Below are 57,021 nucleotides of genomic sequence, written 5' to 3'. Positions count from 1 at the left end.
AAGAATTCTACCGCATGAAGCGCCTGCCGCCCTATGTCATCGCCGAAGTCAACGGCATGCGGGCCGCCGCGCGCGCGGCAGGCGAGGATATTATCGACCTTGGCATGGGCAATCCCGACCTGCCGCCGCCGCCGCACGTCATCGCGAAACTGATCGAGGTGGCGCAAAAGCCCGACGCCCATGGCTATTCCCAGTCCAAGGGTATCCCCGGCCTTCGCAAGGCGCAGGCCCATTATTATGGCCGCCGTTTCGGCGTGGATGTCGATCCGGAAACCGAAGTCGTCGTCACCATGGGATCGAAGGAAGGGCTTGCCAGCCTGGCGACCGCGATCACTGCGCCCGGCGATGTCGTGCTGGCCCCCAATCCCAGCTATCCGATCCATATGTTCGGCTTCATCCTGGCGGGCGCCACGATCCGTTCGGTGCCGACGACGCCGGACGAGCAGTATTTCCGGTCGCTCGACCGGGCGATGGCCTTCACCGTGCCGCGCCCGTCGATCCTGGTGGTCAACTATCCGTCCAACCCGACGGCCGAGACGGTGGACCTGGCCTTCTACGAACGGCTGGTCGCCTGGGCGAAGGAGAATAAGGTCTGGGTCTTGTCCGACCTTGCCTATTCCGAACTCTATTATGACGGCAACCCGACCCCTTCGATCCTGCAGGTGCCGGGCGCCAAGGATATCGCGATCGAGTTCACGTCGCTGTCGAAAACCTATTCGATGGCGGGATGGCGCATCGGCTTTGCGGTCGGCAACAAGCAATTGATCGCAGCGATGAGCCGGGTGAAATCCTATCTGGATTATGGTGCGTTCACGCCGATCCAGGCGGCCGCCTGCGCCGCGCTGAACGGGCCGCAGGACATCGTTCAAAAGAACCGCGAACTCTATCATAAGCGCCGCGACGTGCTGGTGGAAAGCTTCGGCCGTGCCGGGTGGGACATTCCTGCCCCGCCGGCGTCCATGTTCGCCTGGGCACCGCTGCCACCTGCGCTCAAGGAGATGGGCAGCCTGGAATTTTCCAAGCAGCTTCTGACCCATGCCAAGGTCGCGGTCGCGCCGGGCGTCGGCTATGGCGAGGATGGCGAGGGCTATGTCCGCATCGCCATGGTCGAGAATGAACAGCGGCTGCGGCAGGCGGCGCGCAACATTAAACAATATCTCAAATCCATGGGCGTCAACACGCCCGCCAAGGGCGCGGCCTGATCGATAGGCCTGTCCGAATGGACGGGTTCCAAGGGGCCGGATCGACAAAGAGCGATCCATTGACCATAATCGGTTCCCCGGCGCAGGCCGGGGTCCAGTCCTGACCTTGGCACTGGCCCCCGGCCTGCGCTGGAGAACGGTCCAGACAGGAAGTCCTTACACGGTCATGACATGATCCCCCTGCCCCAAGTCTCTCAGGTCGCGCAGACCATCCAGTTGGCGTTGGCCCCGGTATTCCTGCTGGCGGGTATCGGCGCGTTCCTGAACGTCTGCGTCAGCCGTCTGGCGCGCATCATCGACCGGGCGCGCGATGTGGAGCAATCGATCCTGACGACGCGCGGCAAGGAACATGATCGCAAAGTGGCGGAAATCCGCGTGCTCGACCGGCGGATGAGCGTCGTCAACATCGCCATCTTCCTGTCGGTGGCGTCGGCATGCGCCGTCTGCCTGGTCGTCATCCTGCTGTTCGCCGGCAATCTGTTCGGCGCGCATCTCGGCACACCGATCGCTGTTCTGTTCAGCCTCGCGATGCTGTTGCAGGCAGGCGGTTTCGCGACTTTCATCCAGGAAATCCGGCTGGCGTCGAAGATCATTCATATCCGCAACGAAGTGCTGTTCCACAAGGCCGATCCCGAAGAGGCCGATGCCGCCGTCGATGCATTGCAATGACGCGCTTCACCGTCAACGACCGGCCGGTCCAATATCGCATGGACCCGGATACGCCCCTGCTCTGGGCCTTGCGTGACGCGTCGAACCTGACGGGGACCAAATATGGCTGCGGCACCGGGGATTGCGGGGCCTGCACCGTGGATATCGATGGCGAGGCGGTACGATCCTGCCAGGTAACGATCGGCAAGACCGAGGGCCGCTTCGTCACCACGATCGAGGCGCTGTCGCCCGATCGCGGCCATCCGGTGCAACAGGCGTTCGCCGCCGACAATGTGTCGCAATGCGGCTATTGCATCCCGGGCGTCATCATGGCGGCGTCGGTGCTGCTGCGCCGGACGAACGATCCATCCGACGAAGAGATTGACGGGGCGATCACCAACATCTGCCGCTGCGGCATCTATCCCCGGCTGCGGGGCGCGATCAAGCGGGCCGGGCGGATCATGCGCGGCGAGGATCAGGGCGGTGGAGACGACGGCGCCGACAATGCGGGCAGTGGCGCGCAGGCCCCTGCCGCGCCGCCGCCCGGCATCACCCCGGAGGACGCGGCCCGGACCGTTCCGGCGCTGGGACGCCCTGCCCGCTGATCGCGAGCGGATCGAGGATCAGGCGCACCCTGTTCAGCCGAAACGATAACCCGACACCGCCCAGCCCATGACGGTGCTGCGATGCTCGCAGGTCGCCGCGTCGTCGCCACCCGCGCCCAGCGCCACCATCAGCGGCAGCAGATGCTCCTCGCGCGGATGGGCGAAGCGGGCCTGGGGCAATTGGTCCCAAGCGGCGACACGGGCGGCGCGCGTCTGCGGATCGGGGTCGGTCACGGCTTGGGTCAGCGCCTGGTCCCAGACGGTCGAAGGTCCGATCGCCTGATCCCCGCGTACCCGCAGATTGTGGAAGCTCATGCCCGATCCGACGATCAGTACGCCTTCGTCGCGCAACGGGGCCAGCGCGCGCCCGGCCGCGATATGCGCCGCCGGGTCGAGATCCTGGCGCAGCGACAATTGCGCCAGGGGTATGTCCGCATCCGGCAGCGCGACCTTCATCGGCACGAAGACGCCATGGTCCCAGCCGCGCGCCGTTTCCTCTGCCGTCGCGAAGCCGCCCGCCTGCAACAGCGCGGCAGCGCGACGCGCCAGATCGGGCGCGCCCGGCGCATCCCAGCGCAGTTGATAGGTGTGCGGGGGAAAGCCGAAATAGTCGAACAGCAAGGGAGGCCGCTCGCCTGTATGGACGGTGAAGGCGGCTTCCTCCCAATGGCCCGACACCAGCAGGATCGCGCGCGGCCGTTCCGGCAGGGTGGCGATCAGGTCGGCCAGATAGGCCTGCATCGGATGCCACATCGGGTCGCTGTGCGGATGGTCGGGATCGGACGGGTCCATGAAGAAACAGGGGCCGCCGCCATGGGGAATGAAGAAGCTAGGCTGTGTCATGCTGATTCCGATTGTAGGAAATAGCGGGCTTAACTTCGCATGTTTCCCGCTGATTTCGACATAATGTTGCGCGATCCCGATCCTATCGCAAAGCGCGCCGCATCAAGGCCATCGCGCCACCCGTCGCCGCAGGCGAGCATAAGGATGGCATGCAGGATAGGACAGGAAAGCGATCATAACCGATAGATCGGCATGGGCAGATCACAGCACAATCGGCGAAGCGGAAACTGTCCGTTTCCCTGTCTCGTTCAGGGTCGGGCTTCGAGAACCGGGGCCAGCGCCTGCGCCAGCGTCGCGCCCGAATAGGGCTTTTTCAGCAGGGTCACATCCTTGAACCGGACCGGCAATTCCAGCCCGTCGCCATAGCCGGTGGCGAAGATGAAAGGGATGCCGCGCTCGGCCAGCAGGTCCGCCACCGGCAGGCTGGTCTCCGCGCCCAGATTGAAGTCCAGCACTGCGAGATCGACCGCCTTGATCGCGATCGCTTCGTGCGCGCGCCCCACGCTGGCGGCGGTCATCACCTCCGCGCCCAGATCGCGCAGCGCATCCTCGCCATCCATGGCGATGATCATATTATCCTCGACCAGCAGGACGTTGCGCCCCTTGAGCAGGCCAGGCGCGACCGGCGCGACGGTCTTGCCACGGTCGACGGTGGTAATGTCAGGCAGCACGGCCACGACATGGACGGACGGGATGCAGAAATGCGCCTCTATCCCCGCCAGCCGATAGCTGATGTCCGCATGGCCGCCCAGATCATAGGGGATGGACCGTTCGATCACCGTCGATCCGAAGCCGCGCCGGGTCGGTCCGACCACCGCCGGACCGCCGCTTTCGGTCCAGTCGATCAGCAGGCTGCCATCTTCATCCACGCGCCAGTCGATCGTCACGGTGCCGCTGTCGGACAGCGCGCCATATTTGGCCGCGTTGGTCAGCATTTCGTGGATCACCAGCGCCAGCACGGTAAAGCAGCCGGGCGTCAGCAGCACATTGGGGCCGGACAGGCGCACCCGGTCGCTGCGTTCGCCCAGATAGGCGCCCGATTCGACCTCGATCAAATCGTACAGGCGCGCCGGGCTCCAGCGGTCGGCGGTGATCTGGTCATGGGCGCGGGCCAGCGCATGGACGCGGCTTTCCAGCGTACCAATAAATTCCTCGACCGATCGGGCGCTGTCGCGCGTCTGCGACAACAGGCCGCGGATGAGGGCGAGGATGTTGCGCACGCGATGGTTGAGTTCCGCGATCAGCAATTCCTGCTTCTCATGCGCGCGCTGCCGTTCGGCGTCGGCCGAATTGGACAGGCGCAGGATCACCTCCAACAGCGCCGTGCGCAGCGCTTCGGCCACGCGCAGTTCGGCCGGGACGAAGGGCAGCGCCTTGCCCTGCACCAGTTGCGACCAGGCCTCGAAGCTTTTGCGCGGGGTCAGGCGCGGGCCGTTGGGACCATATTCCATGTCTTTTTCGGGCTTCCCCGCCCAGCGCACGGATCGCAATTGTTCGGCCCGGAACAGCACCACATAATCGCGCGGGCGGCGCGACAGCGGGATCGCCAGCAGTCCCGCCACGCGATCGGCATAGGCCGCCGCTTCGGGTAGCACCGACGACAGATGGTCGGTCGTATAGATCTGGCTGGCCGCGACGCGGTTCAGCATCGTGGCGATTGCGGAGAAGGCGGCGGCATCGGGGGCCAGACCCGAAAAGGTCATCTGCCCGTCGATATAGACGCCCACGCCATCGGCCGGGATCGTGTCGAAGATGATGTCGCCCAGCCAACGGGCGTTGGACAACAGGTCGTGATCCTGCGCCAGCGCCGACATCAGCCGGTCGGCCACCTGCCGCGCCTTGCCTTCATAAGCAGCGGTTTCGGCGCGCTCGCGGCTTTCGAGCATCATCGAGAAGATCTGACCGAACAGTTCGGCCGCGCTGCGCTGCGCGAAGGTCGGCAGGCGCGGGCTGTAATGATGGCAGGCGAAGAGGCCCCACAGCTTGCCTTCCACGATGATCGAGATGGAGAGCGAGGCCCCCACCCCCATATTGCCGAGATATTCGATATGAATGGGCGACACCGCGCGGGTCAGGCACAGCGACATGTCAAGCGCCGCGCCGGTCGGGTCCAGCGCGGGGATGACCGGCACCGGCTGCGCCTTCACATCGGCGATGACGCGGAAGATGTTGCGCAGATACAGCGCGCGCGCCTGCGCCGGGATGTCGGACGCGGGATAGTGCAAGCCGAAAAAGCTGTCGATGCCCGGCTTCAGGGCTTCGGCCACCACCTCGCCATCGCCCGCTTGCGCGAAGCGATAGACCATCACGCGATCGAACCCGGTCAGCGCCCGCACCTGCCGCGCGCCGTCGCGCAGGAAGGCGGTCATGCTGTCGGCCTGGGCCAGGCGCGCGACCATCGACCGCACGGTACTGCTGGCTTCCATCTCGTCATGGCTGGCGGGCTCCGCCTCCACCACCACGAGCGGGCCGGAAAAATGCACCGCCACGTCGAACGGCGGGCCACCGGCGATCAGGGGAATGGAAAAGAGGCGCTCGACCGAATCGGGACCGCGCAGCAGCGTGATGCGGTTGCGCAGCGCGTGGATCGCTTCCCCATCCAGCAGGGTGTGGACGGGCTGGCCCAACATTTCGTCCGGGGTCAGACCGATAAACTGCGCGACGTTGGTCGACACGCGCGACACGAGCCAGTCGGCGGTCAGCGCGATCAGAAAGCCGAAGGGCTGGACCGTGCCCAGCACATGGATCGGTTCCCGGTCGCAATTGTCGAGGTCGACCGTGAAGGTCTCGGGATCTTCGCGATCAGCCATGGACGATGGCCGACTCTGGGACCGGCCGACGCGTCTGCCCCGCTTTGGCGAACAGGGCGAAGGCGGCCTGCGCGCCCTGCACGGCGTCATCCAGCCAGCCTTCGCCGCCCTCCGCAGCGGCGCTGTCGAGCGCGCTTTGGAAGGCTATCCATTCGCCCTTGCCATGTGCGGCCGACAAATAGGCCTTGGGCAAGCCCGGCGCGACCTGCCGCGACAGCATCGCGCCGCCCAGCCGCGATCCTTCCAGCGCATAGCGCAGGCCCCAATGGAAGCCGTCGGTCGCGCGCGTCTCCAGCGGCAGCGGTGCGGGCAAGGGAAGGTCGAGCGCGGCGAGATCCTGCGCCAGCAGCGGCAGGCGCGGCGCCTGCGGCTGCGCGACCGCTTCCAGCCCACCCAGGACGCGGGCATGCGCGGTCAGGAACACGCCATAGTCTTGTGCGGAATTGAGCGAGAAATCGGAATAGATGGCGTCCACCTGTCGATGGCTTTCCATCGTGGCTTCGCGCAGGGCATGGCGAATCTGGCCAGCATCGGGAGATTTCTTCACTCGGCAGTCCTATAGGCAGTTTTAACATGACGCACTGATCTGAATCAACTTTACCGCGCGGTTCGATCATTCGTCGCCAGTGCAACACGCACCAACGGACAGTGGCGTCTATAATGGTCTCTGTCTATCTTACTTCGCCAATTCTTTCTGAACGCTGTCGGATGAGTTCAGCCTTTCGACATCGCGCCTGTCCTAGAACGGGATCATGAAAGGGGCGATGTGCCCCCGATCCAGGAAAGACAAGACGATGTTGAGGAAGATGATGCTGACGGGGTTGATGACCGCGACGCTGCTGAGCGGCATCGCACCGGCCTATGCCCAGGGCAATCCGGACCAGCGCGGCGATCGGGGCGCCAGAGATGGCGGACAAGGTCGCGGTGGCGATCGCGGGGGCCGTGGCGATGGCGGCGGCGGCAACTGGCGCGGCGATCGCATGGGCCAGCCCCGTGGCGATGCGCCGATGCAGCAGGAACAGCAACGCCCTGCCGAGCGACCTGCGCCACCTGTGGCACAGGCGCGGCCAGACATGCAGCGGCCCGATCCCCAATGGCGTGGCGATCGGACCCAGCCTGGCGGTCCCCAGCGGGATTGGCGTCAGGATCGGCCGCAGGGCCGCGACGACCGCCAGCAGGATCGTCAGCCCAATTGGCAGCGCGGGCGCGACGACCAGCGCAACTGGCAGCAGGATCGCGATCAGAACGGGCAATCGGACTGGCGTAACGACCGCCGCGACGACAGGCGCGACGATCGACGGAACGAGCAGCGGTGGAACGACGGTCGCGGCCCGAACGGCGCGAACTGGAATAATGGTGGCCGCCGTTTCGACGACCGCACCCGCTGGGCCAATCAGCGGCGCTGGGACAATGGCTGGCGTCAGGACCGGCGCTACGACTGGAACAGCTATCGCAGCCGCTATGGCGATCGCTACCGCATCGGCCGCTATGCCGCGCCGCGCGGATGGGACTATGGCTATCGTCGCTTTTCGATCGGCGTGACGCTGAACAGCATCTTGTACGGCAACAGTTACTGGCTGAACGATCCGTACAGGTATCGCCTGCCCCCCGCCTACGGGACGTTGCGCTGGATCCGCTATTATGACGATGCGCTGCTGGTCGACATCCGCGACGGCTATGTGGTGGACGTGATCAACGATTTCTTCTGGTAATCCCCCTTCCTGGACTGGCCTTCAGGAACACTGGCCCCGGAGTGGAAACGCTCCGGGGTCTTTTCATGGGGGCGCGCACTGTGGCAGGACGCGGCGATGAGCGATGAACAGGATGATGGCGGCGTCGCGTCGCCGCTGCGGGCCGCGATCGGCGAAGATGTGCGCAAGCGGCTGGACCGCAATCCCATGGTGCATCGCATCGACGATTCCCCGAAGCTGGAGATTTACGGGCGTCAGCATTTCCTGAGCGCTGAGGAGTGCGCGGGCCTGCGCGCGCTGATCGACGCCGATGCAAAGCCTTCGACGCTGTTTTCCGGCAGCGCCAGCGCCGAATATCGCACCAGCCATAGCTGCAACCTCAACCCCTGGGACGATCTGGTGCTGACGGTCAGCGACCGGATCTGTGCGCTCACCGGCCTGCCCGCGCGCCATGGCGAAACGTTGCAGGGACAGCGTTATGCGCCGGGGCAGGAATATAAGGTCCATTGCGACTATTTCCCCGTCACCGCCAACTACTGGCCCCAGATGCGGACGAGCGGCGGACAGCGCAGTTGGACCGCGATGATCTATCTGTCGCCGGTCGAGGCCGGCGGGGAAACCCATTTCCCGCGCTGCGAATTCATGGTGCCGCCGGTCGAGGGCATGATCCTGATCTGGAACAATATGGACCGCGACGGCGCGCCCAACCCTTTCAGCCTGCATGCCGCGCGTCCGGTCGAGCAGGGGACCAAATATGTCGTCACCAAATGGTTTCGCGAGCGTCCCTGGGGCTGAGACCTCCTGTCGCTTGAACCCGTTACACTTTGCGACATAAATGACTGGAATCTGACAGTCCCATTCTCCGGCCGTTCAGTTGACGGGGACCATATCTCTGTTCGTAGGCGACGGAACCGATGTCCTGCCGGACAGGTTCAGCCGCCACGATAATTGGGAGATACGATATGCGTAAACTGATCATCCTGGGCCTGCTGGCCGCCACCGTCGCGCCGAGCGTCGCATCGGCGCAATCCTATGGCGAAGCGCGCCGCAGCGAGCGGAACCTGCGCGAGGAACAACGCGACCTGCGTCAGGCGCAGCGCTATGGCGACCGCCGCGACGTGCGCGAGGCGCGCCGCGATGTCCGCGACGCCCGCCAGGAAGCGCGTGAGGACTGGCAGGATTATCGCCGTAGCCACCGGGACGTCTATCGCGGCGGCAACTGGCGTGCGCCATTCCGCTACAGCCAGTGGAACGCCGGTTCGCAGCTTCGCCCGGCCTATTACAACTCGCGCTATTATATCGCAGACCCCTATCGCTATCGTCTGCCCCGTCCGGGCGTGAACCAGCGCTGGGTCCGCCATTATAACGACGTGCTGCTAGTCAACGTCCGCACCGGCCGCGTGATTACGGCGCATCGCGGCTTCTTCTGGTAACTGGTCGCCAGTAACGGAAAAGGGAAGCGGCTCCGGGCATGATGTCCGGGGCCGCTTCCCAATTTCACCCCCACTTGGCCGCGCCGCCCGTTTCCAGGCGTACGCGGCCGATGACGCGCGCGAGGCGCATCACCAGTCCGAAAGGGGGGTGGACCGTTGCGCGAAACGACCAACTGAACGAAATGTTCCCCCTGGACGGTTGCAAAGCGTCAGGCGGCGAGCGCCTGGGCGATCAAGGCGCGGCTGTTTTCCACCCCGTAGAGCGCGATGAAACTCCCCATGCGCGGTCCCTGGTCCGCGCCGAGCAGCGTCTGGTAGAGCGCCTTGAACCAGTCGCGCAGTTCGGCGAAACCGAACGCCTCGTCCTTGCCGATGGCATAGACGATATTCTGGATATCCTCCGCCGACGCGCCGTCCGGCAGGGCGGCCAGTTCGCTGTCCAGTCGGCGCAGCGCGGCCGCTTCGTTAGCGTCCGGTGCGCGGCGTTGCAGCGTCGGCGCGACGAAATCGCGATGATAGGCCAGCGCATGGCCGATCAGCGCATCGAGTTCGGGATAGGTATCGGCGCTGGCGCCCGGCACGTAATTTTGCAGATAGCGCCATACCTGTTCGCGGCTGGCGTCTCCCATCACCCCGACCAGGTTGAGCAGCAGGCCGAACGTGACCGGCAATTCGCCCTGTGGCAGCTTGCCGTCATGAATGTGGTGGACGGGGTTGCCGAGCTGCTGTTCGACCGCCTGCTTGGCGTAATTGCTGCGGAACTGCCAATATTCGTCCACCGCCCGCGGGATGACGCCCATGTGCAGCTGCTTGGCCTTTTTGGGTTCGCGATAGGCGTAGAAGGCCAGGCTTTCCTGCGGACCATAGGTCAGCCATTGTTCGAGGCTGAGGCCATTGCCCTTGGACTTGGAGATTTTCTCGCCCTTTTCGTCCAGGAACATCTCGTAGTTGAAGCCTTCGGGCGGGCGTCCGCCCAGCGCGCGGCAGATTTTGGACGACTGGGTGACCGAATTGATCAGATCCTTGCCCGCCATCTCGTAATCGACGCCCAGCGCATACCAGCGCATCGCCCAGTCGACCTTCCATTGCAGCTTGGCCGCGCCGCCCAGGATCGACTGCTCGATCGTCTCGCCCCCGGGAACGGACGTGTCCACGAAACGCACGATGCCCGCTTCGGCGTCGATCACCTCGACCGGCACCTGCAACACGATGCCGCTCTTTGGGGAAATCGGCAGGACCGGCGAATAGGTCGCCTGCCGTTCCTTGCGCAGGGTGGGCAGCATGATGTCCATGATCGCCTGATACCGACGCAGCACCTGCCGCAACGCGTCGTCGAAAGCGCCAGCCTGATATTGCTCGGTCGCGGAAACGAATTCATAGTCGAAGCCGAAACTGTCGAGGAAATCCCGCAGCATCGCATTGTTGTGATGCGCGAAACTTTCGAACTTTTCGAACGGATCGGGCACCTGCGTCAGCGGCTTGCCCAGATAGTCGGTCAGCATCGCCTGGTTCGGCACATTGTCGGGCACCTTGCGGAACCCGTCCAGATCGTCGCTGAACGCCACCAGCCGCGTGGGGATGTCCGACAGCGAATGGAAGGCGTTGCGGACCATGGTGGTGCGCAACACTTCGTTGAAGGTGCCGATATGCGGCAGGCCCGACGGGCCATAGCCGGTTTCGAACAGGATGTGCCCTTTGTCCGGCGCACCGCCATGATAGCGCTTGAGCAGCTTGCGCGCTTCTTCATAGGGCCAGGCCTTGGATGCCTGTGCGGCGGTGCGGATGATGTCGGACATTGTCATGATTTACGCCCCCTAAACCCTGCTAAAGCGAAAGAAAACGGTGTTTGGCCGTAAAAACCGCTTTGACAATCATTCGCAAGTTTAGTTTTCATTAACCCTGCGTCACGATAATGCACAGACAGGAGGCGATATGCAGATACAGCGTAGCCGCGAACGCGTTGCCGTGGAGATACCGATCGTCGTCACGACGGTGCTGGACAGCCTGGAAGGCGTGATCGTCGATCTGAGCGAAGGCGGCGCGCAGATCGTGGGCTGCACCCTGCCTGCGCGATCGCAGTGCCAGATCGACCTGGACGGCTTCGTGGTATTCGGCACGGTGCGCTGGTCCGAAGAGGATCGGATGGGCATACGCTTTCCCTATGAACTGAATGAAGGCCCGCTGTTGGAGCAGTTGGAAATGGCCCGCGCCGCCAAGCGCGCGCCGGTCGCGTTCCAGACACGCGTGCAGCCTGCCGGCCTGGGCGGCGCCTATGCCGGTGGCGGTGGCTTTGGACGACGCACCGCCTGATCCTGGCGTCTGTCGCTTACCCCATATTTCAGGTTTTCCTTTTGTTCCTGCTCGCCTAAACCCTGGCGGGTGATCGATCCCGCCACCCTGCCCGCGCTTCATGCCAGCCATGGCGGCATCTGGCTGCGCGAAGGGGACCGCACCCATGCGCTGGCGAAGGGACAGGCGATCGCCCATGCCGCCGAAACACCGGTGCTGCTGCTCAATGCGCCGCTGACCGGCCAGCGACTGGGCTATCCCGAATTGAACGGCCTCGACCTGCTGGAACTCTGGGCCTTCCTCCATCCCGCCCGGTTCCTGGTCCCTACGCCCAAGGGGCTGGCGGCCGCGATCGGCCTGCCCGTCCCGACCCATGAGGGCGACATTCCCGCCCTGCTGCAACAGGCAGCGGCCCTGCTGCTCGCCCGGCTCGAAACACCCGACTGGGTGGAGCGCGAAGGCGGCTGGACGTCGGCGCAGGCACTGCACCGGCTGCGCTGGCCATGGTCGCCGCTGGTCGCGCCCCGCATCCCGCGCCCGCGCGAGGCGGAACGCTGGCTCTTTTCCAAACTGCCCGAATGGGAGGAAGCGCAGCCGCGCCCCGCCCCGCGCACGATCAGCCTTAAGGAGGATCAGGTGCTGGCCCGGCTCGACGCGCTGACCGGCGCGGGGGCTGAGCCGCGCCCGGGCCAGCGCGCCTATGCCGCCGCCGCCAGCGCCGCCTTCACGCCGCGCAGGCATCGCGACCAGCCCAATATGCTGCTGGCCGAAGCGGGCACCGGCATCGGCAAGACGCTGGGCTATCTCGCGCCTGCGTCGCTCTGGGCCACGCAGGCGCAGGGCACGGTATGGGTATCGACCTATACCAAGGCGCTGCAACGGCAGCTCGACCGCGAATCCCTGCGCCTCTTCCCCGACGCGGCGGTCGCCGCGCGCCGGGTGGTCGTGCGCAAGGGTCGCGAAAATTATCTCTGCCTGCTCAATCTGGAAGATGCGTTGCAGGGCGGCTTTACCGGGCGCGCCGCGATATTGGCGCAACTGGTCGCGCGTTGGGCCGCGTTCACCAAGGATGGCGACATGGTGGGCGGCGACCTGCCCGGCTGGCTGCCCACGCTGTTCCGCCGCAACGGTTCCACGGCCCTCACCGATCGGCGCGGCGAGTGCATCTATGCAGGCTGCCCGCATTACCGCAAATGCTTCATCGAACGGTCGGCCCGCGCCAGCGCCGACGCGGACATCGTCATCGCCAATCATGCGCTGGTGATGATCAACGCCGCGCGTGGTCGAGAGACGGGCCAGCGGCCCCAGCGCATCGTCTTCGACGAGGGCCATCATCTGTTCGACGCGGCCGACTCCACCTTCTCCGTCGCGCTGTCGGGGCAGGAAGCGATCGAGCTGCGCCGCTGGATCATGGGGCCGGAGGGCGGATCGCGCGGTCGCCGCAGGGGCCTGGCCGCGCGCCTGTCGGACCTGGCCAGTTATGACGATGAAGGCGGCCAGGCGATCCGCGCGGCGATCGACGCAGCGCAGGCGCTGCCCGCCGACGACTGGCTGAAACGCGTGGTGGCGGGCGAGCCGTTCGGGCCGTTGGAAGCGCTGCTCGCCGCCGTGCGCGGCACCGTCTACACCCGCGCCGAAGCGGCGGGCGAGGCGGATGCGGGCTATGGGCTGGAAACGGAGCTGGCCGAACCGGACGGCGCCCTGGTCGAGGCGGCACAGGAGGCCGCGATCGCCCTGGACGCACTCATCAAGCCCATGGTGCGGCTGGGGCGGCGGCTGGAGGCAGTGATGGAGGACGCGCCCGACTGGCTGGACGGCGCGGCCCGCGCGCGGGTGGAAGGGGCGATCGCATCGCTCGGCTGGCGGCGCGACCTGATCGCCGCCTGGCTGGCGCTGCTGGCGCGGATCGGCGGGCCGGTCGATCCCGATTATGTCGACTGGCTGGCGGTCGACCGGGTCGAGGGGCGCGAATATGATATCGGCATCCACCGCCACTGGCTGGACCCGACCCGGCCGCTGGCCGAAACCGTGCTGAAACCCGCGCAGGGCGTGTTGCTGACGTCGGCCACGCTGAAAGGCGGCGGCGACTGGAGCAATGCCGAAGCGCGCAGTGGCGCGGTCCACCTGCCCCATGGCGCGGAACGGTTCGAGGCAGCCAGTCCGTTCGACTATCCCGGCCGCGCTGAAGTGCTGATCGTCACCGACATCAAGCGTGGCGACATCGCGGCGCTGTCGGGCGCCTATGGCCGCTTGATCGAGGCGGCGGGCGGCGGCACGCTCGGCCTGTTCACCGCGATCCGCCGGTTGCGCGCGGTCCATGCGCGCATCGCCGACCGGCTGGCGCGCACCGGTCTGCCGCTCTACGCCCAGCATGTCGATCCGATGGACACGGGCACGCTGGTCGACATCTTCCGCGACGATCCGCGCGCGTCCCTGCTGGGCACCGATGCTTTACGTGACGGGGTAGACGTGCCGGGCCATTCGCTGCGGCTGGTGGTGATGGAGGGGGTGCCCTGGTCCAAGCCCACGGTGCTGCATGCCGCGCGCAGGCTGGCAGGCGGGGGCAGCGCCTATGACGACCGGCTGATCCGCGCGCGACTGGCGCAGGCGTTCGGCCGCCTCATCCGCCGGGCGGAGGACAGGGGCAGTTTCGTCATCCTGTCCGCCGCCATGCCCAGCCGGTTGCTGAGCGCCTTTCCCCCGGCACGCCGATCCGCCGCGTGACGCTGGATGAAGCGATCATCGCCGTCAGCGGCGCGGCGCGGCGTGAAATGCTTGGCGAAGCAGGCGGGTTAGGGCATCAGGGGGACGAATCCGGCCTGCCCCTATCGGGGAATCCCGCACAGGAGATAGAATGAAGCGGCTGACCCTGTTGCGCCACGCCAAATCGGATTGGGACGATCCGGTGGCGCGCGATTTCGACCGGCCCCTGAACCGCCGGGGCGAAAAGGCGGCGATGCTGATGGGCCAGTTCGCGGCCCAGCGAAAGATGCAGTTCGATTGCCTGGTCGCCTCCCCCGCCGTGCGCGTGGTCCAGACGCTGGAAACCTTCCGCGCGGGTTTCGGGCACGTGCTGGACGCGCGCTGGGACCGGCGCATCTATCTGGCGTCCGCGCCGACCCTGTTCGACGTCATCCGCGACCTGCCCGACAGCGCCGACAGCGCGCTGCTCGCCGGGCATAATCCGGGGCTGGAGGAATTGATCCTGGACCTGGTCCCCGATGATGGCGTCAATCCGCTGCGCGAGGATGTGGAGGTCAAGTTCCCGACCGCCAGCATCGCCGTGCTGGACCTGCCCATCGACAAGTGGAGCGACGCGCGGGAGAATAGCGCGACGCTCATCAGCTTCACCCGCCCGCGCGACCTGGACCCGGCGCTGGGGCCGGAAACGCGCTGACCCCTAACCCGCGAACCCGTCGGTCGCGCGGATCAGCGCGTCCAATATGCCCGGTTCATTATAGGCATGGCCCGCGCCCTCGATCATCTCGAAGCGCGCCTGCGGCCAGGCGCGATGTAGCGCCCAGGCCGTCTCCGCCGGGCAGGCCATGTCGTAGCGGCCTTGCACAATGACGCCGGGAATGGCCGCCAGCCTGCCCGCGTTGCGGATCAGCTGCCCGTCCTCCAGCCAGCCGCCATGGACGAAATAATGATTTTCGATCCGGGCGAAGGCCAGCGCGAAATCGTCCGCATCATGGGTCGCCGACAGCGCCGGGTCGGGCAGCAGGCGGATCGTCTCCCCTTCCCACACGCTCCACGCCCGCGCCGCTGCAATTTGGCGCTCCCGATCCTCGCCGGTCAGGATGCGGCGATAGGCCGACACCAGGTCGCCCCGGTCTTCCGGCGCGATGGGGGCGACGAAGCGTTCCCATTTGTCGGGATAGATGCGGCTTGCCCCCGCCTGATAATACCAGTCGATCTCGCTCTGGCGGATGGTGAAGATGCCGCGCAGCACCAGTTCGCTGACGCGCGCCACATGTGCCTGCGCATAGGCCAGCGCCAGCGTCGATCCCCAACTGCCACCGAACACCAGCCATTGGTCCACGCCCATCATGGCCCGCAGCCGCTCGATATCGGCGACCAGATCCCAGGTCGTATTGGCGGTCAGGTCCGCATGGGGCGTCGATCGTCCGCACCCGCGCTGGTCGAACAGCAACAGGTCGTAGCGCGCCGGATCGAACAGGCGGCGATGATCGGGCGATATGCCCCCGCCCGGCCCGCCATGCAGGAACACCGCGGGCTTGGCGCCCGGCGTGCCGACCCGCTCCCAATAGACATGATGGCCGTCCCCGACATCGAGATGGCCGGAGGCGAAGGGGGCGATCGGTGGATAAAGCGTGCGCATGCCCTCTTTTAGGCCGCACCGGTTCGTTCGGCCAGCCTCCGTTCAGCCGGCATGATTACATCTTGCGACAAATATCTCTGGTCGTTGCCAGAAACTTGCGACAAGCGGCTGCTAGTCCGGTGATCAGTTCAAAAATTGTTGTGGGGGTTTTCGTGCGTTTTTCCGCTTGCCTATTCTATGCGTCGCTCATGGCTGGCGTCGCGCCCGGCGCGTTGCTGGCGCAGGAGGAGCAGAAAAGCGCCCCGCCCGTCCAGATGGACGAGGGCGAGGAAATCATCGTCACCGGCCAGCCGCAGCGCGGATCGGTGATCGGCGATGTGCAGCCCGAACAGCAATTGTCCGCCGCCGACGTCCGCGCACTGGGCGTCACGTCGATTTCCGAACTCATCAGCGAATTGTCGCCGCAGACCAACGGATCGCCCGTCATCCTGCTGAACGGCAAGCGCATTTCCAGCTTCTCCGAAATTCAGGACATCCCGTCCGAAGCGGTGCAGCGCGTCGACATATTGCCCGAACAGGTCGCTCTATCCTATGGCTACGCCCCCACGCAGAAGGTGGTGAACATCGTCCTGCGCCAGCGTTTTCGCGCCGAAACGGCGGAAGGGCGCGCGGGAACGACGACGCAGGGCGGTCGCGAAAATGGCCAGGTGGAAGCGGGCATATTGCGCATTCAGGGCGACAATCGCTTCACGCTGAACCTCAAATATAGCCGCGCCGCATCGCTGCTGGAAAATGAGCGCGGCATCATCGCCACTGCGCCGGGCCGTCCCTATGCGCTGGCGGGCAATGTCGTGGGCACCGGTGCGAATAGCGAGATCGATCCTGCGCTGTCGGCGCGGGTGGGACGGGTCGTCACCGTCGCCAGCGTGCCGGGCAGCGCCGCGAACGGCGCGCCCGCGCTCAACGATTTCGTGGCGGGCGCCAATGTCACCAGCGTCAGCGACCTGACGCGCTACCGCACGCTCAGCCCAGACACGGAGAATGTCTCCGCCAACGCCACGCTGGCCCGCGCGCTGGGCGGCATATCGGCGACGCTCAACGGGCGGCTGGAACTGTCGGACAATGATTCGCTCCAAGGCCTGTCGCAGGCGGCGTTCGACCTGTCGGCGGGCAATCCCTTCTCGCCCTTCGCCAACGACGTCACCCTCTATCGCTATCTGGCGCAGGGCGGCGCGCTGCAACAGCAGATCAAGGGCACGACCGGCCATATCGGGCTGACCCTGAACGGACGGCTGGGGCGCAGCTGGCAATGGTCCTTCACCGGCAATGGCGACCTGTCCGTCACCCGCACCCGCACCGATCGCGGCATAGCGACCGGCGCGATCCAGTCGGCGCTCGATGCGGGCAATGGCGGGGTCAATCCCTATGGCAGCTTCGCGCCCGACCTGATCGCCAGCCGCGTGACGGACAGCGCCCGCGCGAAGAGCCAGGCGTTGCAGGGCGACCTGCTGCTCAGCGGATCGCTGTTCAGCCTGCCCGCAGGCGACGTGATGACATCGATCCGGATCGGCGCATCGGCGAACGGCTTCGAAAGCCGGTCGGTGCGGTCGGGCGTGGAAAACAGCAATGATTACAGCCGGGAAATCGGCAGCGGGCAGGTGAGTTTCGACCTGCCGCTGACCAGCCGGTCGAAGGGCGTTCTGGGCGCGGTCGGCGATATCGGCGTCAATTTCAATGCGGCGGCGCAGCGCTATTCGGACTTCGGCACGCTTTCGACCTTGGGCTATGGCCTGCACTGGGAACCGGTCAAGGCCGTACAACTGCTCGTATCGGCCAATCAGGACCGTGCCGCGCCTACGGGCGCACAGATCACCGATCCGCTGATTGCCACACCCAACGTCTCCGTCTTCGACTATGCGACCGGGCAGAGCGTGTTCGTGTCGCAGATTGCGGGCGGCAATGCGACGCTGCGGGAAAGCGTGCGCGACCAGTTCCGCCTGAACGCCCGGATCAAGCCGTTCGACAAGCCCAACCTGACGATGACCGCCACCTATCTCAACAGCCGGACGCGCAATCCGATCGCCGCCTTCCCCACGCCCACCCCGGCGCTGGAGGCGGCCTATCCGCAGCGCTTCATCCGCGACGCCGACGGCAATCTGCTCCAGATCGACGCGCGGCCGATCAACTTTCTGCGGTCGCAAAGCGAGCAATTGCGCTGGGGCCTGGACCTGTCGATCCCGATCAAGTCGCATGTGCAGAAGCTGGTGGAAGCCTGGCGCGCAGCGGGCGGCAAGCCCGAGGATCGCCCACCTGAATTGCAGGCAATGTTCGGCAATCGCCCGCCCCGTGGCGAAGGCGGTCCACCGCCCGGTGCTGGCGGCGAAGGGGGCGACCGGCGGCGCGGCGATGGTGGCAATGCCGGGCCGGGCGGCGGCAATGGTGGCCCGCGCGGTGGCGGCTTTGGCGGTCCCGGCGGCTTTGGCGGGGGACGCGGCGGCGGCCAGGGCGGCGGACGGATGACCTTCAGCCTCTATCATACCTGGCACCTGACCGAGAGCATCGCCATCGCGCCGGGCGTGCCGCAGCTCAACCTGCTGGACGGCGATGCGACCGGATCGTCGGGCGGCCAGCCGCGGCATGAGGTCGAGGCACGGGTCGGCTATATGAACAATGGCATCGGCGCGCGGCTGGGCATCGACTGGGAAAGCGGCACCCATGTCGACGGTGCCTTGACCGGGACGGCGGGCGGCGCTTCACGGCTGAACTTCGGCAGCCTCGCCACTGCGAACCTGCGCATCTTCGCCAATCTGGGCCAGGTTCAGGGGCTGGAGCGCAAGGTGCCGTTCCTGCGCGGGGCGCGGGTGTCGATCGGCGTCGACAATATCTTCAATCAGAGGCGGGAGGTTACGGACGCCACCGGTATGGTCCCGCTGCGCTATCAGCCGGGCTATCTCGATCCGCTGGGCCGCACCATTTCGATCAGCTTCCGCAAGCTGTTCTTCCCCAATTTCGCGGCGGGCAATCGACCACGTAGTTAAATGGTCGTTAGCCACGGCTAAAGCCGCGCGTTCCCCCGCCGTTATGAAGGCGTGTAACGGTTGGGGAGACGATGAATGAAGCCCGTCAGGATAGTGGTGGTCGACGATTCGCTGACCATTCGCGCGATGATCGAAACGCTGCTGGAGCGCGACCGGCGGATCGAAGTGGTCGGCATCGCCCGCAATGGCGAGGAGGCGATCGACATGATCCGGCTGGAGAAGCCCGATGTCGTGACGCTGGACATCGCCATGCCGGGCCGGGACGGCCTGGCGATATTGGACGAGATCATGGACATGGAGCCATGCCCGGTCATCATGCTGTCCAGCCTGATGCGCGACGGCGCGCCGATCGTCGCCGAAGCGATGGACCGCGGCGCGGCCGCCTGTTTCAACAAGGCGATGATCGTGCGCGAGGCGACCCGCTTCATCGGCCTGATCCGCAGTCTGGGCCGTGGCATGATCGTGGCGGAAAAGGCGATGGAACCGGTGGCGATCGCGGCCTGAACGGGCGCCTCGAAATGTGCGCAACGACGAAGGGGAGGCGCAACATCTGCGCCTCCCCTTCGTCGTTTCATCATCCCCTACAGGTCCGCCCTGCGCAGGGCAGATTAGCGCGGCGCAGGCTTGGAACTTGCCAACGCCATGGCATTGGCGGACCCGCTGGCCGGCTTGACCGGCGCATCCTTGCCGGAAATCACATAGGCGCTGACGGCGGCGATCCCCAGAATCGCCGCCACGCCCAGCACGGCGAAATTGCCGACGCCACGACGGCGAGCAGGCTTATCATCCTCATCCCAATTGCGCATTCGATCGTCCTTATGCTGACATGTGCGTCGAACATAATCGCTAGACGGATGCAGCGTTCCGGCTGATCAACGTGACATTTTGTTGCCAAAACGGCTGTGCGCGTCACCCCACCATCGTCTTGGGGGCATTGCGCAATGTGCTGATGTCGATCGCGCCGGCAAATTCCACCCCCACCCGGTCTTCCTTCGACCAGCGGCTGGTGGCGTTGACGAACTGGTTTTCGGCCAGTTCGATCGCGAACAACGTGCCTTCGGGCACGTTCCACAACCCCTCGATCAGCGCGCCGGTGGGTGAGATGTTCCGGACCCTGCCGGTATAGACATGGCCGTCATGATGGATCGCAATGGTACGCAACATGGTCTTGCGTTCCGGGCGGCTGGACTGGAAGCCGTTGGCGCTCGCCGCCGTGCCCGCTTGAAGCTGGCCTGCCAGCACATCGGCGGCGGGCATCGGTTTCCCGTAGATATAGCCTTGGATATGGCTGCACCCCAATTGCCGGATCAGCGCCAGTTCGTCCTGCGTTTCCGCGCCTTCGGCCGTCGTGTCCATGCCCAGCGCTTCGGCCAGGCTGACGATCGCCTTGATGATCGCGCTGTTGCGGTTGCCCTTGATGGCGGCGCCGCGCACGAAGCTCTGGTCGATCTTGATCTTGTCGAACGGCGCCTTCTTCAGATAGCCGAGCGAGGAATAGCCGGTGCCGAAATCATCAAGCGCCAGCCGGACGCCGATCGCCTTCAACCGGCTGAACATCGCGTCGGTGCCGTCATCGTCGTTGAGGAACACGCTTTCGGTGATTTCCAGCTCCAGCCGCTCGGGCGCGAGCTGCGACGCGGCCAGCGCGCTCATGACCGTCGAGGGAAAGCCGGGATTGGCGAACTGGCTGGGCGACACGTTCACCGCCACGCGGATGCCGTCCTGCCAGTCGGCGGCATCGCGACAGGCGGTGCGCATCACCCATTCGCCGATCTGGCCGATCAGGCCGCTTTCCTCGGCGATCGGAATGAATATGGTCGGCGAAATCGGCCCGCGCGCCGGATGGGTCCAGCGCAGCAGCGCTTCATATCCGGTGATATGTTCGGTCTTGGACGACACCACCGGCTGATAGACCAGGTGCAGCCCATCGCCGGCGAGTGCGCGCCGCAGATCCTCTTCCAGCGCGCGGCGATCTTCCGCATCGGCATGCATTTCCGGCGAATAGAAACGGTGGACGCCCCGCCCGTTGCCCTTGGCCGCATAGAGCGCCAGGTCGGCATTGCGGATCAGCGCATCGGCCGTGACGCCATCGTGCGGACAACAGCTCAAACCGATCGACACGCCGATGACCACCGCCGTGCCCTCTATCGAATAGGGCTGCGAAATCGAGGCGATGATCGCCTGCGCCAGTTGCGCCAGCGCCGCCTGATCGTGGCGGCCAGGCAGCAATATCTTGAATTCGTCGCCACCCTGACGCCCGACCAGCCCCTTGTCGCCGACCACCCGCTGCAACCGTTGGCTGACCTGCCGCAACAGCGTATCGCCGGCAGGATGGCCCAGCGTGTCGTTGACGATCTTGAACCGGTCGAGGTCGAGCATCATCAGCGTGCATTCGCCCGGCTTGCCGTGCCGATGCGCCACCGCCTGCTCCAGCGAACCGAGCATCTGGATGCGGTTGGCAAGGCCGGTCAGCGAATCGAACTGGGCCAGCCGCGTGACTTCCGCCTGGCTGCGGCGCATTTCGGTGAGGTCGGTGCCCGATCCGCGAAAGCCGTGAAACTGGCCATATTCGTTGAACACCGGCTGGCCCGAAATCGACCACCAGCGTTCCTCCCGGGCCAGCGCGGCGCAAACCGCCAGATCGGCAAAGCCCGTGCGCGCCGACAGATGGAAACCCAGCGTGCGTTCGCCATCGCCCTGCTTCTTGTCGCCGGGCTTGACGAGGTCGGTGATCTGGCGCCCGATCAGCGTATCAGCGGACAGGCCGAGCGACTGGGCCAGCGTGTCGGATATATAGGTGAGGCAGCCCAGCCGGTCGGTTTCCCAGAACCAGCCGCGCCCGCTGCGTTCATGTTCCTGCAACAGGCGGTCGGAACGCTGCGCCCGCAGGTCCTGCCGGTGCCGGGTGATCGCAGAATCGCGATCGGTGTTCGCCTGACGCAAGGCCGCGACCAGCATCACTAGCACGCAGCTGAAGAACAGCCCGATCTGCGCCACGCCCGCCTTTTCCACCACAGCCACGATCAGCGCGCCCAGGAAATAGCTGATGCCGAGCAACCGGCGGTCGCCGAAGATGCAGACCGCCAGCAGCGCCGTGGCCAGTTCGGGCACCGCCGCCAGAAACAGCGTATCGGTCGCCGCCTTGTTTTCATAGCCCAGCCACAGGCTGAAGGTCAGGCCGGACAGGAACACCATCGGCAGCATCATCCGTTTCTGGACGTGCGGCATAAGCCGGATGAACCAGGCCCGGCGCGGCGCCAGCATCAGCGTGCCGTCGACCAGCAGCATCGCGACCATCAGGGCGAGCTGCATGTAGTTACCCGAATAGAAGGGCAGGTCGAGCAGGGCGATCAGGCACAGTTTGGCCAGCAACATCAGCGGCCAGAGCCGCGCAATGTGGGTCAAGGCGCCTGATATCCAGGATGCGGACACTTCGGTGCCGCTTTCCGACAGGCCAAGAGCGACCATCAGGGTCATGGAACGGGAGGGGTTATCGGTGAGGGATGCGCGCAGCCGGGACATGAGGCCACCCGTAGCGCAAACTCCTTGCCAGAGAATTACTTCCACCCTCCTTTGGTGCAGGTAGAACCCCGCACCAAAGGTCATATCACACGCGCATCGGCATCAGGACGTAGAGCGCAGGGCTGGCGTCGTTTTCGCGGATCAGCGTGGGGGCCGCTGCGTCGGCCAGATGCAGTTCCACCAGGTCGCTGTCGATCTGCCCCAATATGTCGAGCAGATAGCGGGCGTTGAAGCCGATATCGAAGCCTTCGCCCTGGAACGCGCCGGGCACTTCCTCGGCCGCCGTGCCATTTTCCGGGCTGGTCACGGACAGGGTGATCTTGTCCTTGTCCAGGCTCATCTTGACCGCGCGGGTCTTTTCCGTGGCGATGGTCGCAACGCGATCGACGCCCTGTTCGAAGCTGCGCGGATCGATCTTGAGCAGCTTGTCGTTCGCGGTCGGGATGACGCGGCTGTAATCGGGAAAAGTCCCGTCGATCAGCTTGCTGGTCAGGATCGCGCTGCCCAGGTTGAAGCGGATCTTGCTGGCCGACAGGGCGATGCCCACGGACCCGTCCACTTCGTCCAGCAGCTTGCGCAGTTCGCCGATGCATTTGCGCGGAATGATGATGCCGGGCATCCCTTCCGCGCCATCGGGGCGGGTCACGGTGACGCGGGCCAGACGATGGCCGTCGGTCGCCGCGGCCTTCAGCACCGGCTGGTCGTCGTCGGTGACATGGAAATAGATGCCGTTCAGATAATAGCGCGTTTCTTCGGTCGAGATGGCGAAGCGCGTCTTGTCGATGATCTGCTTCAATGTTTCGGCCGGCAGTTCGAAGGTGGTGGGCAGGTCGCCCTCCGCGATCACCGGGAAATCGTCGCGCGGCAGGGTGGACAGGTTGAACCGGGCGCGGCCGGCCTGGATCAGCATCTTGCCCTCGGCCGCCTGCAACGACACCTGGCTGCCTTCGGGCAGCTTGCGCGCGATGTCGAACAGCGTGTGCGCGGAAATAGTCGTCGCGCCCGCCTGCTCGACCTGTGCCGACACGCTTTCCACGATCTGGAGGTCGAGATCGGTCGCCATCAGCTTGATCGCGCCGTCGGCCGATGCCTCGATCAGCACGTTGGACAGGATCGGAATGGTATTCCTGCGCTCGACCACCGACTGGACGTGGCTCAGGCTCTTGAGGAGCGTTGCGCGTTCGATGGTGGCCTTCATGTCCCTGTTCTGTCCGTTTCTTTTTAAGCCGATAGCCGGGGATTCGGTCGAATCCCGGCGACAATGATGGATGCTTCTTCATAACCGCTATGACGACTTGGGCAAGCGTCCGCTTCGCGCTTTTGATCGGGCAGGGTTGCAAAAGGAGACGGCATGGGCTTTGCCCGGACCATGCGCCGGACACCGATCCTGACATTGACCCTGCTGATCCTGCCGCTGCTGGTGGGGTCGCCCGCCATCGCGCGCGATTCGCTGGGTATTTTCGAAAGCTGGGGCGCGTTCCGCGATCCCGCGACGCCGCGATGCTATGCCATCGCCCAACCCGCGGCGCGCCGCAGCCAGATGCCAAAGGGCTTCGTCGCCATCGGCACCTGGCCCCGCCAGCGGGTGCGCGGGCAAGTGCATGTCCGCCTCAGCCGGGCGCGCGCAGCCCAAGCGCCGGTCACGCTGACCCTGGGCGAACGCCGCTTCACGCTGGTCGCGGGCCAGGTCGACGCCTGGGCGCCCGACGCGCGCGGCGACGCGCAGATCGTCGCCGCCATGCGGTCGGCCAGCAGCATGAGCGTCGCCAGCGTGGGCGCGGACGGGCGCGGCTTTGCCGACAGTTACGCCCTGCGCGGCGCGGCGACGGCGATCGATGCGGCGGCCCTGGGCTGCGCCCGATTGCGTTAGGCGGCCGCGCTTCCAAAATCCGCAAAAATCGGCTATGGGCGCGCCATGCAATCAGCCGCCAGCCCGCTCATGCCGATTCCCGGCCTTATCGACCCTGTGCCCGTGCCGCGCGCGGTGACCCCGCGCGCGGATGGCCGCATCGACCTGATGGGCCTTTCGCGCCCACAGATGAAAGGCGCGCTGGAAGAGGCCGGGCTGGACGGGAAGGCCGCCAAGCTGCGGTCCAAGCAGCTGTTCCACTGGCTCTACCATCGCGGCGAAACCGATTTCGACGCCATGACCGACCTTGCCAAACCGATGCGCGGCTGGATGGCCGAACGCTTCGTCGTCGGCCGCCCGCAGGTGGTGGAGGCGCAGGTATCGAACGATGGCACCCGCAAATGGCTGCTCCGATCGGACGATGGCCAGGATTATGAAATGGTCTTCATCCCCGACGCAGATCGGGGCACGCTTTGCGTGTCCAGCCAGGTCGGCTGCACATTGAATTGCAGCTTCTGCCACACCGGGACGATGCGCCTCGTCCGCAACCTGACGCCGGGCGAGATCGTCGGCCAGGTCATGCTGGCGCGCGATGCACTGGGCGAATGGCCCAAGGGCAATATGGGTGCCGCGAACGATGCCGATGTGGACGAGGATGAGGACGCGCCGCAATATTCGCCCGACGGGCGGATGCTGACCAATATCGTCATGATGGGCATGGGCGAGCCACTCTATAATTTCGAGCATGTCCGCGACGCGCTCAGGGTCGTGATGGACGGCGACGGGCTGGCCCTGTCGCGCCGTCGCATCACCCTGTCCACGTCGGGCGTCATCCCGATGATGGCCCGCGCGAGCGAGGAAATCGGCGTCAACCTGGCCGTCTCGCTGCATGGCGTGACCAAGGAAGTGCGCGACGAACTGGTGCCGCTCAACCGCAAATATGGCATAGAGGAACTGCTCCAGGCCTGCGCCGACTATCCCAAGGCCAGCAATGCGCGCCGCATCACCTTCGAATATGTGATGATCCGCGACAAGAATGACAGTGACGCCGACGCGCGCGAACTGGTCCGGCTGATCCGCAAATATAAGCTGCCGGCCAAGGTCAACCTGATCCCGTTCAACCCCTGGCCGGGCACCGATTATGAATGTTCGACGCCGGAGCGGATTCGCGCGTTCAGCAGCATCGTGTTCGAAGGCGGCATCAGCGCACCGGTGCGCACCCCGCGCGGCCGCGATATCATGGCGGCCTGCGGCCAGCTCAAGTCCGCGAGCGAGAAAAAGAGCAAGGCGGAGATGAAGCGCCTGGCCGAAGAGAAGCAAGCCGCGCTCGGTTGATCGGGGCGACGGCGCGCCCTCGGCGCGGGACGACCAGCCCTGCCCATAGAAAAAGGGCGGCCCTTTGCAGGACCGCCCTTTCGCCCTATCCGATCGGGCCGTGATCCCGACCGGGAAAGATCAGAAGCGGAAGCCGATGCCGACCAGGCCGGCATCGCGGCCACCGATATTGGCTTCATATTCGCTGCGCTGATATTCCGCCGAGATATAGGCGTTCGGCGTCACCGCATATTCCAGGCCACCGCCGTAGCGCACGCCTTCGAACGACGCGCCGCCGTTGCCGGCGTCGATGCGGGTGTTGGCATAGCCGACCTTGCCGAACGCCAGAACCTGCGGGGTCAGCGTGTAGCCCAGACGGACCGACGCGGCCAGGTCGCGGCTGACTTCGGCGCCAGCGCCCGCGCTGGTGGTGCTGTCGCTGAACGACACTTCGGGACCGAAGGTCACGCCGTTGGCGACGGCCAGGTCGTAGCCTGCGGACACGCCGTAGGTGAAGCCATCGCGGCCATCGAACTTGTCATAGCCCAGAATGACGCCCGCGCGCGGCCCGGTGAAGGGCGCAGCGTCCTGAGCGAAGGCAGGGGCCGAAACAGCGGCGGCAGCAGCAATAGCTGCGAAAATCACAGTCTTCATAAAGTCCTCATATATTATCTTGTCGCCGTAACTTAGACATTCATCCGGCGTTCAGGTTCGATGCAAAGAAATTGCATAATAAGTCTTGCAATAACTTCTGCGACCCTTCTCTCCATTATGGGGAGATGAAGAACATGATATGCATCAGGATCACGCAATCGCCATCTAGGTTCGTCGGATTGCTTTGCAAAGGGGCAAGACCTTTATTTCAAACAATTTCAGGACTTGTGTTGCAAAACGGTGACATCGCCCATCGGCGGCCGATCTGCCCACGACCGGGTGGACCTGTCGGCAAAATCGGCTAGAGTCCGACCATGGACAGCCGGACCCAAAGCGCAGGCATGGTGGTCAATCGCCATCGCCTTTCCACCCGGCTGTGGCACTGGCTCAACGCGCTGCTGCTCTACATTTTGTTCACCAGCGGCCTTGGCATCTTCAACGCCCATCCCCGGCTCTACTGGGGGCAATATGGCGCGAATTTCGATGTCCCCTGGCTGGAACTGGATCGCTTCCCCGGCTGGATCACCCTGCCTGCCCATTACAGCCTGGCCCTGTCGCGTCACTGGCATCTGGCCGCCGCGCCGATCTTCGCCTTCGCCCTGCTCGCCTATATGCTCTGGAGCCTGGGCAACCGCCACATTGCGCGCGACCTGGCCATCGACCGTCGCGACATGGCCCCGCGCCATGTATGGCAGGACGTCAAGGACCATGCGCGGCTGCGCTTCCCGACCGGACAGGCCGCGCGGCGCTATGGCGTGTTGCAGAAGGCAAGTTATGTCGGCGTGATCTTCGTCGCCCTCCCCCTCCTCATCCTGACCGGCCTCACCATGGCGCCCGGCATGAACGCGGCCTGGCCCTGGCTGCTCGACCTGCTGGGCGGGCGGCAGACCGCGCGCTCGATCCATTTCATCACGGCCTTCGCGCTCGTCGCCTTCGTGATCGTCCATCTCCTGATGGTGATGCTAGCAGGACCGATCAATCAGGTCCGGTCGATGATCACCGGCCGCTATCGGCTGCCGCAGGATCGGCCATGATCCTGACCCGCCGCACCCTGCTGCTGGGCGCGACCGCGACACTGGCGGGGTGCGACCAGCTGGCGCGCAACGACTCCTTCCGCGAGGCGCTCTTCTCCGCTGAAAATTTCCACAAATGGGCGCAGCGCGGCCTGATGGCGCCGAACGCTTTGGCGCGGGAGTTCCGGCCCGACCAACTGTCCCCCGTCTTTCGCGCCAACGGCACCGCCAATCCCAATACGCCCGCCTATAAGGCGCTGTGGCGCGGGGGCTTTGCCGACTGGCGCCTGCGCATCACCGGCCTCGTCACGCAGGAACTGTCGCTTTCGCTGTCGCAATTGCGCGCCCTGCCCCATCGCGAACAGATCACCCGCCACGACTGCGTCGAAGGATGGAGCGCCATCGGCAAGTGGCGCGGCGTGCCGCTGAAGACGATCCTGGACGGCGCGGGGCTGCGCAGCCGGGCGCGCTACATCGTCTTCCACTGCGCCGACACGATGGGCAGCGGCCTGCCCTATTATGAAAGCATCGATCTGGCCGACGCCTTCCACCCCCAGACGATTCTGGCCTTTGCCCTGAACGACCGGCCGCTGCCCGTCGCCAATGGCGCGCCGCTGCGGCTGCGCGTCGAGCGGCAGCTTGGTTATAAACATGCCAAATATCTCATGGGGATAGAGGCGGTCGACAGCCTGGCCGCCATCGGCCGGGGCAAGGGCGGCTATTGGGAAGACCGGGCCGACTATGACTGGTATGCCGGGATTTGACGCCTGCGTAACGAGATGACAGAGTAGCCACATGAAACTGTTTGAACTGGTTCTCAAGCGGTTGGTCACGCGCGGCCGACTGACCGTCCACTATGCCAATGGCAAGACGATCAGCGTGGGGCAGGCCGACCCTGATTTCCCCGACCTGGCGCTGCGGTTCAAGGATGGCCGGGTACCGTTCGACATCGTGAAGGACCCGCGCCTGGGGATGGCCGAAGCCTGGATCGACGGGCGGGTCGGCATCGAGGGGGGCGGCATCATGGAATTCCTGTCCATGATCCGCGCCAACAATCCCTGGGAACAGGGCAAGTCGATCGAGGGCAAGAGCCTGCTCAAGCGTAGCGTCGGCAGCGTCCGGCAAAGGCTGTGGCGCGCCAATCACAAGGCGCGGTCAAAGGCCAATGTCGCCCATCATTACGACCTGTCGGGCGCGCTCTACGCCCTGTTCCTCGATCGCGACCGCCAATATAGCTGTGCCTATTATCCCGACATAGGCAATGAGGCCGGGATCAGCCTGGAGCAGGCGCAGGAGGACAAGAAGGCGCATATCGCCGCCAAGCTGCACCTGAAACCCGGCATGAAGGTGCTGGACATCGGTTGCGGCTGGGGTGGGATGGCGCTGTACCTGCACCGCACCTGCGGCGTCGACGTGACCGGCATCACCCTGTCGGAAGAACAGCTCAAGGTCGCACGGCAGCGCGCCGTGGATGCGGGCGTCGCCGACCATGTCCGTTTCGAACTGATCGACTATCGCGACATGCAGGGACCGTTCGACCGGATCGTGTCGGTGGGCATGTTCGAACATGTCGGCACCGCCCATTATCGCGCATTTTACGACAAGTGCCGCAGCCTGCTGACCATGGACGGCGTGATGCTGATCCACACCATCGGCCGGATGGGCGGGCCGGGCACCACCGACGCCTTCACCCAGAAATATATCTTCCCCGGCGGCTACATCCCCGCTTTGTCGGAAATGGTCGCGGGCAGCGAAGGCACGCGATTGATGGTGACCGACGTGGAGGTGCTACGCGTCCATTACGGCCTGACGCTGCGCGAATGGTATAAGCGGACCATGGCGCACAAGGCCGACATCGTCGCCCTTTATGACGAACGTTTCTTTCGTCTGTGGACCTTCTACCTGGCGGGCGCGGCAACCGTGTTCGAACATGGCGGCATGGTCAATTTCCAAATCCAATATGCGCGCGACCGTCGCACCCTGCCCATCACCCGCGACTATATGCAGGAAGCCGAAGCCGCGCTGCGGGGACGGTGAACCATTCGGCCTGACGGGCCGTCCGTCCGTCGTTCCAGGCTGAACCGTCGCTGACATATTCATTCGCGGACGGTTCAGTCGGCCAAGTCCATTCTCCCGATCATGCTCCCAGCCCTCATGGGCGGGAACTGTGAGGAGAAGAGAGATGAACCTGTTTTGGAAGGGCGCGGCGGCGCTCAGCCTGGCCGTCACCGGCCTTGGCGCCATGGCTGTCCCGGCCCAGGCGCAATATTATGGATCGGGCTGGCGTGGCGATCGCCATGATCGCTGGGACCGGCGCGACCACCGGCGCTGGGACGATCGCCGTCACTGGCGCGGCGACCGGCGCGACTGGCGCGGGCCGCGCGGCCATTACCGCCAGGCCTATCGCACTCGCTGCTGGAATGAATGGCGCTACGACCATTATCGCGACCGCGACGTGCGCGTGCGCATCTGCCGCTGACGCCTTTATTTCACCCGTAGCCCGCCCCGAATGAACCATGGGGCGGGTTGCGGCATTTCTGGGGCATGACCGATCCCATGCCCGTTATCCAGAGCCTCCTGTCGGGCCTGCCGATCCTGCTGCTGCACTTGGGCAGCGCGACCTTGGTCTGGATGGTGGCGCTCGGCATCTATATGTGGATCACCCCGCATGACGAGTTCGCCCTGATCCGGGGCGGCAACGAATCCGCCGCCATATCGCTGGGCGGCGCGGCGATCGGGTTGGCGGTGCCGCTGGCATTCTGCCTGGCCGGATCGATCAACGTCTGGGACATCGTCATCTGGGGCAGCGTCACGCTGGTGCTGCAACTCGTCGCCTTCCGCCTGGTCGATTTCCTGCTGGGCACCCTGTCCGCACGAATAGAGGCGAACGAACGATCGGCCGCGATCTTCCTGGCGATGATGAAGGCCGCGATCGCCTGCCTGACCGCCGCCGCGGTGGCGGGCTGACGCCATGCGCGGCAAAAAGGGCCGTGGCGGTTGCGGATGCCTGCCCTTCCTATTGGGCGGCCTGTTGCTGGTCGCCTGGTTCGGGCAGGATGTCACGCCGCCACGACTGGAGATCGAGCAGTTCGACCCGCGATCGCCCCGCCGCCCGACGCCAGGCTGGAGCGACGAGCAGTTCGTGATCGAGGATGGGCCGGATCGCCCGGCCGATTCGATGGGCACCGCCTTTGCCGTCGATCGCGACGGCGCATGGCTGACGGCGCAGCATGTCACCCATGGCTGCACGCGGGTGGGACTGGAGGATGGCCGCTTCGCCCGGCCGGTGTCGCGCCTGATCGAAAGCCGGGAGGCGGACGCGGCGCTGGTGCGCGACGGTCTGCCGAGCGACGCCGCCCTGCCCCTGTCCGACCGCATGCCGCAACCGGGCACGCCGGGCTATCATATGGGCTTTCCCACGGGCGAGCCGATGCTGGTCATGTCCGAACTGATCGGCGAAGCCAGCGCCCGGCGCGGGCGGAGCGGCCTGACGCAGCCGGTGCTGGCCTGGGCCGAAAAAGGGCGCATCCCGTCGGGCGACGGCACATTGTCGGGCATCAGCGGCGGCCCCGTCTTTGCCGAGGACGGCCATGTCGTGGGCATCAACAGCGCGTCGACCGACCGGCGCGGCCGCATCCTGACCACCGCGCCCGATGCCGTCATGCGATTGATGGCGGCCAGCGGCGCGGTGGACGAAAGCCCGGTCGCCTATCCCTTCGCGGACCTGGCCGACGCGGAAAGCCGCTTTGCCACCTGGCTGGACGAAGGGGTGATCCGCCGTATCTTCTGCGACGTCGATGAAAAGCGCGGTGGTTGACGCAATATAGGCTCAGACGCTAGGCGCAGCGCAACTTTTCAAGGAATATGCCCCATGAGCGATACGCCCCCCGACCACCTGTCCACCAATCCGCGCAGCCCCCATTTCGACATGGAGGTGCTCCAACGCGGTATCGGCATCCGGTTCAAGGGCCGCGAGCGCAAGGATGTCGAGGAATATAATATCTCGGAAGGCTGGATTCGCGTCGCCGCGGGCAAGAGCCGCGACCGCCATGGCAATCCGCTGACGATCAAGCTGAACGGCGAGGTGGAGGCTTGGTTCGAAAATCCGGCCGAAAGCGCGGAAGACAAGCCTGCCGAAGACAAGGCAGCCGAAGATAAGGCGAGCGACGCCGAATAAGCATGGAAAGGGCGCTCACCAGGCGCCCTTTTTGTCAGTTCATGACGGCTTCGCGCCGCACATCGGCGATGATCGCGCTCAGCGTACGTTGCGATGGCGTGGCGTCGGCATATTCGACGACGAAGGGATCGGCCTCCAGACGGGGCGCGGCCCTGCGCGACGATTTGGATGGCACGGGCCTGGCTTGCGCGACTTGCACGGCGCGCGCATCGACAGGGCTGTAGGGCGTTTGCACCACGCTCGGCTGGCTTGGCATCCGGGGCATCGCCAGCGCGTCCCACATATCCGCATCGACCTTCGCGAACCGCACGCTCGCGCCCAATGTCGGGTCGGGGGTGAAGTCGTGCAGCTTCGCCTTGGCGGGATAGATGAAACCATAGGTCGGGTTGATCCGCGCGCCCATCTGGCCCGTCGGGCTGTGCCACACGCGCACCTGGCTCCAGTCGCCCGCGTCCGACACGTCGATCGCCAGCACATCTTCCTCGATCGCGCCGGGCACCGACCAATTGGCATGCCGGATCAACACGCGCCGGTCGTCCAGCACCTTGCTGATAACCGCGACATGGCCCAACACCATCGGACCATTGGGCCGGAACGCGAGCACCGCGCCCTTTTTAGGCTTGGTGCCCCTTTTATACTGACCGTTCGCCTGATCCCACCAGGTGAACGCGTCGCCCCTGATCGTCACGCCCGACACCGTGCGGGCGTAGGGCACGCATTGCAGCACCGCCGATCCCCAGGAGGGCGCAGCCGCCAGACCGGACAGCAGCAGCGCCGCCGTCCAGCATATCGTTCGAAACATCTATGCGATCCCGAAACCAAGAATCGCCCCACCGGGTGCGACCCTAGGCCGTCATTCTTTGAAAATGCGTTAACCGGCGATCAGGGATGTAAGGGGTTGGAAAACAGCCAAGGTCGCGCCGTCCGCGCCACCCTTTCCAATCGCGTCAGAAAGCGGCGTGGATCGCCGCGCCGCCGGTGGCGGTGTCGGCCGACGCGATCTGCACCGGCTGATCGACGCTCTTGGGCGCCTGCGCATAGATGAAGCCGCGCGCCGGGTTGGAGCGGAGGCCGAGGTCGCCGATCGGGCCATACCATACCCGCACATCGGTCCAGTCGTTGTTGGCCGACACGTCGATCGCGCGCACATTGCGCTCGATACCGCCGCGATAGGACCAGTTGGCATGGGTCAGCAGCACTTCGCGGCCGCTCAGCACCTTGCTGACCATGGCGACATGGCCCACCGGCATCGACCGGCTGGCGGCAAAGGCCAGGACGGCGCCGACGCGCGGTTCATGGCCACGATCATAGCGGCCATCGGCCTGACCCCACCAAGTGTTGGCGTTGCCATGGATGTCGATACCGGAAACCTGACGGGCGAAGGGTGCGCACTGGAGCGTACCGGCGGTCGCGGGAACAGCGAAGAAAGTCGAAAGCGCAAGAATAGACGCCGCGAAAAACGCGCGAAAACCAACGATCATGCGATTGCGACCCCGACTTAGCTTGTAGGCTTGAACCCCGATATCGGTCTTAGGGCAGAGCGCGGACGAATGGACAAGCGCGCGTCGACGAGTCGTTTCGCCGATGCGTTATGTTGCGGAACGAAACACATGACCAGCGGTTACGGTCAATCGTGTGGCACTATCCAGATCGTTGAAAAGACTGGATTCCGTACCCGTCATCCATACCTGCCCCCCGGTGGCGCGCAATCGCTCGAACAGCGCGGCGCGCCGCAGCGGGTCGAGATGCGCCGCCACTTCGTCGAGCAGCAGGACAGGCGGCTGGCCGCGGTCGGCCGCAACCAGCGCGGCGTGGGCGAGCAGGATCGACAGCAGCAGCGCCTTCTGCTCGCCGGTGGAGCAGAGCGCGGCGGGCTGCCCCTTGGCGACATGCGTGACAGCCATGTCGTGACGATGCGGCCCGCTCAATGTCCGGCCCGCCGCCGCATCGCGTCGCCGGTCGCGCGCCAACCGCCATGCCCAGGGTTCGTCGCTCGCCTCTTCGCCGTCGATGGCAATCAGCGGGCGGGCGAAGGGGGCATCAGGCTGATCGGCCAGCACGGCGTTGAGCCGCGTCACCAGATCGCTGCGCGCGCGCGCCAGTGCCGTGCCATGCTCGCCCATCTGCGCCTCCAGCGCCGACAGCCAGGATGGATCGGCCCGGCGTGGATCGGTCAGCAACCGGTTGCGCGCCCGCATCGCCGCGTCATAGCGCGCGCTGTGGACGGCATGGCCCGGATGCAACGCCAGCGTCAGCCGATCCAGGAAGCGCCGCCGCCCGCCCGGACTGTCCAGGAACAACCGGTCCATCGCGGGGGTCAGCCAGACGATCGCCAGATGGTCGGCCAGCGCATTGGCGGATGATGCGACGCCGCCGATCCGCACCTGCCGCCGGTCCGGACTGGCGGCCGCGACCCCGGTGCCCAGCACCACGCCATCGACCTCCGCCGCGACGCCGAAGCCGCCCGCCCCATCCTGCCGCGCCATGGCGGACAGCGCCGCACCGCGCAGCCCCCTGCCCGGGGCGAGCATCGACACCGCTTCCAATATATTGGTCTTGCCCGCGCCATTGTCGCCGGTCAGCAGGATGAAGCTGTGATCGGGCAGGATCAGCGCGTCCGCATGGTTGCGGAAATCGCTCAAGGTCAGGCGGCCGATCATCGCGTGGCTGTAGCGGGGAGTATGCGCAGGGGAAAGGGTGGCGTATCTTTGGTTTTTCGCATTTTCCGAGTCAGCAGACGATTCCGTCTGCTTCGAAAATGCTCTAGCAGCGTTTGCGTGTCACCGCCGCACCATCATTGACGATGGTCAACGCCTTACCGTCCTTCGACGTCCGCAGCGCCAGCGTGCGGGTCCAGCTTTGCCCCTCGCCAGTGAAGGCCGCCTCCACGACGGCGCGCCCATCCTGATCCTGCGTCACCGTCTTCACCGTCCCCACGCTTTCGTGAAACAGCAACCGGTCGGGCGCGACCGTCAGTTCCAGATCCGCGCCGCGATCGCCGCATCGGTCGGCCGCGCCGGTCCAGCGCCCCTGCATGGCGGCGGGGATCGGTCCGGCCGAACTGTCGGCGGGGGGCGACGGCGTCTCGATCTTCGGCGACGCTTCTACCGGGGTGATGGCGTTGGCGGGCGGCGGGGCGTCCTCGACGTTCGGCAGGGTCTGGTCCATGATATTGGCGACCACGCCGGGCTGGCCGCTGCTGTTGTCCGGCGCCTGTTGGCATCCGGCGGCCAGCAGCAGGGGCGCGATCAGCAGGATGGGGGACAGCCGTTGCATGGGGAAGGAACCGGCCAGCCCCGCGCCGGTTCCCATCCGCGATACGTATCCGCTCCATGAGAATTTTCGCCGGTCGCCCCCGATTCCCTATCGGCCCACTTGCGCGCCGCCCCTATCGCGATCATCACCAGACCAGAATGGGACGCTGTCCCGGCCATTACAGTCCGACTTAAGGAAATGATCCATGAAGCGTCTGTCTCTCCTCCTCGCCGCTGCCGTCGCCCTCAGCTCCAGCGGCGCCATGGCCGCGCTTGCGATCGGGACGAAGGCGCCCGACTTCACCACGCGCGGCGCGCAGGCGGGCAAGACCTTCACACTGACCCTGTCGCATCAGTTGAAGCGCGGACCGGTGGTGCTGTATTTCTTCCCCAAGGCGTTCACGCCGGGCTGTTCGGCCGAAGCGCGCGAGTTCGCGGAAAATATCGACAAGTTCAAGGCGGCGGGCGCAACCGTCATCGGCATGTCGGCCGATTCGGTGGATGATCTCGTCGCCTTTTCGACCAAGGAATGCGCGGGCAAGTTCGCCGTCGCATCGGCGGGGCCGGCCATCGTGTCGGGCTATGACGTGGCGCTCAAGATGCGACCGGGCATGACCGACCGTACCTCCTATGTCATCGCGCCGTCGGGCCGCGTCGCCTTCGTCCATAGCGAAATGAACTATGCCGAACATGTGAAGAGCACATTGGCGGCGGTGCAGGCGATGAAGCAGAAATAAGATTCGGCATCCGTCCGGTTCGCACCTGTCGGCGCGAACCGGACATCGCGATCGTCATCTCTTCACATAGGTGCCGAACCAGGCGGTCGTCGCGTCCCACGCCGCCTTGGCGGCCGCCTCGTTATAGCTGGGACGATAGTCGGCCATGAAGCCATGTTGCGCGCCGGCATGGACGGTGATCGCATCGGGCGGCGACTTCCCCGCTTTTTTCAGCGCGGCGCGCATCGCGTCCACGTCCGCCACCGGGATGCCTTTGTCCAGTTCGCCATATTGGCCCAGCACCGGGGCCTTGAGCTTGCCTACTTCCTCGATCGCGCTGAGCGGCTGCAAGGCCGTCTTGTCCGAAACCAGCCGCCCATAATAGGCGACCCCGGCGTCCAGATCGGCGCTGTGCGCGGCATAGAGCCAGACGATCCGCCCGCCCCAGCAGAAACCGGTAATGCCGCGCCGCTTCGCATCGCCCCCATGGCTTCCGGCCCAGACATAGGTGGTGTCGATGTCGGTCAGAACCTGCGCGTCGGGCGCCTGCGACACGATCGTGCCGATCAGCTGCTTCATGTCTGCAACCTTGGTCGCGTCGCCATGCCGCGCAAACAGGTCGGGCGCGATGGCATAATAGCCCGCCTTGGCGAAGCGGCGGCAGACGTCGCGGATCCATTCATGCACGCCGAAAATTTCATGCACGACGACGATGATCGGCGCACCCTTCTTGCCCGCAGGCCGTGCGACGAAGGCGGGCATGGCAAAGCCGTCGCTGGCGGGGATGGAGATATTTTCCTCCGTCAACCCCTCGCCCGGCGTCTGCACCGCGCTGCTGGCGACCGGGCGGCAGGCCGCCGCAAACCCGGCCGCGAACGCACCACCCGCCAATATCTGCCGCCGCGCCAGCCCGGTGGAATCGATCCAGCTACGGTCTTCGGGCAGCCGCTCGACGGCGGGCATGGCATCATCGCTGCGGTCGGTCGTCATCGGCGGGTTCCTTCTGTCGGTCGGTGGGCCAGACTAACCGCCCGCCTCGCCCACGCAAGCCAGGAAGTCGCCCCCGGCGACGACAGGCAGGCCGCTCACGTCATAGGCGTAGACATAGGTCCAGGCTTCGACCGGCCCGCTGGCCGCTCGCACCATGCACCGCTCGCGCCGATATTCATGCGGCAGGGGATGATGGGGGGCGCATTCCTCATAATCATCCAGCACCGCCAGCGTCGCAGTGGCATCCCGCAGCGCGAACAGATCGCCATGGACCAGCCCCACGCCGCCCGGCACAAGCCCCGGATAGTCCGCGACCCGGTAGAGCGTTCCACCAATGACGGCTGGGCCGATCAGTTGGGCCGACCGCCGCAGCCCCGTCGCCATGGGACCATCGAACGCCGCCCGCAGCGTACCATAGACGAAGAGATAGGCAGGGTCGGACGAAGGCTCAGGCATATTTCACCATCTTGCAGTGAATTTTCCCAACAGCTGGAACAGCGCCTATGTCGTCTTTCCGGAAAGCAGATATAAATCCGCTCTTTTCCGCCAAAAATGCAAATTGGCACGGCATCTGCAATCTCCCCTGACATACGGGCCGGACAGTAGGCCTCACACAATCAGGGAGTTTTCACCATGTCCATCGTCAAGTTCCAGAACGCCACCGTCGCCCTTGTCGGCGCCTTCATCGTCGCCAGCCTGTTCATCGACGCGGTCATCCCGGTGTCGCCGATCGCCTGATCGACGCGCATCGCCATCCCACCCTCATTCGTAGAAAGCCATCTTCATGACCAACAGCTTCACCCTCGACCGCCGCAACGGAAAGATCATGGGCGTATGCGCCGGCATATCCAACCGCAGCGGCCTAGACGTCACGCTGGTCCGCGTCGCGCTGGTCCTGCTGACACTCTGCGCCTTGGGACCGATCGGCGTCGTTGCCTATTTGCTCGCGGGCTGGCTGGCGGAAGGTTGATAAGGCAAAGCGTGGCGGAAAGACATCGCCAAGTTATTACCAAATAAAAAGGCCGCTCTGGTTATCCCAGGAGCGGCCTTTTTGCATCCCGATCGAACGGGATAAGGATCGCGCTAAACGCGCAATCAGGCATATAGCACCGAATAGAAAGTCAGCATCTGAACGCCGACCGCAACGGCCAGCACAGCGCCCTGAAAGGCCTGACGCATATTTTGCTCCATCTTTGCAAGAGTTCGCACCCGACTGGGTGTAACGGGGCCACTACGCCCGTCATATTCTTGTAACAATCGCAAAGCACGACATACCGATTGCACTAAATGCAACAGCCTGTCACTTTAAAGCCACGATCATCGCCTGCGCCGCAGCCGGATTGCGTTCCTTGGCGCCGCTGATGAAGAAGCTGAAGACGTCGCCCCGCTCTGCCTCACCCCTCGCCCGATCGGCCCAACCGGCGATCGCCGTCGCGTCATAGCCGGTTGGCTCTTCCGCCTGCGTGCGCATCAGCCGCATATAGGAAAAGCCGACATCATGGCCCTGGATCGCGGGATAGTCCGCATGATCGGCGAACACCACGGCGGCCCCGGCGTCCCGCGCCATGGCCAGAAAGGCGGGATCGGCGAAACTGTCATGCCGTACTTCCAGCGCATGGCGCAGCGGCACCCCGTCGACGCTGGCAGGCAGCAGTTTCAGGAAAGCACTAAAATCGTCCGGATCGAACCGCTTGGTCGCCATGAACTGCCACAGGATCGGTCCCAACCGGTCGCCCAGTTCGACGATCCCCTGCCCCGTGAATTTGGCGACCGATTCACCTGCTTCGGCCAGGACCTTACGATTGGTGCAATAGCGCGATGCCTTGGCCGCGAACTGGAAGCCGTCCGGCACCGCCTTGGCCCAACCGGCGAAAGTCGCGGGCTTCTGGCTGCTATAATAGGTGGCGTTGATCTCCGTCGCGGTCAGATGTTCGCCGACATAGGCCAGTTCGTCCTTCTGCCGCAGGCCCTGCGGGTAGAAACTGCCGCGCCACGGCTCATAGACCCAGCCGCCGATGCCCACCCTGATCCGTCCCGTCATGCCGCCTCTCCTTCGCACCCATCCTGATCGCATCGGCCGATCACAGCCAGTGGGAAAAGCCATTGGCCACTATTGCGAATAGTTCTTAACTATGGGCGCAACAAGGAGACAGCCTATGTCGCGCGACCTCATCAAGACCGGCACCTATCTGACCATCCACCTGACCGTCGGCTTCACCGTGGCCTATCTCATGACCGGGTCGCTGGCGCTGGCGGGCGGCATCGCGCTGATCGAGCCGATGATCAACGCCGTCGCCTTCTTCTTCCACGAACAGGCCTGGAAGAAGATCCAGGCGCGCCCCCTGCGCGAAGCCGGGCGACGCCGGGTGCGCGATCAGGCGGTTTTTGCGTAGAACTGTCTATTTCGCTGTTCGTTTGTTGAGGCCGATCAGCCAAGGCTTCACCCCGCGCGAGGGTTTGGGCGTACCATCCAGCCGCCGCGCGCGCAGGATGGTGATCGGCTTGACGATTATCTGCCCGCGCATCGGCCCCGACCCGCAGCAGGTCGGCACGGCCAATATCTTGCGCACCACGTCCATGCCGCCCACGACATGACCGAACGCGGCATAGCCGATATAATCGCCCCGCGCGTCCATATTGGGCGTGGCGCCGATGGTGATGAAGAAATTGCCCATGGCCGAATTGGGCCGGTTGGGCCGCGCCATGGACAGCGTCGCATCCCGATGCAGGATGCCGGTCCGGCTTGTCGGCTCGTGCGGGATCGGCGGCAGCGATCGGCGCGCGTCGGTATCGATGCCACCCTGGATCAATCCATATTTCGGATCGCTCTTGCGCCGCGCCGCGCGGTAGAAGGTGACGCCGTCGAAGCGGCCGTCATCGACATAGGTCAGGAAATTGGCGGATGTGCGCGGCGCCCGCTTCTGGTCCACCGCCACGATGATCGCACCGACCGAGGTTTCGATGCTGACGCGGGTGAAACCGGGCGTGGGCCGGTTGGGCGGCAGGGCAAAGGCCGCAACGGGCAGGGCAAGGCCAGCCAGCAGGAACAGCAGACGCAAAAGGAACGACATCGGCAGCAGCCCTATAGCCGCCGCACCCTTCGCGCAACCAAAGCGAGGGGGCAATACATAGGGCAATTGTAGAAGGAGCTTCGCAGGAACGAGGTGGTGATCCCAACGGGATTCGAACCCGTATCGCTGCCGTGAAAGGGCAGTGTCCTAACCGTTAGACGATGGGACCTCATGCAACGCCGACTGGGCAGCGCTGCGAAGCGAAGGCGCAATTAGGCGGGGACGACGAAAGGGTCAACCCCCTAAGCCCAAGAAAATTGCAATGCTGTGACGCCGCTTCTCAAACCGCCCAGGCGGCGTCCTCCAGATGCAGTTCGGCGGCCGGGCGGCTGCCCCAATCATCGATCTTCGCCTTGCCCGCGACCCACAGCTTGCGGTCGCGCGGGGCACCCAATATCGCCTGACCAAGCTCGGTTTCGGCCTGGCGGAAGGCAATGGTCTTGATCGACCGGCCATCCTCGCCGCTCATGATCGCGCGCAGATGCCCGTTGCCCACGACATCGGCCTTTATGACGCGCATCGGCCCGGCGGCGATCAGCGGCGCGGGCCAGCCCGCGCCATAGGGACCGCCCTGCTCGATCGCGGCGACGAAATCCGGGTTCACGCCCGCAGGCGCCAGCACCGCGTCGATCAACAGCGCACGATCGTCGCGCGCCTTGGAAACCGCAGCGGACAGCCGCTCGTCCAGATAGTCGGCCAGCGCGTCGATCCGGTCCGCCGCCACCGTCAGCCCCGCTGCCATGGCATGGCCGCCGCCTGCGACCAGCAGCCCGCTATCCTTGGCCGCCAGCACCGCCGCGCCCAGATCCACACCGGAAATGGAGCGCCCCGACCCCTTGCCCACGCCCGCCTCATCGACGGCGATGACGATGGCGGGACGTCCGGCCTTTTCCTTGATGCGGCCCGCGACGATGCCGATTACGCCGGGATGCCACCCGTCGCCCGCAATCACTGCGACGGCGCGATTGCCCTGCGCCGCCAGCAGCGCTTCGGCCTGTTCCTGCACCGTCGATTCGATCGCGCGGCGTTCCTCGTTATAATGATCCAGCTGCGCCGCGATGCGTGCGGCCTCGACCGGATCATCGGTGGTCAGCAATCGGACGCCCAGGTCCGCCTGCCCCACGCGCCCCCCGGCATTGATCCGAGGGCCAAGCGCAAAGCCCAGATCATGGCACAGCGGCGCGCGCGTCAGGCGACTGGCGTCGATCAGGGCGGACAGGCCGACATTATGCCGCTTCGCCATGACCTTCAGCCCCTGCGCGACGAAAGCGCGATTGAGGCCCTTCAACTGCGCCACGTCCGCCACGGTGCCCAGCGCGACGATGTCGAGCAGTTCCATCAACGCCGGTTCGGGGCGGGTGGCGAACCAGCCCCGCGCGCGCAACAGCCGCACCAGCGCCGCGCCAAGGAGAAAGGCGACGCCGACCGCCGCCAGATGGCCGTGCGTCGCCGCCTCTTCATTCTCGTCCAGCCGATTGGGGTTCACCAGCGCGAAGGCTTCGGGCAACTGGGTGGCGCATTTATGATGATCCACCACGATGACGTCGACCCCGGTCGCCTTGGCTTGCGCCAGCGCCTCGAACGCCTGCGCGCCGCAATCGACGGTCACGATCAGGGTCGCCCCCTCCCCCGCGAGGCGCACCAACGCCTCGCCCGAAGGACCATAGCCCTCCATCAGCCGATCGGGGATGTAAGGCCTGGCATGGAGACCAAGGTCGCGCAGCAACCGGATCAGCAGCGCGGCGCTAGTCGCGCCATCGACATCATAATCGCCGAAGATGCGAACATCCTCCCCCCGCTGCACCGCATCGGCGATACGCTCGGCCGCCGCGTCCATGTCGCGGAACAGGCTGGGGTCGGGCATGAACTGGCGGATGGTGGGATTGCGATGCGCCTCCACCCCATCGCGCGGGCAGCCGCGCGCCAGCAGCAATTGCGTCACCAGGTCGTCGGGCAGGTAGCTGGCGTCGCGCCCGTCGGCGCTGCCGCCCCGCCAGCGCCAGGGCTGGCCGGAAATGGATCGTGCAATATTGAGCGCAAATGTCATGCACAGGCTCTAGCCGTCCGCGAGTCCCGTGGGAAGCGCGGCGAATCATGTCGCAGGCGGAACCGTCGCAACCCCTTGGGCGTATTGCTTCTTTGCCGGGCGGTCCAAATGCGCGGCGCGAAAGGGGCATCGCGATTTCCATGAACAGACGGCAGGCCTATCATGTCCGGCGCATAATGGCCGTGGCGCTGATGACCACGTCCCCCCTACCGCTGAGGGCGCAGACCGCCGCGTCCGCGCCAAGCGCAAACCCGCCCCATGAACAAGCGCAGGACGAAGAGCCGATCCTGCCCGACGACCAGTTCGACGCGCGCATGCCGAAGATCGACAGCAGCGACACAGGTGCGCCATTGCCGTCCATCGATAGCTGGATCGACCAGCAGATGCCGCAGCAATCGACCGCACCGACCGAGTTGCCGCCCTCGAACGATCCGGCCGAAGAACGGGAATTGGCTCAGCCTTTGCCGCCGCTCGACAGTGTGACCGTGCCGACCAATGTCGCGGCCAATGCCGACCCCAATGCCAAGCTGCCCGACGTCCGCTACGCCACCAGCTTCGAAGGGTTCGGCAAGACGGGCCTGGAAGAGGCATTCAAGGACGCGTCGGCACTGATCGACGGGAAAGGCAAGGCCGAGACCGCCGCCATGGTGCAGGCGCGCGCGACGGAAGATGAAAAGCTGGCGACGCGGCTGCTCTATTCCGAAGGCTATTATGACGCGACCGCGCTCGCCAGCTTGGACCAGACCGGCGATGGTACGCTGAAGGCCGTGATTTCCGTCACGCCGGGCAAGCGCTACAAGATCGGCAATATCGTCATCACCGCTGCCCCCACGGTGCCGCCCAGCCTGGTGCGCGACAGCCTGCCGCTCAAGACCGGCGACTATATCGTCGCCGCTACGGTGGAGGGGGCAGAGGCCAATGTGGCGCTGCGGCTGCCGGAACAGGGCTATGCTTTCGCCAAGGTGGGCGCGCGCGACATATTGCTCGACCCCGCTACGGTAACGGGCGACTATACGCTGCCCGTCGACGTCGGCCCACGCGGCCTATTTCGCAAGATCACGACCAGCGGCAACAAGCAGGCGTTCGGCGCCGACCATATGGAGGTCATTCGCCGCTACAAGCCTGGCGAACTCTATGACAGCCGCAAGGTGGACGACCTGCGCAAGGCGCTGGTCGCGACGGGGCTGTTTTCCAGCGTCGGCGTCGACCCGGTACGGACGAACGAGGTGGGGCCGGACGGGACCGAATATGTCGACCTGCATGTCGAACAGGAAGCAGGACCACCCCGCACGCTGGCGGGCGAAGGCGGCTACGGCACCGGCCAGGGCTTCCGTGTGGAAGGGACATGGACCCACCGCAACCTGTTTCCACCCGAAGGCGCGCTGATCCTGGGCGCGATCGCGGGCACGCAGGAACAGGGCGCGTCGGCGACCTTCCGCCGCGCCAATGCGGGCAAGCGCGACAAGACATTCCAGACCGGCATCACGGTCAACCACCAGAATTACAATGCCTATGAAGCCTATACGGCGGGCGTGAATATCGGCTGGTCACGCCAGTCGACGCCGATCTTCCAGAAACGCTGGACCTACAGCTATGGGGCTGAAATCCTGCTGACCAACGAGCAGGTCGTGATCGACCCGACTACGGCGGACAAGACGCGGCGGACCTATTTCATCGGCGGCTTGCCGGTGCAGATCGGCTATGACCGGTCGAACGACCTGCTGAACCCGACCAGGGGGTTCCGCGCCAATCTGCGCGCCGAACCGGAAGGATCGCTCCAGGGGAATTTCTCCCCCTATCTGCGCGCCACTTTCGACCTTTCGGGCTACTATCCGGTGTCCGACGCCTTGGTGATCGCAGGGCGCGCACGCGTCGGCACGATCAGCGGCGTCAGCCGCGCCGATGTCGCGCCGTCGCGGCGCATCTATGCAGGCGGCGGCGGATCGGTCCGTGGTTTCGGCTATCAGGAACTGGGGCCGAAGGACGCGAACAGCGATCCGATCGGCGGCCGGTCCGTCAACGAGTTCGCGGTCGAAGGCCGCTACCGCTTCGGCAATTATGGCGTCGTCGCCTTCGTCGATGCGGGCCAGGTCTATGAAAGCCAGATGCCGCAATTTTCCGACATGCGCTACGGCGTCGGCCTGGGTGGCCGCTTCTATACCAATTTCGGTCCCTTCCGCGCGGACATCGCCATGCCGATCAACCGGCAGCCCGGCGAATCCAAATTCGCCATCTATATCGGTATCGGACAGGCCTTCTGATGGCGCAGGACGACAATATCCCTCCCGCTTCAGACGCTACGGCTGAAACAATCATGGTGCGGGAAAAGCGGCCCTTGTGGCGGAAGATCGCGATCGGCGTCGTCGGTCTGGCCGTTGCCCTGGTGGTTCTGGTCGCGGGCCTGCTGCTGGGCCTGAACACCCAGCCTGGCAAGACATTCCTGATCCGGCAGATTGCCGCGTTCCAGATGGAATCGGGCATGAAGATCGAAGTTGGCCGCATCGACGGATCGATCTACAGCGACATGACGATCCATGACCTGGTGTTGCGCGATCCCAAGGGCGTCTTCGCCGTCAGCCCCCAGGTGCATGTGATCTGGCGGCCGTTCCGCTACATCAACAATCATATCTCCGTGAGCCTGCTCGAAACCCCGCTGGTGGTGCTGGCGCGCAGTCCGCAGTTCCATGTCGTGGCGAGCGATCCTAACGCGCCGATCCTGCCCGACCTGGACATTGACGTCGACCGGATGAAGATCGGCAAGTTCATCCTCGCCAAGCCTGTCATCGGGCAGAAGCGGGAAATCGCGATCGACGGCGTCACCCATATCGCCGATGGCCGGGCGATCCTGTCGGCCGATGCGATCGTCGATAGCGGCGACCGGTTGCAGGCGAAGCTGGACGCGGTGCCGGACCAGAACCGCCTGGCGATGAGCGGTACGCTAACCGCGCCCAAGGGTGGCGTCATCGCAGCCATGTCGGGTCTGACCGACGGGATGACCGCAACGCTGGATGGCAAGGGTAGCTGGCAGGCGTGGGACGGCCGGATCGTCGCGACATCGCCCAAGGGCGAGCTGGCGAATATCGCCCTGACGGCCCGCAACGGCAATTTCACCGCGAAAGGCCCGGTGCGTCCCGGCCTGGTCCTGGCCGGGACGGTCGATCGGCTGACCGCGCCGCAACTGGACGTCGATCTGTTCGTCGGCCTCAACGAACGGCGCGTCAACGTCAAGGGCACCTTGCGGTCGCCGGCCATGTCCGCCGATGCGCAGGGTCTGATCGACCTGGGCAAGAGCCGGTTCAGCGCGCTCAAGATCAATGCCGCGCTGCTGACGCCCGGCGCGATCATGGAGAAGGTGAAGGGCCGCGACGTGCGCGCCTCCATCATCCTCGACGGGCCGATGGCGACGCCCTTCATCGATTATGACATCACCGCCAGAAGCATCGCCTTCGACGCCACGGGCATCGAGAATCTGAAGGCCAGTGGTCGTGCGGTCATCGACGCCGATCGCATCCGCATTCCCGTCAATGCCACCGCGACCCGCGTGACCGGCCTCAATGCAGCGGCGGGTGGGTTGCTCCAGAATCTGCGCGTGAAGGGCGACTTCGCCTATGCCGCGGGCAAGCTGATCAGCGACAATCTCAAGATCGACAGCGACAAGATCGACGCGACCGCCATCGTGCTGGCGGACCTCGACAACGCCCTCTATCGCGGCGCGCTGAAAGGCCGGGTCAACGATTACAAGATCGACGGCGTCGGCATCGTCAACCTCAACACCGATGTCGAACTGATCCCCGGCCCCAAGGGCGGGTTCGGCCTGGGCGGGCGGTTCGGTATGCGCACGGCGCGTTGGGAAAACGCATCGGTTCGCGATTTCCTCGGCGGTAACGCGGTCATGTCCGGGCGGATCGGGATGACGCCGGAAGGCAAGTTCACGCTGGCCGGATTGAAAGGCGCGGCGCCCAATTTCACTATCCACAGCGGTTCCGGCAGCTATGACACGGACGGACGGATCGCCTTCGATGCGGCGGCGTCCTCGAAACAATATGGACCGCTGGCGCTGACCGTGCGCGGTACGATGGAACGACCACAGGCGGTGTTGCGCGCGGCGCGCCCCAATGTTGGGGTGCAACTGACCGATGTCGTTGCCAAGCTGAACGGCGAAGCGGCCGGATATCGGCTGGAGGCCACCGGCGGATCGCCCTATGGCCCCTTCTTCGCCAATGTGCTGATCCGCACGGCGCAGGGTCCGTTGACCATCGACGTGACCAAGGCGCGCTTTGCCGGGGTCGACATGAACGGCCGCATCCAGCAGAGCGCCGCCGGTCCCTTTACCGGCCAGTTGACGCTGAACGGATCGGGCATCGACGGCGCGGTGCGATTGGCCGCCGTGGGCAAGGTGCAGGGCGTCGATGTCGATGCGACCGCCAGCAACGCGAAGCTGCCGGGAGAGGTCGATATCGTCATCGGCCGGGCGATCGTGAAGGCCTCTCTATTATTGACCGAACAACCGCAGATCAAGGCGGACGCGCAGATCGCCAATGCGGCCTATGGCGCTTATGTGGTGCGCAAGGCGCGGGCGCGGCTCGACTATCAGGGTGGCCGTGGCCGCGCGCAGATAGTCGCGGACGGGTCCAGCGGCGTGCCCTTCTCGATCGCCGCCAATGCGGCGCTGCGTCCCGACCTCTATGCCGTGGCGTTGCAGGGCAAGGCGGCCAATATCGATTTCCGCCTGGCCAATCCGGCTATCATCCGTGTCGAAAAGGGCGGCTATCGCCTGGAACCGGCGACATTGATATTGCCGCAGGGCAAGGTCGATCTGGCGGGCCGCTTTGGCGACACGACCAGCGCGCAGGCGCGGTTCAAGGATTTCGACCTGGCCATCGCCAATATAGTCTCGCCTGGTCTGGGCATCGGCGGGCGGGCGACGGGCGCGCTGGACTATAACCAGCAGGGCAGCGCCTTCCCGACCGCCACGACGCGTCTTGCCATCAGCGACTTCCGCCGGTCCAGCCTGACCGCCGTGTCCGACCCGGTGTCGATGAGCATCGAGGGCAAGCTGTCCTCGGCAGGCGGCGACCTGCGCGGGCTGATCCGGGCCGGCAGCAACACGCTGGGGCGCTTCACGGCCACGCTGGCGCCGCCCGGTGCGGGGGCGAGCTGGTCCGAGCAGTTGCAGAACGCACGGCTGGGCGGCGGTATTCGCTATGCGGGACCGGCCGATGTGCTCTTCTCCTTCGCCGGTCTTGCCGACCAGCAATTGACCGGTGGTCTTGCCGTCGCGGCGGACTTTAGCGGGCGGCTGACCGACCCGCGCCTGAACGGCGTGGTGCGCGCCAACGCGCTGACCTATGAGAATGAGACGTTCGGAACGCGCGTGACGCAGATGAAGCTGGATGGACGCTTCACCAACGATCATCTGGAGATCCGCGACTTTTCCGGCCGCGCTGGTGACGGCACGGTCCAGGCGTCGGGCAATGTCGGCCTGGCCGCCGCCAGCGGTTTTCCGATGGATATCGCGGTGAAGCTCGATCGTGCCCGGCTCGCGCGCAGCGAAGCGATCACCAGCGTCGTCAGCGGCACGATCAACATCAGCAACAGTGCGGCCAATGGCGGCCTGATCGAGGGCGACCTCAATCTGCCCGAGACCCGCTACCGCTTCGCCTGGCAGGGCGGGACGGATATCCGGCAGCTTCAGGGCATACGCCGCAAGGGCGGCGGGACCGACCCGCTCGACCAGCGCCTGGCTGCGCGGCAGGCCGCTGCGAAGCCCGCCGACTGGAAGCTCGACATCCGGGTGCGCGCTGACAATGAAATCTACGTGACCGGCATGGGGCTGGATTCCGAATGGAAGACCAACATGCGCGTCACCGGCACCACCGCCGATCCGCGCGTGATCGGCAAGATCGAATCGCTGCGGGGGCGCTACAGCTTCTCGGGCAAGCAGTTCGAGCTGGAGCGGGGGGTCATCACCTTCAACGGGCCGATGCTGAACCCGACGCTCCAGATCAAGGCGGAAACCCGGATCGACACGGTGACGGCGGGCATCCAGGTGACGGGGTCGGCGCAGCAGCCCGATATCGCCTTCATCTCCACCCCCACTCTGCCGCAGGACGAGATCCTCTCGCGCATCCTGTTCGGCGATAATGTCGCCAACCTGTCCGCGATGCAGGCGGTGCAGCTGGCGGCGGCGCTCAACGGGCTGCGGGGCGGCAGCGGCGGACTGAACCCGATGGGCAAGTTGCAGGGGGCTTCGGGTCTCGACCGGATCGGCATCGTCGGTGGCGACGAGGCGACCGGGCGCGGCACCTCGCTCGCGGTGGGACAGCATATCTCCAACAATATCTATGTGGAGGTGATCACCGACTCAAAGGGCTTCACCGCCACCCAGCTGGAGATCGCGTTGTCGAAGACGCTGAGCCTGTTGTCGAAGACCGGTACCAATGCCGGATCGTCGGCCAACCTGCGCTATTCGAAGGATTATTGAGGATGGGCAACCGTTTGCGAGGCAGGTCGCCGCGCGCCACCAGGGGTGGGCGCGCGGCGATGGGACGGCGTCAGGCCTGCGTCACGGTGATCGACTGCGCATTCATCATCGCGCCGCCGAAGACGGTCATGAAGGCGATGTCGGTGGCGTCGCGGCCGACGGCGATGCGGACCATGGTTTCGACCGGGGCCAAGCCGGTGGCATCGACGATGTGCCAGGCGCCGTCGAGCCAGACTTCGACCACGGCATGGAAGTCCGGTGGATCAAGGCCAAGTGCATAGACCGACACCAACCGGGCGGGAATGTCGCGCGATCGGATCAGTGCGGCGGTCAGATGCGCAAAATCGCGGCACACGCCCTGCTGGGCGACGAACGTGTCGGCGGCGGTGGTCGTGCTGTCCGAACTGCCGGGCACATAGACGAGATTGTCATGCACCCAGTCGACCAGCGCCTGCACCAGCGCCCCGCCCTGAAGATCGGGGAAATGGCTACTGACGAAACTGCCGAAGCGATCGGCCTCGCAATAGCGGCTGGGCCAGATGAAGGGGAGCACATCCTCGGGCAGGCTGGGCAGGGGGCTTTTGGCGAGGCTGGCGATCGCGACCGGCTGGCGCGCAACCTCCATGGTCGCGCGATAGGTGCTGAGCATGCGGCCGGTGCCGGTGCGGGTCCAGGTGCGGCGGCCGATGCCGCTGCCGCCGCGCTTGTTCGTCAACGGGCCTGCATTGTCGATGATGTGGGACTGGGTAATGACCTGCTGATCGGGCATCGCTGCGGCCTCTACCGCCAGCAGGACGTCGGTCGGTTCGGCAAAATCATAATCGAGTATCGCTTCGATGGCGACGCGCATGAGTGGGTTCCAATGTGAGAGGGGGCGGGTCGAATCGGCGCGCCTTAAGGAGCATCGTTTGGGCGCAGGATGTTGGCAAGGGCATTGGGATGTTTCGCCGTGAAAGCTATGCCTTTGATGGGCTGTTTCGGCTTGTTGAAGACTTGGCATGGACGGCTGCGCGCCAACGCAACGAAGGTGATTCTGCTTTTGGGGAAAGGCTGAAAATAGGCGTGCGACCGCTTAACTTCGCACATTTCCCGTCCATCTTGTTGTTTCGTTACGCGGGCTTGATCCTATCGGTATGTCCGGGCGGTCGAGATAAGGACCAAGCCCGACCTTCATAGGGGAAAACTGGCGTGCCGCCTTCTACAGGACACAAGCCATGCGGTTCCTGCGTAAGCCGCGCCCTGCCCCCCTCCATCTCGCCGACGGTAAAAGGCCCGTCGCGCGGGGAGCGCGGCGGGCCTTTTCAGAGCGTGATGCGCAAGGCGGGCGATATCCCATAACTGCGTTCCGGCTGATCCGGCCGGACGCAGTTGCAGGGCTTATTCGCCATCATCCTCCGCATCGGGTCCGGTGATCATCTTTTCGGCGACTTCTTCGGTCTTGCCACGAATCGCCTTTTCCAGCTTGTCCGCCAGTTCAGGATGTTCCTTGAGATAGGTTTTCGAATTCTCACGCCCCTGCCCAATGCGGATCGAGTCGTAGGAGAACCAGGCGCCCGATTTTTCTACCACCCCGGCCTTGACACCCAGATCGAGAATCTCACCGATCTTGGAAATGCCTTCGCCATACATGATGTCGAATTCGACCTGCTTGAAAGGCGGGGCAACCTTGTTCTTGACCACCTTCACCCGGGTCGCGTTGCCAACGATATCGTCGCGATCCTTGATCTGGCCGGTACGACGGATGTCGAGACGCACCGAAGCGTAGAATTTAAGCGCATTGCCACCAGTCGTGGTCTCCGGATTGCCGTACATCACGCCGATCTTCATGCGCACCTGGTTGATGAAGATCACCATGCACTTGGACCGCGAGATGGAGCCGGTCAGCTTGCGCAGCGCCTGGCTCATCAGGCGCGCCTGAAGGCCGACATGGCTGTCGCCCATCTCACCTTCGATTTCAGCGCGCGGCACAAGCGCGGCGACCGAGTCGATCACCAGCACGTCGATCGCATTGGATCGCACCAGCGTATCGACGATTTCCAGCGCCTGCTCGCCCGTATCGGGCTGAGACACGATCAGTTCGTCGATGTCGACGCCCAGTTTCTTGGCATAGCCCGGATCGAGCGCATGTTCCGCGTCAACGAACGCCGCCGTGCCGCCGCCCTTTTGCGCTTCGGCAATGACATGGAGCGCGAGCGTCGTCTTGCCCGAGCTTTCGGGACCATAGATTTCGATGATACGCCCCTTGGGCAGGCCGCCAATGCCAAGTGCGATATCGAGGCCGAGAGAACCACTGGAAATCGCTTCGATCTCCAGCTTTTCGCGGCTGCCCAGCTTCATGGCGGAGCCTTTACCGAAGGCGCGGTCGATCTGCGCGAGCGCCGCGTCCAATGCTTTCTGTCTGTCCATTGTCCCGTTCTTCTTGGAATCGATGAGTGAGAGCATTGCGGTCATCGGCCTACCTCCTGTCAAGCGGAGAGCGCACGAATATTCGGCGCCTTGGCGATGATGTATCCTGTTTGTTCTTAAAGAACAAGAGGGGAACAGAAATTTCCTATCCGCTTGCCCGAACGCTTTATTCGCTCAGGATCTTGCCCAATGCGCGTTCGACCGCGCCGATGGTGAAAGGCTTGGCAAGCGTCGGTCGGCTGGCGTGGCTGGACGGCAGATCGTCGGCCATGCCGCCGGTCGCAAAGACGAAAGGTACGCCGCGTTCGGCGAGGATGTCCGCCACCGGCCAGCTTTTTTCGCCCTGAAGATTGCAGTCGACCAAAGCGGCGTCGAACCCGCCATCGCGCGCATGGGCACAGGCTTCATCGACCGTGGCGGCGACGGCATGCAGCCGATAGCCCAGGGCGTCGAGATAATCCTCCAACATCATGCCGATCATCGCTTCGTCTTCGACAATCAATATGCTCTTGGCGTCCGACATGCTGTGCGATCCTCGCTAATCCAGCCAACTCGCTAACCGATCCCTGTCGCCTTGCCCAGCATATTCACCTTAATCCCGCGCAAACTCAGGGTGTGAGCGGCCGCATGGCCAGGGCGTCGCGCGCGGCTTCGGCCAGTTGGCTGACGGAAAAGGGCTTGGGCAGGAAAGCGACATTGGCGAGGTCGATCGATTTGCGCAGCTGTTCCTCGGCATAGCCCGACATGAACAGGACCGGCAGGTCGGGATAGGCGCGGCGGGCCTGCGCGACCATGGCGGGGCCGTCCATATTGGGCATGACCACGTCGGAAATCAGCAGGTCGATCTTTTCCGTGCCGCCCAGCACCTCCAACCCCTGTTCGCCGTCATTGGCCGTCAGCACCTTGTAGCCCTGGCGCGTGAGCGCACGTTCGGCGACGGCGCGGACCATATCTTCATCCTCCACCAGCAGGACGGTGCCGGTGCCCCAGGTTTCGCTGCGGGGTTTGGGCGCTTTGGCGGCAACGGGCTGTTCCGCGTCCGCGCCGCTATAGACGGGCAGATAGATGACGAAGCTGGCCCCGCGCCCCAGTTCGGATTCGGCGAAGATATAGCCGCCCGATTGTTTGACGATGCCATAGACGGTGGACAGGCCGAGGCCCGTGCCCTTCCCCAGTTCCTTCGTCGTGAAGAAGGGTTCGAAGATCTTGGCGAGAATGTCGGGCGGGATGCCAAGGCCGGTGTCGGACACCCGCAGCGCGGTATAATCGCCCGCGGGCAATATCTGCTGGCGCATTTCGCGCACCTTGATGGCGGGGACGGCATAGGTCTGGATATTGACCGTGCCGCCTTCGGGCATGGCGTCGCGGGCGTTGACCGCGAGGTTGACGATCACCTGCTCCAGCTGGCCCGGATCGGCGCGGATCGCGCCCAGATTGCGGCCATGGGTGACGTCGAGCTTCACATTTTCGCCCAGCAGGCGCTTGAGCAGATTGGAGACGTCGGCGACGATGTCGGGCAACTGCAATATCTGCGGGCGCAAGGTCTGCTGGCGCGAGAAGGCGAGCAGCTGGCGGGTCAGGCCCGCGGCGCGATTGCTGTTCGATTTGACCTGCTGAATATCGTCATAGTCGCTGTCGCCGGGCGTATGGCGCATCAGCATCAGGTCGCAATGGCCGATGATGGCGGTGAGGATATTGTTGAAGTCGTGCGCAACGCCGCCGGCCAGCTGGCCGATCGCCTGCATCTTGGTCGCCTGCGCGACCTGACGCTTGAGCTTGGATTCCTCGCTATTGTCCTTGAGGCTGAGCAGCACCGCCGCTTCGCCCAGGCCCCGCACGCCCGCCAGGCTGAGCGCGACCGGATCGTCGGGCTGGCCGCGCATGCGGACCGCGATATCGCCCGACATTTGCGGACCCACCGCGAAGCGACGGACCGCGTCGGCGACCGCCGCCTGATCCTCCCGCACGACGAGATCGCCGGGATAGCTGGGTTTCTCGCCGTCCCGCAGGCCCGCGACGCGGGCGAAGGCGTTGTTGAGGAAGAGGACGCGCCCGTCCCGGTCGGCCATGGCAAGGCCGAAGGGCAACAGCGACAGGAGCGTTTCGATATAGGAGAGCGCGGACGTGCCGCCGCCGCCCGCCGGTTCGTCGATCAGCAGCAGCAGCATCGGCCCGTCCTGCATCGACGCCTGCGACCCGTTGGGCTGGGCCGCGCGCTTCAAGGGCACCTGGAGCAGGCGCAGCGGCAGGCCGCCCTGTTCTTCGCGCGCCAGGAACAGGCGGCTCTTGTCGTCCACCCGCATATGGGCGGCGAAATCGCGGCCGATGATATTGGCGTCGATCCGCCCCGCCGCGCGCAACAGGAAGGCGCCATTGGCCGCGCGGATGCGGCCTTCGCCGCCGATCAGCACCGCCATGATGCCCGCCTCGCCCAGTTGCCGCCCCGCTTCGCCGGTGAGGAAGCGGTTGACGTCGTCCAGTGCGCTGGGCTGGCGCACGGGGGTGAAGCGCCAGAGCAGATAATCGTCGGACCGGCCGGTGCGGGCGATGGCGACGTCCAGGCGCAAGGCGCCCTGGGCCATGCCTTCCACCTTGGCTTCGCCATCGCGCCAGGCGGCGCGGGCGGCGGCGGACAGGGCGTCGTTGAGCGCGGCATCCGCTGTCACGGCGGGTGGAGTCGGATATCCGGGGAACCATTCGCCGAACAGGTCGCTCGCGCAGACCAGCCGACCGCCGCGATCGGTGACGGCGATCGCCATGCTGGACGCGTCGGCGGCGGCGCGGGCGACGGTCCAGTCGGGTGTCGCCTCGCTGGCGGACACCGGCGTAGGAAAGAGATGCTTATACCAACCGAGCAGGGCGGCGGCGACCAGGATCGTCGCGCCGAACCCGGCGGCCAGCTGCAGGCTGCCCACGGCGTAGAGCACCAGCGCGGCGGAGGCCAAGGCGGCAAGGATCAGCAGCGGCAACGCCAGACGCGAGCGCGGCTGCACCAGCCAGGCCTCTTCACCTCTTTTCAACCCGATACCCCTGAGCCTGCTTGCGAACGACAGCCGACGTCAGACGCCGGCGGCCTTCTCCAATGCGCCGCTTTGATGGGCCTTGCCAATCCTCAATTTACGCGCCTGCCATTTCCGGCCCATGCGCCGACGCCAGAACCAGTCGGCGATGACGTAGCCGACGACCGCGCTGGCGAGCGAAATCAGGACGAGGCCGAGCAGCATGGCGGGTGCGGCTTCGGACAGGAGCCAATTGGTCCACTGGCTGACGGTGGCGTGGCCGTCGACCAGCGCCATGAAGCCGGTCGCATCCGCGCTGCGGCCCAACATCCAGTTGCCCAGCCATACCGACGCCATCAGAATGAGCGGCGTGGTGGCGGGATTGGACAGGAAGGTCATCGCCGCCGCGACCGGGATATTGGCGCGGAACGGCAGGGCCAGCAGCGCAGCGCCCGCGATCTGGACGCCGGGGATCAGCAGGAAGATGCCGACGAACAGGCCCAGCGCCACGCCGCGCGGCACCGAGCGGCGAGTGAAGCGCCAGAGCGAGGGTTCCAGCACGCGATGCGCGACCGGCGCAAGCACGCGGCTCTGCTCCAGCGACTCGCGGGTCGGACAATTGGCATGCCACCAGCGGGTCAGGCGGCTCATCAGCCCTTGTCCCGCATGATGCGCTGCTGATCGCGTTTCCAGTCGCGGTCCTTGATGGTTTCGCGCTTGTCGTGGTTCTGCTTGCCCTTGGCCAGCGCCAGCTCGATCTTGGCGCGGCCGGTGCTGTTGAAATAGATCATCAGCGGCACCAGCGTCATGCCCTTGCGCGACACGGCGCTGTGCATCTTTTCGATCTCGCGTTCGTGCAGCAGCAACTTGCGCGGACGCTTGGGCTCATGATTTTCGCGGTTGCCGTGGCTATATTCGGGGATGTTGCTGTTCACCAGAAACACCTGGTTGCCCTTCACCTCGGCATAGCTTTCGGCGATATTGCCTTCGCCGCCGCGCAACGCCTTCACCTCGGTCCCTTGCAGGGCGATGCCGGCCTCGAACACGTCCTCGATGAAATAATCGAAGCGGGCGCGCCGGTTTTCGGCGACGATCTTCTTCTTGTCGAAGGTTGCGGGACGGGGGCGGGCCATGACTGTGTTCTAACTCATTTCATATATGGGGACGCGGTCCCCTTCAAACCAGTCCGGCGATTTCCAGCGCCCGGTCGACCGCGGCGCGGCTCGATTCCGACGGCCAGGTGATGGGCAGGCGGACGTCGCTGGGCATGTCGGCGCGGACTCGGGTGAGCGCATATTTGACCGGGCCGGGTGAAGAATCGCTGAACAGGGCATCATGCAGGGGATAAAGACGATCCTGCAACGCCAACGCGCCATCCCAGTCATGCGCTGCGCAGGCGGCCTGGAAATCGGCGCACAGGCGCGGCGCGACATTGGCGGTGACGCTGATGCACCCCTTGCCCCCCATTGCGTTGAAGCCGAGCGCGGTTTCGTCATTGCCCGAAAGCTGGCAGAAGTCGGGACGGCAGGCGAGCCGCTGCGCGGTGACGCGCCCCAGATTGCCGGTCGCGTCCTTGATCCCCACGACGGTCTGATAGGCTTCCGACAGGCGGTGGATCACCGGCACGCCGATGTCGGTGATGGTACGGCTGGGCACGTTATAGAGGACGATCGGCAGGGCGCAGCGTTCCGCCAGATAGGCGAAATGTTGATAGACGCCGTCCTGATTGGGCTTGTTGTAATAAGGCGCCACGACCAGCGCGGCGGCCGCACCCGCGCCCTGCGCCGCATACATATGTTCCAGCGCGATCCGGGTGTCGTTGGAGCCGCAGCCCGCGATCACCGGCACGCGTCCCGCCGCCTGATCGACGCAGATGGCGATGACGCGATTATGTTCCTCGACCGTCATCGTCGCGCTTTCGCCGGTGGTGCCGCAGGGGACGAGCGCGCTCGATCCTTCCGCGATCTGCCAGTCGACCAGGGCGCGAAAAGCCGCTTCATCCACCCGTCCGTCGCGAAACGGGGTCACCAGAGCCGGTATCGAGCCCGAAAACATGATTAAACTCCTTCAAATCTCCGGGCAGCCGGGGCATGATCGGTCCAGCGGCGCGCTATAGCGCGTCATTCAGGGCCTGATAAGGATGCAATTGCGATTATGTCCAGCATGCGCACGCCCATAATGTTCGAAAGTAGCTTGATCCGCATGCCTATCATTGCCCTGTTGTTGATGACCGCCGGCGCCGGCGCCCAGACCGAGACGGTGCAGCGCGTGCCGCCCGAATATCCGACGGCCTCTGGCCCGGTCGTGCAGCCGCTGCCCGGGCAGGACGGTCAGGGGTCAGGCGGCCCCAGCCCCTGGCAGCAGGCGCAGAGCCGGATCGGCGTGGCGCAGGACGGCAGTATCGCCGGTACGATCAGCCAGTGGCGCGCCTTGCAGCAGAGCGACGGCCTGGGCTTTTCCACCTATGCCAGCTTCATCACCGCCAATCCGGGCTGGCCGGGCGAGGACCGGATGCGGCGGCTGGCCGAGACGGGGATCAACCCCGACAGTTTCGATCCGCGCCAGGTGACGGGGTTCTTCGCGCGCTTCCCGGCGCGCACGGCGACCGGCCATGCCCGCAACGCCGTCGCCCTGATGCAGATGGGCCGGATGGACGAGGCGCGGGTCGCCGCGCGCAACGCCTGGATCGGCGGGTCGCTCAGCCCCGCCGACGAAGCGCGGTTGCTGTCGCTGTTCGGATCGAGCCTGACGCCTGCCGATCATGACCAGCGCGCCGACGCGCTGCTATGGGCCAACGACGTCAACGGCGCGGCGCGGATGATCGCCTATGTCAGTCCTGCCCGGCAGCCGGTGTTTGCCGCCCGGATCGCCTTCCGCCGCAAGGCACCCGACGCGGCGATGCTGATGCAGGCGGCCGAAGGCGCGGGCGCGAGCGACGGGGGGTTCGTCGCGGACAAGGCGATGTGGCTGCGCGACAGCGGCAACTGGGTCGCGGCGCGGCAATATCTGGCGAACCGGAGCGCGCTGACCTATCGCCCGACCAACGCCGAGAAATTCTACGAGACGCTGCTGGACCAGGCGCGCGGCGCGGCCAATGACAGCCAGTGGAGCTTTGCCTATGGCATCGCCAGCAAGATCGACGACGCCGTCGCGCCGGGCACCGACATCAGCGATCAGGCAATCGGTGTGCGCGACGATTATACCAGCCTGGCCTGGCTGGCGGGCAGCACGGCCTTCTACAATCTCAACCGGCCGACCGACGCGGTGACGATGTTCCGCCGCTATGCCGACGCCGCCAAGTCCCCGCAGACCCGGTCCAAGGGCTATTATTGGGCGGGCCGGGCCGCCTTGCAGGCTGGCGACGCGGCGAGCGCCAACAGCTATTTCAATCAGGCCGGGGTCTATCCCGACCAGTTTTACGGGCAATTGGCGCTGGAGCGGCTGGGTCGGCCGATCCCCGCCCCCGCCACGGTCGAGCGGCCGGTGCCGATTTCGGCGGCCGAACGCGCCGCCTTCGACAATCGGTCGGTCGTGCGCGCGGTGCAGGCGCTGGGGCAGATGGGCTATTGGGAAGACCAGAGCAAATTCGCCCGCGCCATCGCCAACAATGCCGACAGCGATGTCGACCATTATCTGGCGGCGGAGCTGGCGCAGAAGATCGGCCGTCCCGACATGGGCGTGATG

Annotated in this window: 50 protein-coding genes, 1 tRNA gene and 1 pseudogene (2 of these 52 only partly in view); 26 read left to right on the top strand and 26 right to left on the bottom strand. The window is 65.2% G+C overall.

What is annotated here, in order from left to right:
- The 3 genes from U5A82_RS05495 to U5A82_RS05485 form a co-directional block, all read left to right on the top strand.
- Window positions 1-1,202, top strand: partial view of an LL-diaminopimelate aminotransferase gene (locus U5A82_RS05495; RefSeq protein WP_326289282.1) — the 3' portion only. It extends 7 nt beyond the left edge of the window; the window shows 1,202 of its 1,209 coding nt (coding positions 8-1,209); its start codon lies beyond the left edge, outside the window; its stop codon occupies window positions 1,200-1,202.
- 171 nt (window positions 1,203-1,373) lie between these two features.
- Window positions 1,374-1,871: a DUF2721 domain-containing protein gene (locus tag U5A82_RS05490; protein WP_326289281.1), complete on the top strand. Its 498-nt coding sequence runs from the start codon at window positions 1,374-1,376 to the stop codon at window positions 1,869-1,871.
- Complete coding sequence (locus U5A82_RS05485; RefSeq protein ID WP_326289280.1) at window positions 1,868-2,455, top strand: (2Fe-2S)-binding protein; 588 nt, start codon at window positions 1,868-1,870, stop codon at window positions 2,453-2,455. The genes U5A82_RS05490 and U5A82_RS05485 overlap by 4 nt, the downstream gene beginning before the upstream one ends.
- Before the next feature lie 33 nt (window positions 2,456-2,488).
- Here U5A82_RS05485 and U5A82_RS05480 read toward each other — a convergent pair whose 3' ends face one another.
- From U5A82_RS05480 to U5A82_RS05470, 3 genes are all read right to left on the bottom strand, one after another.
- Complete coding sequence (locus U5A82_RS05480; protein ID WP_326289278.1) at window positions 2,489-3,298, bottom strand: DODA-type extradiol aromatic ring-opening family dioxygenase; 810 nt, start codon at window positions 3,296-3,298, stop codon at window positions 2,489-2,491.
- 248 nt (window positions 3,299-3,546) lie between these two features.
- Window positions 3,547-6,108, bottom strand: coding sequence for an HWE histidine kinase domain-containing protein (locus tag U5A82_RS05475; RefSeq protein WP_326289276.1), 2,562 nt, complete (start codon window positions 6,106-6,108; stop codon window positions 3,547-3,549).
- Window positions 6,101-6,655 carry a biliverdin-producing heme oxygenase gene (locus tag U5A82_RS05470; RefSeq protein WP_442802157.1) on the bottom strand — a complete coding sequence of 185 codons (555 nt, stop codon included), beginning with the start codon at window positions 6,653-6,655 and terminating at the stop codon, window positions 6,101-6,103. The genes U5A82_RS05475 and U5A82_RS05470 overlap by 8 nt, the downstream gene beginning before the upstream one ends.
- A gap of 247 nt (window positions 6,656-6,902) precedes the next feature.
- Here U5A82_RS05470 and U5A82_RS05465 point away from each other — a divergent pair, with 247 nt between their 5' ends.
- The 3 genes from U5A82_RS05465 to U5A82_RS05455 all read left to right on the top strand — a co-directional run bounded on the left by U5A82_RS05465 (window position 6,903) and on the right by U5A82_RS05455 (window position 9,232).
- Complete coding sequence (locus U5A82_RS05465) at window positions 6,903-7,820, top strand: RcnB family protein (protein ID WP_326289275.1); 918 nt, start codon at window positions 6,903-6,905, stop codon at window positions 7,818-7,820.
- A gap of 96 nt (window positions 7,821-7,916) precedes the next feature.
- Entirely contained in the window at window positions 7,917-8,594 is a 678-nt protein-coding gene (locus U5A82_RS05460) for a prolyl hydroxylase family protein (RefSeq protein ID WP_326289274.1), read from the top strand.
- Between the two features lie 167 nt (window positions 8,595-8,761).
- Window positions 8,762-9,232 (top strand): RcnB family protein, encoded by a 471-nt coding sequence (locus U5A82_RS05455; protein ID WP_326289273.1) that lies wholly within the window; start codon window positions 8,762-8,764, stop codon window positions 9,230-9,232.
- A 209-nt stretch (window positions 9,233-9,441) separates the two neighbouring features.
- On the opposite strand, the gene U5A82_RS05450 is transcribed toward U5A82_RS05455, so the two are convergent.
- Window positions 9,442-11,034, bottom strand: a complete 1,593-nt coding sequence (locus U5A82_RS05450) for a lysine--tRNA ligase (protein WP_326289272.1) — start codon at window positions 11,032-11,034, stop codon at window positions 9,442-9,444.
- 130 nt (window positions 11,035-11,164) lie between these two features.
- Between U5A82_RS05450 and U5A82_RS05445 the strand changes: the two genes are divergently transcribed.
- The 3 genes and pseudogenes from U5A82_RS05445 (at window position 11,165) to U5A82_RS05435 (ending at window position 14,918) form a co-directional block, all read left to right on the top strand.
- Window positions 11,165-11,542 (top strand): PilZ domain-containing protein, encoded by a 378-nt coding sequence (locus U5A82_RS05445; protein ID WP_326289271.1) that lies wholly within the window; start codon window positions 11,165-11,167, stop codon window positions 11,540-11,542.
- A gap of 69 nt (window positions 11,543-11,611) precedes the next feature.
- Window positions 11,612-14,379 (top strand): annotated as a pseudogene (locus U5A82_RS05440) (ATP-dependent DNA helicase).
- Window positions 14,376-14,918 (top strand): SixA phosphatase family protein, encoded by a 543-nt coding sequence (locus tag U5A82_RS05435; RefSeq protein WP_326289269.1) that lies wholly within the window; start codon window positions 14,376-14,378, stop codon window positions 14,916-14,918. The pseudogene U5A82_RS05440 and the gene U5A82_RS05435 overlap by 4 nt, the downstream one beginning before the upstream one ends.
- A gap of 3 nt (window positions 14,919-14,921) precedes the next feature.
- On the opposite strand, the gene pip is transcribed toward U5A82_RS05435, so the two are convergent.
- Complete coding sequence (gene pip / locus U5A82_RS05430; protein WP_326289267.1) at window positions 14,922-15,863, bottom strand: prolyl aminopeptidase; 942 nt, start codon at window positions 15,861-15,863, stop codon at window positions 14,922-14,924.
- Between the two features lie 188 nt (window positions 15,864-16,051).
- Between pip and U5A82_RS05425 the strand changes: the two genes are divergently transcribed.
- Both U5A82_RS05425 and U5A82_RS05420 read left to right on the top strand, forming a co-directional pair.
- The gene (locus U5A82_RS05425; protein WP_326292856.1) at window positions 16,052-18,841 is read left to right on the top strand and encodes a TonB-dependent receptor; all 2,790 of its coding nucleotides are present in this window, start codon (window positions 16,052-16,054) and stop codon (window positions 18,839-18,841) included.
- Between the two features lie 75 nt (window positions 18,842-18,916).
- Window positions 18,917-19,345, top strand: a complete 429-nt coding sequence (locus U5A82_RS05420; RefSeq protein ID WP_326289265.1) for a response regulator — start codon at window positions 18,917-18,919, stop codon at window positions 19,343-19,345.
- A 104-nt stretch (window positions 19,346-19,449) separates the two neighbouring features.
- Here the strand turns inward: U5A82_RS05420 and U5A82_RS05415 are convergent, their stop codons facing one another.
- The 3 genes from U5A82_RS05415 to dnaN form a co-directional block, all read right to left on the bottom strand.
- A complete protein-coding gene (locus tag U5A82_RS05415; RefSeq protein WP_326289263.1) occupies window positions 19,450-19,647 on the bottom strand; it encodes a hypothetical protein in 198 nt (65 codons plus the stop codon).
- Window positions 19,648-19,750: 103 nt separating this feature from the next.
- Window positions 19,751-22,363 (bottom strand): EAL domain-containing protein, encoded by a 2,613-nt coding sequence (locus tag U5A82_RS05410; RefSeq protein WP_326289262.1) that lies wholly within the window; start codon window positions 22,361-22,363, stop codon window positions 19,751-19,753.
- An 85-nt stretch (window positions 22,364-22,448) separates the two neighbouring features.
- Window positions 22,449-23,561 (bottom strand): DNA polymerase III subunit beta, encoded by a 1,113-nt coding sequence (dnaN, locus tag U5A82_RS05405; RefSeq protein WP_326289260.1) that lies wholly within the window; start codon window positions 23,559-23,561, stop codon window positions 22,449-22,451.
- A 153-nt stretch (window positions 23,562-23,714) separates the two neighbouring features.
- Here dnaN and U5A82_RS05400 point away from each other — a divergent pair, with 153 nt between their 5' ends.
- Together U5A82_RS05400 and rlmN are read left to right on the top strand one after the other, a co-directional pair.
- Window positions 23,715-24,233, top strand: a complete 519-nt coding sequence (locus U5A82_RS05400; protein ID WP_326289259.1) for a hypothetical protein — start codon at window positions 23,715-23,717, stop codon at window positions 24,231-24,233.
- A gap of 45 nt (window positions 24,234-24,278) precedes the next feature.
- The gene (gene rlmN, locus U5A82_RS05395) at window positions 24,279-25,547 is read left to right on the top strand and encodes a dual-specificity RNA methyltransferase RlmN (RefSeq protein ID WP_326289257.1); all 1,269 of its coding nucleotides are present in this window, start codon (window positions 24,279-24,281) and stop codon (window positions 25,545-25,547) included.
- A 120-nt stretch (window positions 25,548-25,667) separates the two neighbouring features.
- On the opposite strand, the gene U5A82_RS05390 is transcribed toward rlmN, so the two are convergent.
- A complete protein-coding gene (locus tag U5A82_RS05390) occupies window positions 25,668-26,180 on the bottom strand; it encodes an outer membrane protein (RefSeq protein ID WP_326289255.1) in 513 nt (170 codons plus the stop codon).
- A 314-nt stretch (window positions 26,181-26,494) separates the two neighbouring features.
- On the opposite strand from U5A82_RS05390, the gene U5A82_RS05385 reads away from it, so the two are divergent.
- From U5A82_RS05385 to U5A82_RS05355, 7 genes are all read left to right on the top strand, one after another.
- Window positions 26,495-27,214: a cytochrome b/b6 domain-containing protein gene (locus tag U5A82_RS05385; RefSeq protein WP_326289253.1), complete on the top strand. Its 720-nt coding sequence runs from the start codon at window positions 26,495-26,497 to the stop codon at window positions 27,212-27,214.
- Window positions 27,211-27,957: a molybdopterin-binding protein gene (locus U5A82_RS05380; protein WP_326289251.1), complete on the top strand. Its 747-nt coding sequence runs from the start codon at window positions 27,211-27,213 to the stop codon at window positions 27,955-27,957. The genes U5A82_RS05385 and U5A82_RS05380 overlap by 4 nt, the downstream gene beginning before the upstream one ends.
- Window positions 27,958-27,988: 31 nt before the next feature.
- Entirely contained in the window at window positions 27,989-29,230 is a 1,242-nt protein-coding gene (locus U5A82_RS05375; RefSeq protein WP_326289249.1) for a cyclopropane-fatty-acyl-phospholipid synthase family protein, read from the top strand.
- Window positions 29,231-29,375: 145 nt separating this feature from the next.
- Window positions 29,376-29,672: a hypothetical protein gene (locus tag U5A82_RS05370; protein ID WP_326289248.1), complete on the top strand. Its 297-nt coding sequence runs from the start codon at window positions 29,376-29,378 to the stop codon at window positions 29,670-29,672.
- A gap of 65 nt (window positions 29,673-29,737) precedes the next feature.
- Window positions 29,738-30,160 carry a DUF350 domain-containing protein gene (locus U5A82_RS05365; RefSeq protein ID WP_326289246.1) on the top strand — a complete coding sequence of 141 codons (423 nt, stop codon included), beginning with the start codon at window positions 29,738-29,740 and terminating at the stop codon, window positions 30,158-30,160.
- A gap of 4 nt (window positions 30,161-30,164) precedes the next feature.
- The gene (locus U5A82_RS05360) at window positions 30,165-31,010 is read left to right on the top strand and encodes a S1 family peptidase (RefSeq protein WP_326289244.1); all 846 of its coding nucleotides are present in this window, start codon (window positions 30,165-30,167) and stop codon (window positions 31,008-31,010) included.
- A 54-nt stretch (window positions 31,011-31,064) separates the two neighbouring features.
- Window positions 31,065-31,370 (top strand): DUF3297 family protein, encoded by a 306-nt coding sequence (locus U5A82_RS05355; protein ID WP_326289243.1) that lies wholly within the window; start codon window positions 31,065-31,067, stop codon window positions 31,368-31,370.
- 34 nt (window positions 31,371-31,404) lie between these two features.
- On the opposite strand, the gene U5A82_RS05350 is transcribed toward U5A82_RS05355, so the two are convergent.
- The 4 genes from U5A82_RS05350 to U5A82_RS05335 all read right to left on the bottom strand — a co-directional run bounded on the left by U5A82_RS05350 (window position 31,405) and on the right by U5A82_RS05335 (window position 34,682).
- Window positions 31,405-32,172, bottom strand: coding sequence for a CHAP domain-containing protein (locus tag U5A82_RS05350; protein ID WP_326289242.1), 768 nt, complete (start codon window positions 32,170-32,172; stop codon window positions 31,405-31,407).
- Between the two features lie 145 nt (window positions 32,173-32,317).
- Window positions 32,318-32,851 carry a CHAP domain-containing protein gene (locus U5A82_RS05345; protein WP_326289240.1) on the bottom strand — a complete coding sequence of 178 codons (534 nt, stop codon included), beginning with the start codon at window positions 32,849-32,851 and terminating at the stop codon, window positions 32,318-32,320.
- A gap of 108 nt (window positions 32,852-32,959) precedes the next feature.
- On the bottom strand, window positions 32,960-34,030 hold the full coding sequence (recF, locus tag U5A82_RS05340; protein ID WP_326289238.1) for a DNA replication/repair protein RecF: 1,071 nt from the start codon (window positions 34,028-34,030) through the stop codon (window positions 32,960-32,962).
- Between the two features lie 103 nt (window positions 34,031-34,133).
- On the bottom strand, window positions 34,134-34,682 hold the full coding sequence (locus U5A82_RS05335; RefSeq protein ID WP_326289236.1) for a hypothetical protein: 549 nt from the start codon (window positions 34,680-34,682) through the stop codon (window positions 34,134-34,136).
- Between the two features lie 148 nt (window positions 34,683-34,830).
- On the opposite strand from U5A82_RS05335, the gene U5A82_RS05330 reads away from it, so the two are divergent.
- The gene (locus tag U5A82_RS05330) at window positions 34,831-35,361 is read left to right on the top strand and encodes a peroxiredoxin (RefSeq protein WP_326289234.1); all 531 of its coding nucleotides are present in this window, start codon (window positions 34,831-34,833) and stop codon (window positions 35,359-35,361) included.
- Between the two features lie 54 nt (window positions 35,362-35,415).
- On the opposite strand, the gene U5A82_RS05325 is transcribed toward U5A82_RS05330, so the two are convergent.
- A complete protein-coding gene (locus U5A82_RS05325; protein ID WP_326289232.1) occupies window positions 35,416-36,330 on the bottom strand; it encodes a dienelactone hydrolase family protein in 915 nt (304 codons plus the stop codon).
- 33 nt (window positions 36,331-36,363) lie between these two features.
- Entirely contained in the window at window positions 36,364-36,786 is a 423-nt protein-coding gene (locus U5A82_RS05320) for a gamma-glutamylcyclotransferase family protein (RefSeq protein WP_326289231.1), read from the bottom strand.
- A gap of 328 nt (window positions 36,787-37,114) precedes the next feature.
- Here U5A82_RS05320 and U5A82_RS05315 point away from each other — a divergent pair, with 328 nt between their 5' ends.
- Complete coding sequence (locus tag U5A82_RS05315; protein WP_326289230.1) at window positions 37,115-37,300, top strand: PspC domain-containing protein; 186 nt, start codon at window positions 37,115-37,117, stop codon at window positions 37,298-37,300.
- 330 nt (window positions 37,301-37,630) lie between these two features.
- Here U5A82_RS05315 and U5A82_RS05310 read toward each other — a convergent pair whose 3' ends face one another.
- The gene (locus U5A82_RS05310) at window positions 37,631-38,371 is read right to left on the bottom strand and encodes a DUF72 domain-containing protein (RefSeq protein WP_326289229.1); all 741 of its coding nucleotides are present in this window, start codon (window positions 38,369-38,371) and stop codon (window positions 37,631-37,633) included.
- Window positions 38,372-38,486: 115 nt separating this feature from the next.
- Here U5A82_RS05310 and U5A82_RS05305 point away from each other — a divergent pair, with 115 nt between their 5' ends.
- The gene (locus U5A82_RS05305) at window positions 38,487-38,723 is read left to right on the top strand and encodes a DUF2061 domain-containing protein (RefSeq protein WP_326289228.1); all 237 of its coding nucleotides are present in this window, start codon (window positions 38,487-38,489) and stop codon (window positions 38,721-38,723) included.
- A gap of 6 nt (window positions 38,724-38,729) precedes the next feature.
- Here the strand turns inward: U5A82_RS05305 and U5A82_RS05300 are convergent, their stop codons facing one another.
- The 3 genes from U5A82_RS05300 to recJ form a co-directional block, all read right to left on the bottom strand.
- Window positions 38,730-39,401, bottom strand: a complete 672-nt coding sequence (locus U5A82_RS05300; RefSeq protein ID WP_326289225.1) for a peptidylprolyl isomerase — start codon at window positions 39,399-39,401, stop codon at window positions 38,730-38,732.
- A 94-nt stretch (window positions 39,402-39,495) separates the two neighbouring features.
- Window positions 39,496-39,570, bottom strand: a tRNA-Glu gene (locus U5A82_RS05295).
- 111 nt (window positions 39,571-39,681) lie between these two features.
- The gene (gene recJ / locus U5A82_RS05290; RefSeq protein WP_326289223.1) at window positions 39,682-41,448 is read right to left on the bottom strand and encodes a single-stranded-DNA-specific exonuclease RecJ; all 1,767 of its coding nucleotides are present in this window, start codon (window positions 41,446-41,448) and stop codon (window positions 39,682-39,684) included.
- 140 nt (window positions 41,449-41,588) lie between these two features.
- Here recJ and U5A82_RS05285 point away from each other — a divergent pair, with 140 nt between their 5' ends.
- On the top strand, window positions 41,589-43,709 hold the full coding sequence (locus U5A82_RS05285) for an autotransporter assembly complex protein TamA (RefSeq protein WP_326289221.1): 2,121 nt from the start codon (window positions 41,589-41,591) through the stop codon (window positions 43,707-43,709).
- Window positions 43,709-47,932: a translocation/assembly module TamB domain-containing protein gene (locus U5A82_RS05280; protein WP_326289219.1), complete on the top strand. Its 4,224-nt coding sequence runs from the start codon at window positions 43,709-43,711 to the stop codon at window positions 47,930-47,932. Before U5A82_RS05285 ends, U5A82_RS05280 begins: the two co-directional genes overlap by 1 nt.
- A 70-nt stretch (window positions 47,933-48,002) precedes the next feature.
- Here the strand turns inward: U5A82_RS05280 and U5A82_RS05275 are convergent, their stop codons facing one another.
- The 7 genes from U5A82_RS05275 to dapA form a co-directional block, all read right to left on the bottom strand.
- The gene (locus U5A82_RS05275) at window positions 48,003-48,782 is read right to left on the bottom strand and encodes a transglutaminase-like domain-containing protein (RefSeq protein ID WP_326289218.1); all 780 of its coding nucleotides are present in this window, start codon (window positions 48,780-48,782) and stop codon (window positions 48,003-48,005) included.
- 527 nt (window positions 48,783-49,309) lie between these two features.
- Window positions 49,310-50,383 carry a recombinase RecA gene (gene recA, locus U5A82_RS05270; RefSeq protein ID WP_326289216.1) on the bottom strand — a complete coding sequence of 358 codons (1,074 nt, stop codon included), beginning with the start codon at window positions 50,381-50,383 and terminating at the stop codon, window positions 49,310-49,312.
- A gap of 121 nt (window positions 50,384-50,504) precedes the next feature.
- Window positions 50,505-50,861 carry a response regulator gene (locus U5A82_RS05265; protein WP_326289214.1) on the bottom strand — a complete coding sequence of 119 codons (357 nt, stop codon included), beginning with the start codon at window positions 50,859-50,861 and terminating at the stop codon, window positions 50,505-50,507.
- 85 nt (window positions 50,862-50,946) lie between these two features.
- Window positions 50,947-53,358: a hybrid sensor histidine kinase/response regulator gene (locus U5A82_RS05260; protein ID WP_442802156.1), complete on the bottom strand. Its 2,412-nt coding sequence runs from the start codon at window positions 53,356-53,358 to the stop codon at window positions 50,947-50,949.
- A 39-nt stretch (window positions 53,359-53,397) separates the two neighbouring features.
- Window positions 53,398-53,988, bottom strand: a complete 591-nt coding sequence (locus tag U5A82_RS05255) for a DUF2062 domain-containing protein (protein WP_442802155.1) — start codon at window positions 53,986-53,988, stop codon at window positions 53,398-53,400.
- Entirely contained in the window at window positions 53,988-54,470 is a 483-nt protein-coding gene (smpB, locus tag U5A82_RS05250; RefSeq protein WP_066599515.1) for an SsrA-binding protein SmpB, read from the bottom strand. The genes U5A82_RS05255 and smpB overlap by 1 nt, the downstream gene beginning before the upstream one ends.
- Window positions 54,471-54,513: 43 nt before the next feature.
- Complete coding sequence (gene dapA / locus U5A82_RS05245) at window positions 54,514-55,392, bottom strand: 4-hydroxy-tetrahydrodipicolinate synthase (protein ID WP_326289210.1); 879 nt, start codon at window positions 55,390-55,392, stop codon at window positions 54,514-54,516.
- 99 nt (window positions 55,393-55,491) lie between these two features.
- Here dapA and U5A82_RS05240 point away from each other — a divergent pair, with 99 nt between their 5' ends.
- Window positions 55,492-57,021, top strand: the 5' portion of a protein-coding gene (locus U5A82_RS05240) for a lytic transglycosylase domain-containing protein (RefSeq protein WP_326289208.1). It continues 573 nt past the right edge of the window; only the first 1,530 of its 2,103 coding nucleotides appear in the window; its start codon is at window positions 55,492-55,494; its stop codon lies beyond the right edge, outside the window.

It is taken from the genome of Sphingobium sp. CR2-8, assembly GCF_035818615.1.
Lineage (GTDB): Bacteria > Pseudomonadota > Alphaproteobacteria > Sphingomonadales > Sphingomonadaceae > Sphingobium.
The sequence above is the reverse complement of the archived record's forward strand: the minus strand, read 5'-3'. Positions and strand labels throughout refer to the sequence as shown.

Bases quoted from the DNA above. Each gene is read 5' to 3' on its own strand.
- U5A82_RS05490 (WP_326289281.1), top strand. From the start codon at position 1,374: ATGATCCCCCTGCCCCAAGTCTCTCAGGTCGCGCAGACCATCCAGTTG.
- U5A82_RS05485 (WP_326289280.1), top strand. From the start codon at position 1,868: ATGACGCGCTTCACCGTCAACGACCGGCCGGTCCAATATCGCATGGAC.
- U5A82_RS05480 (WP_326289278.1), bottom strand. From the start codon at position 3,298: ATGACACAGCCTAGCTTCTTCATTCCCCATGGCGGCGGCCCCTGTTTC.
- U5A82_RS05475 (WP_326289276.1), bottom strand. From the start codon at position 6,108: ATGGCTGATCGCGAAGATCCCGAGACCTTCACGGTCGACCTCGACAAT.
- U5A82_RS05465 (WP_326289275.1), top strand. From the start codon at position 6,903: ATGTTGAGGAAGATGATGCTGACGGGGTTGATGACCGCGACGCTGCTG.
- U5A82_RS05460 (WP_326289274.1), top strand. From the start codon at position 7,917: ATGAGCGATGAACAGGATGATGGCGGCGTCGCGTCGCCGCTGCGGGCC.
- U5A82_RS05455 (WP_326289273.1), top strand. From the start codon at position 8,762: ATGCGTAAACTGATCATCCTGGGCCTGCTGGCCGCCACCGTCGCGCCG.
- U5A82_RS05450 (WP_326289272.1), bottom strand. From the start codon at position 11,034: ATGACAATGTCCGACATCATCCGCACCGCCGCACAGGCATCCAAGGCC.
- U5A82_RS05445 (WP_326289271.1), top strand. From the start codon at position 11,165: ATGCAGATACAGCGTAGCCGCGAACGCGTTGCCGTGGAGATACCGATC.
- U5A82_RS05435 (WP_326289269.1), top strand. From the start codon at position 14,376: ATGAAGCGGCTGACCCTGTTGCGCCACGCCAAATCGGATTGGGACGAT.
- pip (WP_326289267.1), bottom strand. From the start codon at position 15,863: ATGCGCACGCTTTATCCACCGATCGCCCCCTTCGCCTCCGGCCATCTC.
- U5A82_RS05425 (WP_326292856.1), top strand. From the start codon at position 16,052: ATGGCTGGCGTCGCGCCCGGCGCGTTGCTGGCGCAGGAGGAGCAGAAA.
- U5A82_RS05420 (WP_326289265.1), top strand. From the start codon at position 18,917: ATGAAGCCCGTCAGGATAGTGGTGGTCGACGATTCGCTGACCATTCGC.
- U5A82_RS05415 (WP_326289263.1), bottom strand. From the start codon at position 19,647: ATGCGCAATTGGGATGAGGATGATAAGCCTGCTCGCCGTCGTGGCGTC.
- U5A82_RS05410 (WP_326289262.1), bottom strand. From the start codon at position 22,363: ATGTCCCGGCTGCGCGCATCCCTCACCGATAACCCCTCCCGTTCCATG.
- dnaN (WP_326289260.1), bottom strand. From the start codon at position 23,561: ATGAAGGCCACCATCGAACGCGCAACGCTCCTCAAGAGCCTGAGCCAC.
- U5A82_RS05400 (WP_326289259.1), top strand. From the start codon at position 23,715: ATGGGCTTTGCCCGGACCATGCGCCGGACACCGATCCTGACATTGACC.
- rlmN (WP_326289257.1), top strand. From the start codon at position 24,279: ATGCAATCAGCCGCCAGCCCGCTCATGCCGATTCCCGGCCTTATCGAC.
- U5A82_RS05390 (WP_326289255.1), bottom strand. From the start codon at position 26,180: ATGAAGACTGTGATTTTCGCAGCTATTGCTGCTGCCGCCGCTGTTTCG.
- U5A82_RS05385 (WP_326289253.1), top strand. From the start codon at position 26,495: ATGGACAGCCGGACCCAAAGCGCAGGCATGGTGGTCAATCGCCATCGC.
- U5A82_RS05380 (WP_326289251.1), top strand. From the start codon at position 27,211: ATGATCCTGACCCGCCGCACCCTGCTGCTGGGCGCGACCGCGACACTG.
- U5A82_RS05375 (WP_326289249.1), top strand. From the start codon at position 27,989: ATGAAACTGTTTGAACTGGTTCTCAAGCGGTTGGTCACGCGCGGCCGA.
- U5A82_RS05370 (WP_326289248.1), top strand. From the start codon at position 29,376: ATGAACCTGTTTTGGAAGGGCGCGGCGGCGCTCAGCCTGGCCGTCACC.
- U5A82_RS05365 (WP_326289246.1), top strand. From the start codon at position 29,738: ATGACCGATCCCATGCCCGTTATCCAGAGCCTCCTGTCGGGCCTGCCG.
- U5A82_RS05360 (WP_326289244.1), top strand. From the start codon at position 30,165: ATGCGCGGCAAAAAGGGCCGTGGCGGTTGCGGATGCCTGCCCTTCCTA.
- U5A82_RS05355 (WP_326289243.1), top strand. From the start codon at position 31,065: ATGAGCGATACGCCCCCCGACCACCTGTCCACCAATCCGCGCAGCCCC.
- U5A82_RS05350 (WP_326289242.1), bottom strand. From the start codon at position 32,172: ATGTTTCGAACGATATGCTGGACGGCGGCGCTGCTGCTGTCCGGTCTG.
- U5A82_RS05345 (WP_326289240.1), bottom strand. From the start codon at position 32,851: ATGATCGTTGGTTTTCGCGCGTTTTTCGCGGCGTCTATTCTTGCGCTT.
- recF (WP_326289238.1), bottom strand. From the start codon at position 34,030: ATGATCGGCCGCCTGACCTTGAGCGATTTCCGCAACCATGCGGACGCG.
- U5A82_RS05335 (WP_326289236.1), bottom strand. From the start codon at position 34,682: ATGGGAACCGGCGCGGGGCTGGCCGGTTCCTTCCCCATGCAACGGCTG.
- U5A82_RS05330 (WP_326289234.1), top strand. From the start codon at position 34,831: ATGAAGCGTCTGTCTCTCCTCCTCGCCGCTGCCGTCGCCCTCAGCTCC.
- U5A82_RS05325 (WP_326289232.1), bottom strand. From the start codon at position 36,330: ATGACGACCGACCGCAGCGATGATGCCATGCCCGCCGTCGAGCGGCTG.
- U5A82_RS05320 (WP_326289231.1), bottom strand. From the start codon at position 36,786: ATGCCTGAGCCTTCGTCCGACCCTGCCTATCTCTTCGTCTATGGTACG.
- U5A82_RS05315 (WP_326289230.1), top strand. From the start codon at position 37,115: ATGACCAACAGCTTCACCCTCGACCGCCGCAACGGAAAGATCATGGGC.
- U5A82_RS05310 (WP_326289229.1), bottom strand. From the start codon at position 38,371: ATGACGGGACGGATCAGGGTGGGCATCGGCGGCTGGGTCTATGAGCCG.
- U5A82_RS05305 (WP_326289228.1), top strand. From the start codon at position 38,487: ATGTCGCGCGACCTCATCAAGACCGGCACCTATCTGACCATCCACCTG.
- U5A82_RS05300 (WP_326289225.1), bottom strand. From the start codon at position 39,401: ATGTCGTTCCTTTTGCGTCTGCTGTTCCTGCTGGCTGGCCTTGCCCTG.
- recJ (WP_326289223.1), bottom strand. From the start codon at position 41,448: ATGACATTTGCGCTCAATATTGCACGATCCATTTCCGGCCAGCCCTGG.
- U5A82_RS05285 (WP_326289221.1), top strand. From the start codon at position 41,589: ATGAACAGACGGCAGGCCTATCATGTCCGGCGCATAATGGCCGTGGCG.
- U5A82_RS05280 (WP_326289219.1), top strand. From the start codon at position 43,709: ATGGCGCAGGACGACAATATCCCTCCCGCTTCAGACGCTACGGCTGAA.
- U5A82_RS05275 (WP_326289218.1), bottom strand. From the start codon at position 48,782: ATGCGCGTCGCCATCGAAGCGATACTCGATTATGATTTTGCCGAACCG.
- recA (WP_326289216.1), bottom strand. From the start codon at position 50,383: ATGACCGCAATGCTCTCACTCATCGATTCCAAGAAGAACGGGACAATG.
- U5A82_RS05265 (WP_326289214.1), bottom strand. From the start codon at position 50,861: ATGTCGGACGCCAAGAGCATATTGATTGTCGAAGACGAAGCGATGATC.
- U5A82_RS05255 (WP_442802155.1), bottom strand. From the start codon at position 53,988: ATGAGCCGCCTGACCCGCTGGTGGCATGCCAATTGTCCGACCCGCGAG.
- smpB (WP_066599515.1), bottom strand. From the start codon at position 54,470: ATGGCCCGCCCCCGTCCCGCAACCTTCGACAAGAAGAAGATCGTCGCC.
- dapA (WP_326289210.1), bottom strand. From the start codon at position 55,392: ATGTTTTCGGGCTCGATACCGGCTCTGGTGACCCCGTTTCGCGACGGA.